This is a genomic window from Arthrobacter sp. YAF17 (assembly GCF_052113365.1).
Classification (GTDB): Bacteria; Actinomycetota; Actinomycetes; order Actinomycetales; family Micrococcaceae; genus Arthrobacter.
On record NZ_JBFRDB010000010.1, the window covers coordinates 1 to 56,727 of the forward strand.

The window sequence follows — 56,727 nt, forward strand, 5'->3', positions numbered from 1 at the left end:
GTCCGCGGCACAGTCGGCAGCACCCCGGGCGGCCGCACGCCCCGCCGCCAAGGCGGGACCCGCCAAATCCGGTGCGGTCAGGGCAACGGGAACGACGGCGCAACCGGCCAAGGCTCAGTCGGCCCGGGTTCCCGCCCCGCGAGCGGCGTCCTCGGGCGTCAAGCGCCCGGCTTCCTCCGCCCGGAGTTCGGCTGCGGCCAAGTCACCCGGCACGTCAGCCGCGCGCCCCTCGCCGCGGACGTCGCCGCGCCGCTGAGCCCGCTGCCGGCGGTCCCGCCATCGACCATCCCGCGCCCGGAAGTCCCACGGGCGGATACTCGATGGCCGCAGCACCGCCGTCGCCACCCCGGCCAGCAGCAGCAGCCCGCCGGTCACCTCGGCGGGGGTCGGCACTTCGCCCAGGACGAGCCACGCCGTTGTCATCCCCACCACCGGCACCAGCAGGGTGAACGGCACGACGGCGGAGGACGGGTACAGTCCCAGCAGCCGGTTCCAGATGCCGTAGCCCACAAGGGAACCGAAGATGGCCGTATAGAGGGCGCTCAGCACGGTGACCGGCTGGACTTCCACCAGTGCCTGCGCCACCGCGGCCGGCCCGTCAACCAGCAGAGACAGGCCCAGCAGGGGCAGCGGCACCACGGCCCCTGACCACACGACGAGCCCCAGCCCGGACGCCGCTTTCGCCTTGCGGGCGACGATGTTGCCGGCGGCCCAGGACAGCGCCGCGGCGAGCACGATCATCAGGGGAAGCACCGGCGCGACCAGGCTGCGCCCGACGGCCACAACAGCGAGGCCGGCCACTCCCAGCACCACGCCGGCAAACTGCCGCCGGCTGGGCCGCTCGCCGAGGAACCCGGCCGCCAGGAGCACTGTCAGCAGGACCTGCGCCTGCAGGACCAGCGAAGCCAGGCCCGCGGGCATGCCCAGCGCCATGGCCAGATACAGCAGGCCGAACTGTCCGGCGCTCATCAACAGCCCGACGCCGACGATAGCCTTCCAGCCCACGTCGGGCTTACGGATGAAGAAGATACAAGGGACAACCACCAGGGTGAACCGCATCGCCACGAACAGCAGCGGCGGCACCTCCGCTCCGTCCGGATGCAGCCCGAGGTCTATCGCGACGAAGTTGAGGCCCCAGAGCACCGCGACGAGCAGGGCGAGGGCGGAATGACGGGTGTTCACCCTGCCACTATGCCGGTTCCTGCCCTGCTCCGCCGCAGTATCGGGCCCACGTGCCGAAGATTAGTCGGAGCGTGAACGGTCAGAGGTTGCGGGGATTGTCCTCGCGGGGCCTTTCGGTATGAGCCGGGTCATTGGGGGCCGGCTCGTTGGAAACCTGGCTGCCGTCCGGATTGGTGGTCGCCTGGCCGGCTGAGGCAGGGTTCCGGTCGCCGCGGTCGCGGCGAAGCTCTCCATTGCCGGAGGCTTCGCGGGGCGTTTGGGCATCCCGTTCGGTGGTGACGACGTCGGGGTCCAGTTCGTCCGCTTTCCGCAACTGTTCCTGGGCGCCGGCGCGCACGTGTTCGGCTTCCTGCTGCCGTTCGCGGGCTTCCTCCCGCAGGCGCTCGGCCTCGACTTCCGCCTGCTTCGCGTCGGCCTCGGCGCGGGCGGCCTTCGCCTCGCGCTCCCTTGCGCCGATCTCGTCGGTCTTGGCCTGTTCCCGCATTTCAACGGCCTTATTGCGGTTCGCTTCCACCTTGCGCTTGCGGCTGACCATGGTGACTACGACGACGATCGCGATCACTACAATGACGCCGATGATGATTCCAATAAGCTGTCCTGAATCCACGATGATTCCGCCTTTTCTCCCGATCGCCATTAGTCAACGAGTAGACAGCATCAGTAAACCGCAGAATCGCCTGCGTGACTATGCATCCGGGAATCGTTCCGGGAGCGGTGCCGCGGAGCTTATTTGGCCCGGGGAACCTTGAATTGTGTGAGCCTGGCGTCCTGGCCGTCCAGTTCGGCCCAAGTCTTTTCCGTCTCCATGATCGTCAGCGCGCTCGTGGGGTACCGCGTGGCGGCGTCCATGTAGGCGTCGTGGTCGGAATCCCTGGAGGCAAGGTGCATGGCGAGGTCCTGCACGCCGGGCATGTGCGAGATCACCATGAGGGTGGTCACGGTGTCCGGAACGTGGTTGATCACCGTCAGCATCCGCTTCGCTGAGGCGGCGTAGAGCCCGTCCTCGAGTTTCGGCGTCGGAGCCTTGTCGCCGAGTTCGCTGCAGACCCACGTGCACGTCTGCCGCGTGCGCAAAGCGCTGGAGCAGAGGATGAAGTCGGGGACCACGCCGTGCTTTAGCAGCCATTTTCCGGCCTGCGGGGCATCGCGGTGGCCGCGCTCTTCGAGCGGCCTTTCATGATCCGCGACGCCGCCGGGCCAGTCGGACTTGGCGTGCCGCATGATCACCAGCCGTTTGATGTGATGCGCGCTCATGGCTCAATCCTAGTGCGGCGGTTGATTCCGGTGCGCGCATCCCGCCAGCGGCCGCTCAGTCCTCAAGGACAAACGTCACCTCAAGCACGACGTGCCAGGCAACCACAGCGCCGTCGCTGATTTCGACCTTCTGTTCCTTCACCCACGCCCCCGTGACATTGCGCAAGGTCTTGTTGGCCCTGTCGACGCCCTCCTTAATGGCGGCATCAAACGAGGTCTTGGAGTTCGCGCTCAGGGTAGTGATCCGTGCAACAGACATGTCTTCCTCCCAATAGTCGGCCCAACGGTCCGAGACTACGCCGGACCCGGTAAACACAACAGAGTCCCCCCGACCCCAAAAGCCGCGGAGGCACATACGCGTCAGCCGGTTCCGTGCAAGACCATGTTCCGGCGAGTAAGGGCGCTGAAGCGTAGCGGCACATCCCGAAAGCGCCGTTGTCGCGTGAGCCCCGCCGTCGGGGTTCCCTGGCCGAGGGCCCACACCGGCGAGGGACCCGGCCTGAGCTTGCGAAGGCTGGGAGCCGGTGGGGACTTGCGAGGTTAGGGGGACGGCGGGAACCGGCGAGCGCAGGCGCCGAGGGATCGTGCCGCGAAAGCGAAAGCGCCCGCCCCTCCAAGAGGGACGGGCGCTTTGCATGGAACTAAGGCTAGATCGAGTATTCCGGAGCGGCCCAGACTACAACTTCGGGGTGCTCGTAGAAGCGGTAGCCCTGGCCGCGGACCGTACGCACGGTGTTGGCGAGGCGGCCGAGCTTGGAGCGCAGGCGGCGGATGTGGACGTCGATGGTGCGCTCGTTGGGCACCTCTTCGGCGTTCCGCCACAGGCCCTCGAGCAGCTCGTCGCGGCCCACGGTGCGGGTGCCGTTCTCCACGAGGTAGTTGAGGAGTTCGAATTCCTTGAACGTGAGGTTCAGGGATTCGCCGTCGAGCGCCACCTCACGGCGGGCAAGGTCAATCAGCACACCCGAGGGGCGCGGGTCCTGCGGCTGCTGCAGGCGGGCCGACTCGGACCGCTGGCGGGCGCCCACCGTGGGGTCACCGAACGTGGAACGGACGACGTCGAGCGCGGAGCCCGGGGCGCTGGCCGGGGCGACGGCGACGGCGGCGTAGCTTTCAGCGCCGGACACCAGGGACTGGGCGTAGGCCCGGATCTCCTGGGCAAGCTTGGCGATGGAAGTCCCGGCGGCCGCCGCGGTTTCCTCGTCGATCCCCATGTAGAGCACGAAGCCGCGGGCGACGTTGTCGTTGGGGACGGGACGGACGTGGCTGCCGTCACCCGGGGCGATCACGGGTGTCGGGGCCGTGGCCGGCGCCGGCGGAACAGCGCGGAGCTGCCCATAGGAGTTGGGGTTATATCCCTGGGGTGCATAGCCCGGGGCGGGGAAGCTGGCGCCGGATCCGGCGGGGGCGAAGGACGGGCGGCTGCCGAAGCCCTGGCGGATACCGGAGGCCTGGCCGGCCTTGCCGGCGTTACGGACGGAGATGTGGACGTATCCGGATGCAACTGACATGGATTGCTTACCTCAATGTGAATGGCCGTCATCGCGGCTCGAATGCTACTTTTCCCCGCAATGAAATCTGGGGAGGGGCGCCCTACGCTGGGCTGGGGGCGAATGCCTAGAAACTTTCGGGGTGTAAAAGTTAGGCGTGCATTCGACAACAACGCTTATCGGTATCAGCGGGTGTGCTGATCCAAAAAACTGCGACTGCAGGTGCTGTTGAGTTCTTGTTCACAATTGAAGTGTGCAACGTAACAATGAAAACTTGCAAGTAACAATGGACCCGAATGTCCACCATGCGAGACGAAACGCTGATTTGTCGCGCAGATCACAATTCTGCCGGGTCAATAAAATAACAATCGTTCTGGTTATCGAGCGCCCCCGCAGCCCTTGTGGCCGAATATTGTTCGTGCAACCAAGGCCAATCCGCAAAATAGTTCACGGCAAGCCAACCCGGACAGACAGTTCGCCTGCTTATCAATAGCCGCCGGCCGTCCCACAGAGTGGTCACCACGGGATTTCGAAAATTGCGGCCGGACCAGCGCTCCCGGGATGCCCAGCTCGCTAGGCTGGGATTCACAGGTGCCGCACAGGATCCCCAAAGGCGCGCCAAACCGGCAGATCGGAGAGTAGTCCCATGGCCACTTCGCACTCCATGACCAACAATCTCCCCCAGCTGACACACCCGGACGGTTCCCCCATCCGTGCCCTGGTCGTGGACGATGAGCCCAGCCTCTCCGAGCTCATGAGCATGGGCCTGCGCATGGCGGGCTGGTCGGTTGCTGTCGCGGCGGATGGCCCGGAGGCCATGAAGCTTGCCAAGGACTTCCGGCCCGACGTGCTGGTGCTTGACGTGATGCTTCCCGGGTTCGACGGCGTTGAACTGCTGGGCAGGATCCGCGCCTTCGCGCCGGAGGTGCCGGCCCTGTTCCTGACGGCGAAGGACGATGTCCAGGACCGCATCACCGGGCTGGCTGCCGGCGGGGACGACTATGTGACCAAGCCGTTCAGCATGGAGGAAGTGCTCCTGCGGCTGCACCGGCTGGTCCAACGTTCCGGGGTGGCCGCCATGGATACCGCCGAACTCGTCGTCGGAGACCTCGTCCTGAACATCGATACGCGGGAAGTGCGGCGGGCAGGGGAAGAGCTCCACCTCACGGCAACCCAGTTCGAGCTGCTGCGCTATCTCATGGAGAACCCAAAACGAGTCGTGAGCAAAGCCCAGATCCTTGACCGGGTCTGGGACTACGACTTCGGCGGGCAGGCCAACATCGTGGAGCTCTATATCTCTTACCTCCGCAAGAAGGTCGACGCCACCCACCCGCCCATGATCCACACGGTGCGGGGCGCCGGCTACGTCCTCAAGCCGGCGGACTGATCCGTGCCCGAACCCTCCGGCACTGCCAGCCGCTCCACTATCAAGTGGCGCGACCCGTCCACGTGGCACCTGCGCACCAGGCTTGTCCTCGTCGCCATGGCGCTGCTCGTGGCGATCTGCGGAGCCGTGGGACTTGTCAGTTATGCCTCGATGGACCTCTTCCTGACCCGGCAACTGGACACGCAGCTGCAACAGGCCTCGGACCGTGTCCGCGATTTTGGCCGCGCCGGCGGCCGTTCCGATCCCCTTGAGGCACGCGGCCAGGGGGTCGGCACCCTGAACGCCAGGATCGTGGACGAGTCGGTCAGCAGTGCCGGTTTTCTCGCGGAGGACGCCACCCGCAGGTCACTCACCGCCGACGACGACGAGATCCTCCTGAAGCTCTCCCCCCGCGACCAGCCGGTCAACCGGATCCTGTCCGCCGGTTCCTACCGGCTGGTGGCCGCGAAGGCCCAGAACGGCGACGTGATGGTGACCGGACTCCCACTTGCGGAGAAGCAGAACACGCTGGCCTCCCTGGTCTGGACCACCGTGGTCGTGTCCGCCGGGGGCCTCGTAGTGATCGGCCTGGTCGGGACGGCACTCATCCGCCGGACCATGAAGCCGCTGGATCAGCTCTCCGAGGTGGCGACGCAGGTCTCGCGCCTTCCGCTCGACGCCGGGGAAGTGGGACTTGCCGTACGGGTTCCGGCGTCGGCAGCCCATCCGGGAACCGAGGTGGGCAGCGTTGGCCATGCCCTGAACCTGATGCTGGACAACGTCTCGAATGCCCTCGAAGCCCGGCAGGAGAGCGAGATGAAGGTGCGCCAGTTCGTGGCGGATGCCTCGCATGAATTGCGCACACCGCTGACCGCCATCCGCGGCTACACCGAGCTGATGCGGATGACCGAGCATTTCACCCCCGACGGGCAGAAGTCCCTGGCCCGTGTTCAGAGCCAGTCCGAGCGGATGACCACCCTGGTGGAGGACCTGCTCCTGCTCGCCCGGCTGGATGAGGGCCAGCCGCTCAAGCTCAGCGACGTGGACCTCACCCAGCTGGCCGTGGAGACGGTGAGCGACGAGAAGGTGATGGCCCCGGACCGCGTCTGGCAGTTGGAGCTTCCCGAAGAGCCTGTGGTGGTTCGCGGAGACGCCACCCAGCTCCACCAGGTGCTGGCCAATCTGCTCTCCAACGCCCGCAAGCACACGGGGCCCGGAACGACCGTGGTGACCGGCGTAGGGCGCACCCCGGACGGGAGTGCCCTGGTGACGGTGACCGACAACGGGCCCGGGATCGCCCCCGAGTTTTTGGACCGCGTCTTTGCGCGCTTCACCCGGGCGGATGCCTCCCGGAAGAATCCGGTGCCGGTGACGACGCCGGCCGTCGTCCGGCGGCCCTTGCCGCACCTGCCGCTGCGCCCACCCCGGTCTCCGTCCGCCGCCGCTGCTTCCGCAGGGACCCCTTCGCCGACTTCCGCCGAGGGAACCAGCGGGCTGGGACTCTCGATCGTGCAGTCGATTGTTGAGGCTCACGGGGGGACGGTCAGCGTGACGTCGGCGCCCGGCCGGACCGAGTTTGTGGTGCGGCTGCCCGCGCCGAACCCAGTCCATGGGGAGCATCCGACGGCGCAAGCCGCCACACCGTCGTCGTGACCTCCGTTACCTAAATGTGACTTAAGCAGGCTGCTCCTGTACGGTTTTTAGAGTGTGGCCATCACTGACGCCGCACATCCGGATGCACGCCAAACTCTGCCGCCTCCCGGATTCCGCTGCACCAGGCAGAGGCGGGGGACCCAGAGTTCCCGGGCATTTGCAGATCTTGCACCCTTGGGGTGAAGCCGACACGTGAGATTCCGTGCGGCCGGATGACCTCATCCGAACCCGACAGCTAACTCCGCAGGCGTTGAGAGGCGATCATGACTGAATTCAAGCCACAAACGCGCCCTGACGGCGTTACGAAGAAGACCCGCTCCGAGGTGTCCCGCCACCGCGCTGAACCGGCCAAGCCCGTTTCAGCCCTGTCCCGGCTTGCCAAGAACTTCGGCACCACCGGCCGCCGCGCGGCCGTTGTTGCCGCCGCCTGCGCGGTGCTCGTGGGGGTCGGCGCTGCCGGGCATGCCTCCGAGACGGCTGCCCGCAATGCCACCGCGGGCACGTCCACGGAAGCAGCCCCCACTGCGGATGCCCTGACGCACCTCGATTTTGAGCGCGTCCGGGTCGACAACCAGACCACCTTCCCCACCGGCGGCGCCGCGGCCCAGTCCACCGAAGTCAAGCCTGCCGAAGCACCGGCCCCGGCAGCTGCCCCGGCCCTGGCAGCTGCCCCGGCTCCCGCTCCCGCTCCGGCGGCTGCCCCGGCACCGGCACCGGCGCCCGCCCCCGTTGCCATCGACGACCCGGCCGGCGCGCAGGCCTACGCGGCCAGCCAGCTGGGATCCCACGGCTGGGCTGTAGACCAAATGCAGTGCCTCACGAAGCTCTGGACCAAGGAGTCTGACTGGAAGACGACGGCCACCAACAAGAGCAGCGGCGCCTACGGCGTGGCCCAGGCCCTACCGGCCGAGAAGATGGCCAGCGCGGGCGCTGATTACCGGACCAACTACCGGACCCAGATCAACTGGGGCCTGAAGTACGTCAAGGACCGCTACGGCTCACCGTGTGGCGCCCTGAACTTCCACTACGCCCACAACTGGTACTAAACACCAGAATGTCGGACTGAACTGAGGCCCCGGATCCCACTGGATCCGGGGCCTTAGCTCTGCCGGCGACAGCCCGCCGGAACCGCCGGGCCGTCCGGCCGGACCGTTCGGCTTAGGGCGGGTCTAGCCGTTGGGACGGTTGGGCAGGTACTGCACCGCCCATTTATTGCCGTCGGGATCGGCGAAGTAGACGAAGTGCCCCCAGTCCTGGATATCGACGTCGCTGACATCCACGCCGTTGTCCTTGAGCTGCCGGTGGGCGGCCTGAATGTCGCTGACCACCAACTGCAGGCTGGGGGCGGTGCCGGGCGGAGCGTCGTTGAGCCCCTCGCCGATGGCGATCGAGCAGCCGGAACCGGGCGGGGTCAGCTGGACGAAACGGATGCCGTCCATGGGCCGCTCGTCGTAGTCGGCGTTGAAACCGACCTTATTGACGTAAAAATCCTTGGCGCGGTCCACGTCGGACACAGGGACAAAGACAAGCTCAAGTTTCCAGTCCATGGGGCACAGGCTAGTCCCGGACAGCGAATTGCGGTAGGGCAACCCCAAGTGCGTGAACCCGCCGCGGCGGCGGGACCCAACCCCGTGGCTGGTTAGCCGGCCACCCCGTAGAGGCGGTCGCCGGCGTCGCCCAGGCCCGGGACGATGTAGGACTTCTCGTTGAGCTTCTCGTCGATGGAGGCGAGCACGATCGTCACGTTGGCGTCCGAGAGCTCTTCTTCCAGCTTCGCGAGGCCTTCCGGAGCGGCCAGCAGGCAGATGCAGGTGACGTCGGAGGCGCCGCGCTTGAAGAGGAACTTGATGGCCTCACGCAGTGTGCCGCCGGTGGCGAGCATGGGGTCCAGGACAAAGATCTGGCGATCGGTGAGGTCCTCGGGGAGACGCTCGGCATACGTGATGATGTCCAGGGTCTCTTCATCCCGGGCCATGCCCAGGAAGCCGACCTCGGCGGTGGGGACCAGCTTGGTCATGCCTTCGAGCATGCCGAGTCCCGCACGCAGGATGGGGACCACCAGCGGCGTGGGCTTGGTGAAAGCGGTGCCGATCGTGGTGCTGACCGGGGTCTCGATGGTGACCGGTTCGGTGCGGACTTCGCGGGTGGCCTCGTACGCCAGGAGCGTGACCAGTTCCTCGGTGAGCTGGCGGAAGACCGGGGACGGGGTGTTCTTGTCCCGCAGAACGGTGAGCTTATGGGCGACCAGCGGGTGGTCCACAACGAAAGTGCGCATGGGTCAAAACTATCACCCAGCGGCCGGTGGCCCGCCCGTGGGACCGCGGGCGCCGACGTCGTCCTTACCGCCGGACTGGCCCTCTTTGCCGGTGCCGCTGCCGGTGACCCCGTCGCCGTCTTTGAGGTGCGCGGGGTGGTCGAACGTGGGCGCGGGACCCGCCTGTTCCCGGTGCCGCAGCACATGGAAGAATCTGTGGGCCATGATCACGATCGCCACCCAGGCCAACCCCAGCAGCCATCCGAAGATCACATCGGTCATCCAGTGATGGCCCAGGAAGACCCGACTCATCCCCATTGCCGCCACGAAAACCACACCGGCAGCGATCAGGGCAACCCGCGCAATTGTGCGCTTCACCTGCAGGCAGGCGAGGTACACCACGAGACCGATCACCACCGTGGTGTTGAGCGTGTGTCCACTGGGGAACGACGGCGAGTCCTCGTAGGGAGGCACGGCGTCCGCGTGGTCGGGGCGGTTCCGGCCGATCAGTTTCTTGCCCAGCGTGGTGGCCGTGGTGGACACAGCTGCGGCGGCGCCGATAAGGATCAGCGGCCGCCAGGTCCGGGAGGCCCAGATGAGCCACGCCGTGAGGATACTGGCCAGGATCGGCATGCCGATTCCTCCGCCGATGTTGGTGAACCCTGTAACGAAGGAGTCCAATCCAGGGCTGCGGAGCTGTTCCATAAACGCCAGGGTTGGCTTGTCCAGATTCGCCAGGCCGGCGTCGTCCACCACGTTGTCGTAGACTTCGGCGCTGAGCACCGCCAGGAGAACCACCAGCACGCCACCCGCAAGCATCGTGACCCACAGGGCGGCGTAGGGCACAACCCACTTGCCCCAGCGCCGCATCAGCCAGCTCTCAGTCCTGGTGGTCACGTCCGTCTCCTGCCTCCTCCGTGCTGCACAGCTTGCTTAGTGTTCGAAACTATCATTGAGCCATGACTTCCCCTGAGCCCCGCCATGCCGAGTGGATGGGCCTTGCCCTGGGCGAGGCACGTGCCGCGCTGGCCACGGCGGACGTGCCGATCGGCGCCGTCGTCATCGGCCCCGACGGCACTGTGCTGGGCCGCGGACGCAACGAACGGGAGGCGCTCGGGGACCCGACGGCGCACGCTGAGATGGTGGCCATCCGCGCGGCTGCCGCGCGGCTGCAGGAACTCAGCGCCCAGGGCGGGAAGTCCGGTGACGGCTGGCGGCTGGAGGACTGCACCCTGGTGGTGACGCTGGAGCCCTGCGCCATGTGCGCCGGGGCCGTGGTGCTGGCCCGGATTCCCCGCGTGGTGTTCGGGGCATGGGACGAGAAGGCAGGGGCCGCCGGCTCCGTGTTCGACATTCTCCGCGAGCGCCGCCTCAACCACTGGGTGGAAGTGTACGGCGGGGTCAGGGAGCAGGAATGCGCGGTGCTGCTGCGGGACTTCTTCGCCGGGCACCGGGGCGCCTGAGCCTTCGCCATCGCGTCTCCCATGCCAGCGGCGTCCCGGCCGCGCTACCTGCCGGTGGCGGAGCCTGCTGCGGCCGCCAGGTTGTCGATCCGCTTCTGCCGGGTAGCCGGTGAGTCGAGGCTGAACGCGCGGAAGTCGCCCAGGTCCTCGCGGATCCAGTCCTCGGTTTCGGCGATCCGCCGGGTCACGGCGTCCGTGGGCGCGCGGAACAGCCAGGGCACGATCCGTTCCTTGCCGGGATCGTACTGCCACAGCCCGATGATCCGGCCCCGGTCGAAGATGGGATGGTCCGGCAGGTCCGCCTGAAGCGCCAGCGAGCCCAGAGCCTGGGTGTGCTGGTCCTCATCGGCCAGCAGTTCGGCGGCATTGCGCCGCAACAGCGCGAGGGAATCCGTTCCGGCGAGCAGCTGGATCTGTTCGTCCGCCGGTTCTTCGAATCCGCCGAGCCGTTCGACGTCGTCGGGCAGCATCCACAGCACGTCCCCGGCGGCGGTGGGAACCTCCACGGCGCCGGCCGCTGCCAGCGCCGCCTTGCTCTGGGCCACGGTGAACGCCGTGAACCACTGCGATTGTTTGAACGTGGCCCCTCCGGTCCAGCCCAGGTAGCGGCGGATCAGTTCGGCGCGGACCTCGTCGTCGTCGAGCGGGCTGGGCGGCAGGTTCCAGAGTTCGTAAGCATAGCGCTGCTGGTCCAGGCGCCCGTTGGCCGGGACGCGGCGGATCCGGCCCTGCGCCTGCAGGATGCCGAGGGCCGTGGGCAGCGTGGTGGCTGCACCTTTCTTTTTGCCTTCCTCGCCGAGGTTCCGTACGGATTCGCCGAGTTCCTCCTTGAGCTGCCGCGGGTCCAGCGGGACGGCGGCCTCGGCGAGCACGTGCAGCACCTGCTCCTCCAGCAGCGTGATCTCGCCGCGGTCCACCCCGAGCCTGCCGAGCACCCGGAATGCCTCGCCGGCATCCTTGCCCAGCTTGAGGGCCCAGGCGAAGTCGTCCCGGCCAAGGACGTAGGTGCAGCCGCGCGCGGTCGGCAGTTCCAGGATCCGGTGCGCCAGGACATCGGCGTCCACCTGTTCACGCCGGATGCCGGCGCGGGCGAAAAGCGTGAGGTAGGGATTGGCGCCGCCCACGGAGCGGGCCCAGCCCGCCCGGGCAAACACCTGCTCCGAGGTGCAGCCGGCCAGCGAGCCGTCCAGGCCCTGTTTGTGCCAGGCCCAGGCGCGGAGCTTCTCCCGGGTGAGGGTCCGGGCCGGCGGCGCGTTCGCGGTCAAGGGCTGCGTGCTCAAGGGCTGGGGCGTCATGGGGTCATTGTCCAACAGCTTGCGCGGCAGGGGAATCTTCCGCGCCAGGCTTTTACTCCCCCGCGGCAGACGGCGGCGCCGCCGGGTGTTCCGGGTTCACCGCTTCCAGCACGGTCCGGGCCGTGGCGTCCCAGCCGGGCAACCGGTCCCGCGCGTCGAGCGCCGCGGCCCGCCAGCGGGTCCGGAGGGAGGGGTTGGACAGCCAGCGCCGCAGCACCTCCGCGAGGGGAGCCGGGTCCGTGCCAAGGGCGACGGCGGTACCGGGAAGGGGCGGTGCCGTGCCGTGCTCTGGCGTGGGCGTTGTCGACAGCGTCGGCGTCGGCGTTGGCGGAGGGGTGCCGGCGGCGAGCGCTTCGACGGCGCCGGTCCCGGCACGGACCACGACGGGCACACCCCGGGCAATCGATTCCGTGACCACGAGCCCGAAGGTCTCGGCCTGCGAGATGAGCAGGCTGAGGTCGGCCGCAGCCCACTCCGCTTCGAGCGCTCCGCCCCGCAACTCCCCCGGGATCCGGACGCGGCCCTCCAGCCCGAGCCGCGTCACCGCGTCCCGGAGCTTCGCGGCATAGGCCGGGTCCGCGGTGTCGGAACCGATCAGCGACGCGGTCCACGGCAGGTCCGTCAGGGCCGACAGCGCGGCAAGGAGCAGTGACTGATCCTTGTTGGGCAACAGGGCGGCGACAGCCAGGAGATGCGGCGGCTCCGATCCCAACGCCAGAGCGGCGCTGTCCGTGCCCGGCAGCGCAACCAGGATGCCGTGGAGTCCGTGCCTGGCGCGGATCCGGGCCGCAGCAGAAGTGCTCGTGCAGATCACCCCGGCCGCCGCCCGCAATGCCCGGCGTTCCAGCCCGGCTCCATCTTGCCCCGTGTCGTCCAACGGCATGTGGAGCAGGATCCAGGCGGGCCGGCCGGCGGCTGCGGCGGCTGCCAGCTCCTCCGGCGCCCCGCAGGCGAGGAGCCCGTCGACAATCGTGACCTTATGCCCGGCGGTGCTCCCGGAGGCTCCGCCGTCGTCGTCGCCGTCGTCACTGAGCAGGCCGGCCAGCAGGCGCCGGTCCTCCGCGCTGCCTACCGGCCAGCCGCCGTCGAGCGGACAGGTCTCCACGTCCGCCCCCAGCGCGGCCAGCTCCCGGGCGAGGGCGGCGTTGTAGACGTTGCCGCCGGAGTTGTGGCGCACGTTGCCAGGCACCACAAGCCGGAGGCGGAGGCTGCCCGGCGGCACCGTGTTTATTACTGGCAGCCCGTTACTTGCCGGCACCGAGGTCCTAGCTGGCCTCGAAGTCGAGCGAGTAGCTGGCCCAGGCGTCGGGGGTTTCGCGGAGGGTGACGTCCAGCCCGGCCAGTTCCCTGCCGTCGGCCCCGCGGCGGATCTTCGCCGCCACGGCATAGGCGACGTACTGGGCCAGGGCCTCGGTGGTGCTGAGCCTGCCCGCGAAGTCCGGGTGCTCGTCGAGGTTCTTGAAGTTCAGGCCCTCGAGGATCGAGTCCAGCACTTCGCCGGCCTCGCCGATGTCCAGGACGATCGAGTCGTCGTTGAGGGCCCGACGGCGGAACGTCACCTCCGTGACGAAGGTGGCGCCGTGCATGCCCTGGGCGGGTCCGAATGCCGGGCGCGGGAGGCTGTGGGCGATCATGAAGTTGCGGCGGACGGTCAGGCTGAACACGGATTTACCTCGTGGCTTCTGTGGTGGCGGGGTATTCGATGACATGGCAGAGCGCGTCCAGCGTGCCGTCGGAAAGCTGCTGGACGACGTCGGGCAGCTCGTCGAGCGCGGAGGAGCCGGTGAGGAACACGTCGAACCCGGGATCGCGCAGCAGCGAGACGGCGAGCTGGAGCCGGTCGGCGTTGGTGCGGCGGTGGCGGCGTGCGCGGGCCACGACGCCGACCTGGCTGGCGCGGATGGAGAGCCTGCGGGCGTGGAAGTCCTCCCCCAGCGGCACGGTGACTTTGCGGTCGGCGTACCAGGACATTTCGATGACGTCTCCGTCGTCGCCCGCGAGCTGCAGGGCGCGTTCGAGGCCTTCCTGCGAGGCGGAGCAGTGGATCACGATGTCGCAGTCCGGCAGGGCGTCGTCGGGGAGACTGAAGTCGACGTCGAGCGTTTCGGCGAACGCCCGCTTGGCCGGGTCGACGTCGACCAGCTGCAGCCGTCCGAGCGGGAAACCGCCCAGGAGCTTGGCCACCATGCCCCCGACGAGGCCGGCGCCGATCACGGCGACGCGGTCGCCGAGGCGGGGCCCGGCCTCCCAGATCCCGTTGATGGCGGTCTCGACCGTGCCGGTGAGCACGGCGCGGCGGGCGGGGACGTCCTCCGGAACCTCGGTGAGGGACTCCACCGGCACGACGTAGCGGTCCTGGTGCGGGTACAGGCAGAAGACAGTCTTGCCCAGCCATTCAGCCGGGCCGTCCTCGACGACGCCGACGGAGAGGTAGCCGAACTTCACCGGGGCTGGGAAGGAGCCTTCCTGGTTCGGGGCGGCCATTTCCTCTGCCACGCATTCCGGCACGCGCGCGTTGTGGACCACCAGTTCGGTGCCTTTGCTGATGCCCGAGAACAGGGTGCGGACCAGGGCTTCGCCGGGGCCGGGAGCGGGCAGGTCCTCGCGCCGGAGCTCCCCCATCTCCGGGCCGACGGTCCAGTAAGCGGTCGCTGTGGTGTGCTGTTCAGAAGTACTCATCTTGCTTATGAATCTAGTGCCGTGGCACGGCGCGGGGAAGTGTCATGGGCACCGGGCGTGCCGCCGGCGCGTCAGGCAGGGCTCCGTTTTGTGGATCAGCGCCCGGCTCCGGTAACCTATTCAGGTTGGTGACGTGTCCGAGCGGCCGAAGGTGCAACACTCGAAATGTTGTTTGGTGTAAAAGCCAACGTGGGTTCAAATCCCACCGTCACCGCCAAAGAAAACCCCCGGGAAACCGGGGGTTTTCTGCATTCTCAGGAGCTGCGTGGTGCATTTTTGGTGCATTTTTCGGGGATCGCCTCCGGACCGGGGATGCCTATGCACGCGCTCGAGCCCCGCGCCGGAGCTGGCGGACGCCCGCGGCCGCCGACCAGGAGCGCCCGGGCCAGAACCCAAGTCTTCAGAGTTCTATCAAGTTCTAGCTGGTTCTACGGATTTTCATAGAACCAGCTAGAACTTGGTAGGACTTCCCGAAACACTCTTCGGTTCGTTCCCAGCAAGAAACTCCGGAGCCACTGAGAAGGCACCCAGGCCAGGCTCAGTAGATAAACTTGGAGCACCAGAGAGGCAGGTCGCCATGAGTGAAAGCAGCAACCGCAGAACGCCGAAAGTGGTGGCCGCCGAACAAGTTGACCGCGTCCTGACCCCTGAGCAGAAACGGGAACTCACCATCGACACGATGGCCAGCTGGGCCCTGGACGGCTTGCACCCCACCCGCGAGACAGTCGAGAACATCAACGCGTTCCTGGCCAGCGGGCTCACGGCGAGTGAATTCATCCAAAAGTTGAAAGAGAAGTGGCCCCCGGCGGAGGGTGCCTAGTAGTTCACCGATCCCATCGTCGCTCGGTTCGGCGCGCAAGGAACGCACGGGCTGTGGCCAGGACGGCGTCGTCACAGGCATCACCGTCAGCAGCTCAGGGCTCACCATCCACGGGAAGCGGATGCTCGAGTGAGCAGCAACAGTTGCGTCGGTGCCCGTTGTGGCAACGACAATTTGAGCCGCCAGTTCCGTCAGCCGGCTTGCTCGTGCGCCGAGCCACCCTTGACTTCAAGGCCACAACATAACGGTCATGTTGTGGATCGACTGCGCACTCTCGCCCGAACAAGCGGCCAGCAGTCTGGTCGGTGTTTGCGCGACGACCCGCGGCATCGGAACCGGCGCCGACAGGGTTTGCCGACGGGTGCCGCGAGGATGGGCTCGCCTCCCGCGAGTCTAACGCCGCCTCATATCCCTACTAGGTTCGAAGAACCCCCCTTGTGCAATGGCGGATGTCATGCCAAAGTGCGCCCATGATTGAATCCGATGCTGCGGTCGCGCGCACACTCAGCACAATTCCAGTGCGGGCGTCCCGCCGGATGACCGCCACCGAGTATCACGTGCGCGTGGCCGAAGTCCTCAACTTTTTTGACATCGAAGCAGTGGGGGACGAAACGGGAATTCGTTACGGAGGCGAGGGCGTTGAGCTGGAAGATCAGCCCCTGGAAGCGGTCGTCCGCATACTCGTTGGGAAGCGATTCGGCATCCCGGAAGCAACGTAGTAGCCCAACTGAAGGGGTCCTTCGGATCCAGTGTCGCGCTCCTGGGTCTGGTCCAGACGTAGGGGTGGCATCGGTTGTTCCAGCCGCCACACCTGTGGAGCCGGCCTTGGCCGGCTCGGTTTCTGGCCTAGCCTCCAAGGTATTCCCAAGGTCGCAGGATTAGAAGTTTAACTCCGCGGGGTGACCGTAGATCCATCCGTCACCAGTTGCGTGTCAGTGCACTCATCCGCCTGCAGATCTCCCATCTTCATGCGTGGTTTCCCGGGACTTTTCTCCCAGATGACAGAGAGGTCATCATGCGCATAGTCGCCAGAATCCTCACACCTTTGATATTGGCTGGACTACTCGTGGGGCTCGCCGCTCCGGTCGCGAGTGCGGCCGTGGTGCAGGTCAGCGCAACGGTCGAAACAGCCCCGATACACGGATCAGGGGATGCCGCGGACGACCCGGCCATCTGGATCCATCCCACGGACCCGTCGAAGAGCACCATCATTGGCACGGACAAAAGCACAGATGGGCGCGGTCTTGTTGTCTACGACCTGTCAGGACGGGAGTTGTTCTACTACCCCGACGGACGGATGAACAACGTTGATGTCCGCTACAACTTCCCCCTCGGCAGCAGCCGCGTCGGCTTGGTCGGCGCCTCGAACCGGGCACGGAGCCTTGACTTCTACAAGGTCAACGAGTCGGATCGTTCGCTGACGAAGGTCGGCAGCTTCGCGCCCACCGCCAACATTGCCACGCCCCGCGGGTTCTCCTTCTACCACTCCCCGGACACCGGAAAATACTTCGCCTATGTTACCGATATCGGCAAGGTTGAGCAGTGGGAACTCGATGGCTCCACCGGATCAGTTACGGGACGGCTCGTGCGCAGCTGGACGGTGAGCGGTCCCGCCCACACCGAGGGCCTGGTGGCCGATGATGAGATGAAGCGGCTCTACATCGCGCAGGAGGACATCGGCGGGATCTGGCGTTACGGCGCCGAGCCGGGGGACTCGACCGCCGGGACGAGAGTTGCCAGCACCACTGAGAATGGCGGCGACATCGTCCAGGACATCAAGGGCATCAGCATCTACTACGGCAGCGGGGGCGCCGGTTACCTGCTGGCCGCGAGCCAGGGCTCGAACCGATTCCACGCCTACGCCCGCGACGACAACCGACCGCTGGGAGCCTTCGCAATCCCGGCCGGGAACGGGATCGATGCCGTCACCGGCATGGACGGGGTAGACGTCACGAACTTCGGCGTCGGCGGGCCCTTCCCCCAGGGCTTCTTTGTAACGCAGGACACCGCCAACGACGGCGGGCAGCGCCAGAACTTCAAGGCGGTGCCGTGGCAGTCCATCGCTGCCGCCTACACGCCGGCCCTTCTCGTCGATGCGGCCTACGACCCGCGCAAAATCGGGGCCGGGACCCCCACTCCCCAACCGCCGGACACGACGATCACGAGCAAGCCTGCCAACCCGACGAGCTCCACATCGGCTCAGTTCAGCTTCACCTCGACATCAACCAGCGCGACCTTCACCTGCTCGCTCGACTCGGCAGCATTCGCCAACTGCATCAGTCCGGTGTCGTCCACAGGACTGTCCAGTGGCGCCCATACCTTCCAGGTTCGTGCCGGTGACCAGAACGGCGCTGACCCGACTCCCGCCAGCTATACGTGGACCGTGGCCACGACGCCTCCGGCAGGGGACACTACTCCCCCGGAGACGACGATCACGTCGGGACCACCTGCGACATCGACGTCGACCAGCGCCTCCTTCGCCTTGACCTCAAGTGAAGCCAATTCGACGTTCCAGTGCAGCCTGGACGGTGGGCCGCGCGTCGCGTGCACCTCGCCCCAGACCTACACCGGGTTGTCGACCGGGTCCCACACATTCGGTGTCTGGGCCACCGACGCAGCCGGCAACACCGATGCGACAGCAGCGACGCAGACGTGGAGCGTCAGCCCCAGCGGCCCAGGCGGCGGCAGCGGCATCGTCCGCGAGTCGGTAAGCCAAGCCACGAACACCGCAGCGGGCACCACGCTCACGATCCCCAAGCCCGCCAACGTCGCCCAGGGAGACCTCCTCGTCAGCTGTCTCTCCCTGAACGGCGGCAGCATCGCCACGACAGGGGCCCCGGCCGGGTGGACACGGCTGGCCGCCGTGACCACCATCGCGAACCCGAAAGTCTACGGCTACTACAAGGTGGCCACTGCGTCCGAGTCGGCGAGCTATTCCTGGACCACGACTTCGACGACAAGCGGAGGGGGTATCGCGAGGTATTCCGGCGCCGCAGGGCTTGACACCGCCGCCACGTCCGCGTCCGGCGCGGCAACATCCTCGGGGACCGTCCCAGCAGTGACGAGCACGACCGCGAAAGCGATGCTCGTCGGATGCATGAGCGTCAACTCCGGCTCGGCCAGCCTCACTCCCCCGGCCGGCATGGCCCAGGCAGTCGAGGCCGGCGCACGCCGTTTCGAGGTTGCCGACGGCATTCAGGTGAACGCGGGACCCAGCGGGGCGAAGACGTGGACCTCCAGCGCCGCCCGCGAGTGGGCCGGCTGGCTGGTTGCACTTCGACCGAAGACGCCGTAACGCCCCTCGCACCGGCACTCAGCATCAGGAATTCCGGCAAGCTGGCTCCATCGTTTTGAGACCATGGAGCCAGCCTTTGCAGAATCCGGCTCGATCGGAACACCGAAATGGTCTCTCCCCAGAAAGATGCCCAGGCCAGATCCCATCGTCAGGCTAGACGGCTTAGCTTCGACGGGCAATGGGCACCCATTTGAAGTTTTAAAAACTTCGTCAGCCGGCCGGGGTCACCACGTCCTCTAAAACGGAGCGGTCGAAGAAGCGGACCTCGCCGGTTTCCTGGAAATACACGGGCACCACGGAAGTGCTGGGGTCCTTCGAGGTTTCGTAGATTTCGGACGGGGTCCCGTGCTTGCGGGCAATGGTTCCGACCAAGTCCGTGCCGCGAACCTTGACGATTCGAAATTTGTAGCTCATTGGGCTCCCTTAGTGACGTGAGACACACCATACTCCTCGCTCCCCAGAGCGTCATGGAACTACCCGAGGCCCCCACTGGTGCACAATGCGTTTATGACCAATGACGCTCTCCGCCCGGTCTACTTCCTTTCGGACAGCACGGGCATCACCGCAGAAACGCTCGGCAACACCCTGCTGACGCAGTTCCCCGAGAACGAGTTCGACCGCATCACGATCCCCTTCATCACCACCGTCGACCAGGCCCGGTCCGTCGTCAAAGTGATCGACCACCGTGCCGCCACCGGCCTGCAGCCGATCGTCTTCTCCACCGCCGTCGGCAGCGAAATCCGCCAGACCCTGGGCACCTGCAACGGGATCATTGTGGACCTCATCGGGACCCACGTCGGGCAGTTGGAGCGGGCCCTGGGGACCGCGTCCAGCGGGGAACCGGGCCGGGCCCACGGACTGGGCAACGCGGCCCGCTACCAGTCCCGGATGGCCGCCGTCGAATACGCCATGGAGCACGACGACGGCCAGAGCCTGCGCGCGCTCGAAAAGGCCCAGGTCATCCTGGTGGCCCCGTCCCGGTGCGGCAAAACACCCACCACCATGTACCTGGCGCTGCAGCACGGCATCTTTGCCGCGAACTTCCCGCTGGTGGACGAGGACTTTGACCGGGAAGGACTCCCCAAGCCGCTGCGGCCGTTCATTTCAAAGTGTTTCGGCCTCACCACCAATCCCCTGCGCCTCAGCCAGGTCCGCACCGAACGCCGCCGCGGCTCGCCCTACGCATCACTGCGCCAGTGCGGCTTCGAGCTGCGCAGCGCCGAGCGGCTCTACGTGTCTCACGGAATTCCCTACCTTAATTCGGCCAGCGTCTCGGTTGAGGAAATGGCAGCCACTATCCTGCAAAAGATGAATCTCAAGCACTAAGGGCAGGGGCTTCACAAGTGTTGCGTGGACCACATCAGGTGGAAACACCGGCGGAGACCTGTCAATGTTGACAGCGATTGCGCCCATCAACCGGCGACCGCCCCGGGCGGGCGGCGATACCGCRTGCCATCATCTGCAAAGGAGCAGTAACCATGACGACAGACATCCTGTGGTTCTCAGAACTCGGCCTCAAGGACCTGGAGCGGGTGGGCGGCAAGAACGCCTCCCTCGGCGAGATGGTGCAGAACCTGACGTCGGCCGGCGTCCAGGTCCCGGACGGCTTCGCCACCACCGCCGACGCCTACCGCAGCTTCCTGGCGGACTCGGGACTGGACCAGAAAATCGCCGACAGGCTGGTGGGCCTGGACACCGATGACGTGACGGCACTGGCGGCAGCCGGCCAGGAAATCCGCAAGCTCATGCGCGAGACGCCGTTCCTGCCGGACTTCGAAGCGCAGATCCGCGCCTCGTACCAGACGCTGGTGGAGAAGCACGGAGGTTCCGAGGACCTCTCCTGGGCAGTCCGCTCCAGCGCGACGGCGGAAGACCTCCCCGACGCTTCCTTCGCCGGCCAGCAGGAAACTTTCCTGAACGTCCGCGGCATCGAGAACATCCTGCAGGCCATCAAGGATGTCTTCGCGTCCCTTTACAACGACCGGGCCATCGCCTACCGGGTGCACCACAAGTTCGAGCATGCCGAAGTGGCGCTCTCGGCGGGCGTCCAGCGCATGGTCCGTTCCGACGTCGGCGCCTCCGGCGTCATGTTCACCATGGACACCGAATCCGGGTTCAAGGACGCCGTCTTCGTCACCTCCTCTTACGGCCTGGGCGAGGCCGTCGTCCAGGGCGCCGTCAACCCGGATGAGTTCTACGTCTACAAGCCCGCCCTGGAGGCGGGCCGCCCGGCCATCCTCAAGCGCGGGCTGGGCGAGAAGGCTCTCCAGATGACCTACACCAGCAACCGCGAGGTCGGCCACACCATTGACTTCGTTCCCGTCGAGGCTTCCCTGCGGAACCGCTTCAGCCTTAACGACGACGACGTCGAGCAGCTCGCCCGCCACGCCGTCGCCATCGAGAACCACTACGGGCGCCCGATGGACATCGAATGGGGCAAGGACGGGATCGACGGCGGCCTGTACATTCTGCAGGCACGCCCGGAAACCGTGCAGTCCCGCCGGACCTCCGGCAGCCTGAGCCGTTTCCGCCTGAACGAGACGGGCCGTGTGCTGGTCGAGGGCCGCGCCATCGGTCAGCGCATCGGCGCCGGAAGCGTCCGCATCCTCACCGCGATTGACCAGATGGCCGCCTTCAAGACCGGCGATGTCCTCGTCGCGGACATGACCGACCCGGACTGGGAACCGATCATGAAGCGCGCCTCCGCGATCGTGACCAACCGCGGCGGACGCACCTGCCACGCGGCGATCATCGCCCGCGAACTGGGGATTCCCGCCGTCGTCGGCACCGGGGACGCCACGGATGTCCTCTCCGACGGACTCGACGTGACCGTGTCCTGCGCCGACGGCGAGACCGGCGTCATCTACGAAGGCCTGCTGGACTTCGTTGTCGAAGAAACCGAGATCACCCAGCTGCCCGAGGCCCCGGTCAAGGTCATGATGAACGTGGGCACGCCCGAGCAGGCGTTCACATTCGCGCAGCTGCCCAACCACGGCGTGGGCCTGGCCCGGCTGGAATTCATCATCAACCGCCAGATCGGCATCCACCCCAAAGCGCTGCTGAACATGGACGACCAGCCCGCGGACGTCCTGGCGGAAATCCGGGAACGGATCGCCGCCTACGACAGCCCGCGCGACTACTACATCAAGCGCCTGGCCGAGGGCGTGGCGACCATCGCCGCGGCGTTCGCGCCGGAGCCGGTGATTGTCCGGATGTCCGACTTCAAGTCCAACGAGTACGCCAACCTCCTCGGCGGGCCGGCCTACGAGCCGCACGAAGAGAACCCAATGATCGGCTTCCGCGGCGCTTCCCGGTACCTCGAGCCGTCCTTCCGGGACTGCTTCGACCTGGAGTGCGAGGCACTTTCCTTCGTCCGCAACGAGATGGGCCTGACCAACGTCAAGCTGATGATCCCGTTCGTGCGCACCGTGGACGAGGCCAGCGGCGTCATCGACCTGCTCGCCGAGAACGGCCTGCGCCGCGGCGAAAACGGGCTCGAGGTCATCATGATGTGCGAACTTCCGTCCAACGCGCTGCTGGCCGACGAGTTCCTGGACTACTTCGACGGCTTCTCCATCGGTTCGAACGACATGACCCAGCTGACCCTGGGCCTGGACCGCGACTCCGCGATCGTCGCGGCAAGCTTCGATGAGCGGAACCTTGCCGTCAAGAAGCTCCTGAGCATGGCCATCAAGGCCTGCAAGGCGCGCGGCAAGTACGTGGGCATCTGCGGCCAGGGGCCGAGCGACCACCCGGACTTCGCCGAGTGGCTGGTCGAGGAAGGCATCGACTCCGTCTCGCTGAACCCCGACACCGTGGTGGACACCTGGCTCCTGCTGTCCGGCGCTGCTGCCGCCGCCCCGGTGAACTGAATCGTCGACTGACAGTCAGCCGACACCGTGAACTGAGTTCACGTCGATAGGGATACCCCGGTCCTCGGACCGGGGTATCTCTGTTTGACGGCCACCGTGGCCCAGGCATTCGTTGGACACCTGCATGGGTTGGACGCCTGCACAAGGCGGAGTTGTTGCAGCCGTCAGTTGTTCCATTGAGGAGCCGCCGCCCCACAGGGTTAGCTGAATCCCATCAGCGTTCCGCACCATGACGATCAGGACACATCGTGACTTTGCAGCAGGACCGGGCCGACGGCGCCCCCGGACTTTTGACCGCCCGACGAGTCGGCACCCCGGTTGAGGAGCTGCCCGTCGATGACCTGTGCACGGAGGACTGCCATTTTTGTTGGGGCCCCGAAACAGACTGATCCCGTCCGGGCAGCCGGCCTCCCCGCCGCAGGTTTTTCCCAGCCCGGCCGGTAGAATCGTGGGACAGCCCGCAGGCAATACCGCCCGCGGGAGCAACCATTGGCCGCCGGGGAAGGGAGTGTTCCGTGCGCACAGCCGCCAGAGCCCCGTTCCACGCCCTGCGTTCGGCCATGGTGGCACTCACGGTCCTGTCCCTGGCCGCCGGAGCGCACACGCTGGCCGGTGGCCGGCTCCCCTCCCCCGGCATCCTGCTGGCCCTGTTGGCCCTGACCGCACTGGCTTCCACCACCGCCACCCGGCTGAAGCTCAACTTTCCTGCCATGGCCGGACTGCTGGGCGCCGGGCAACTGGTGCTGCACAAGGCGTTCACCGCCTTCAGCGTCCCGGCGCCTGGAACCTCGTCAGAACCGGCAGGCCACGCAGCGCCGCACCACCTCGGACCGGTTCCCCTGCCTGTCAGTGGTGACGGCCAGTTCGCGGCGTCCGTGCCGGACTCACAATTCGCCCTCCTTTCGCTGCTGATGCTCGCCGGCCACGCACTGGCAACGCTCCTCTGCGCTGTTCTCCTCGCCAGGGGCGAGGCGGCCCTGTGGTCCCTCGCGGCCTGGCTCCGCCCGCTGCTCGGGCTCCCGGTCCCCGTAGCGCCCGCAGCCGTGCCGGCGCCGCCGGCGGTCGTCGGCTGGCCGGCGGAGTCCGCGCCGCTGCCCTGGCGGAACCTCCGGCGCGATTGCCGCCGCGGGCCGCCCGCCGCCGTCGTATTTTCCTGACCTGAACCCGGCCGCGGCCGCGCCCGCTGGAAAACACCCGGCCCCTAATAGCGGGTCCGGATCGCGAGCATCGCCGCCACGCCTCCCCATTTTTTGCGTTGCCCCCGGGCAACGCACGCCTGAAAGGCAACCCCTGTGAAGACTTCCTCCCTGCGCCGTACCCTCACTGCCACTGCTGTAGCCGGCGGAACCGCTGCCCTGATGCTCGCCGGTATTTCGGGCGCCTCGGCGCACGTCGGCGTCACTCCGGATAAGACCACCGCGAACTCCTACGCCCTGCTGACCTTCGGAATCCCGCACGGCTGCGAGGAGTCCGGCACCACGAAGGTGACCATCACCCTGCCCGCCGAACTCAACGATGCGCAGCCTACGGTCAACCCGAACTGGACAGCCGAGAAGGTCACGGAACAGCTGGCCGAACCGAAGAAGCTCGCGGACGGCACCTCCATCACCAAGCGGACCAGCCAGATCGTCTACACCGCCAAGGCACCGCTGGATCCTTCCCTCCGCGATGCCCTGGTGCTCTCCGTCAAGCTGCCCGATGTTGCGGGGAAGACCCTGTACTTCCCGACGCTGCAGAACTGTGAGGTCGGCCAGACCGACTGGTCCCAGCTCCCCGCCGAGGGGCAGGATCCGCACTCACTCAAGGCACCGGCACCGTCGGTGACGGTCACGGCTGCCGCTGCGGCTGACGGGCACGCGGCCCATGCCGCCAGCACGTCGGACACCAACCCGGAGACCGTCCAGGCCGCGGCTGTGAATGACGACGGCGCCCAGGCCCGGAGCTGGGCCGGGCTGGTGGCCGGCGTGGGCGGACTCGGCCTCGGCGGCCTCGCCCTGGTCCGCAGCCGGAGCAACAAGCCGGTTCCGGCCGGGGCCTCGGCACCCGGCTCCCCCAAGGAGTAATTGACCTCGATTGATGCCCGGAAATCACAATCCGGGCATCAATCGGGCGCGGCCGTCGTGGCATCGTTGACTCAAGCCACGTCGGGCACGAAGGTGGTGCCATGACGGCTCAGCGAATCACCAACAGACTGGCATTTACGACGGCGGCAGCCGCGGCAGTGCTTTTCCTCGCCGGCTGCGGCGCTGGCACCCCGCAGTCCCAAGCGTCCAGCACTCCAGCGGCATCGCCCACCAGTTCCGAGAGCCAGCCCGCCTCCTCCGGCGCGGCCGCCGCCGATTCCGGCGCCTCGACTCCCACGCCGGCGGTGCCAGCACCCGCCGGACCTGCGCTCTGCAAGGCCGCAGGGCTGACGGCCACCACCGATTCCACCGGCGGAGGCGCGGCCGGCAGCGTCTACATGCAGTTGCTCCTGACGAACACCGGCTCCGAACCCTGCCTGCTGTTTGGCTTTGCCGGCGTCTCCCTCACCGCCGGGCCCGACGGGGACCCGATCGGCGCCGCAGCGGCCCGGGACACCACCCCTCCCACCGAGGTTCTGCTCGAACCGGGCCAGGCCGGCGCCGCCACCCTGCGCTACACCCAGGCCCGCAACTACCCGGACTGCACGGTCGTTGCGGCGGCCGGCTTCCGCGTTTACCCGCCTGAGGACACCGCCTCGCTGTTCGTCGCGCAGCCCCGGGACGCCTGCAGCAACGCCGGCATCAACCTGCTCACGGTCGGCGCTTTCCAGGCCCAGTAGGTTTTCTTCCGCCGAGGTGAGGCTGCCCGGGCTGCGGCCCGCCATTTCCTGTCGTTGCCTTAGGGCATGATGGAGGAATGCAGGGGCAGGAGCACGCCGGAGGCACACTCGCGGCAGACGCCATGGACCGGTTCAGCCGGCCGACCCGGGACTGGTTCCTGGGTGCCTTCACTGAGCCCACCCCGGCCCAGAACGGCGCCTGGAACGCGATCTCCTCCGGCGCGCACGCTCTCGTGGTCGCCCCGACCGGTTCCGGAAAGACCCTAGCGGCCTTCCTCTGGGCGCTCGACCGGCTGCTCTCCTCTGCCCCCGCCGAGCCCGAGTCGCTGCCCGGACTGGACACCACGAAAGGAATCCGGCGGAAGGCGCCCAAACGCAAAACCCGTGTCCTCTACATTTCGCCGCTTAAGGCGCTCGGCGTCGACGTCGAACGCAACCTCCGCGCCCCGCTGATCGGGATCACCCAGACCGCCAAACGCCTCGGCCTGCCCGCGCCGCTGATCACGGTGGGCGTACGCTCCGGCGACACCCCGGCGTCGGACCGCCGCTCCCTGCTGAGCAACCCGCCGGACATCCTGATCACCACCCCCGAATCACTGTTCCTTATGCTGACATCCAAGGCACGGGAGACGCTGAGCGAGGTGGACACCATTATCGTCGACGAGGTCCACGCCGTCGCCGGCACCAAGCGCGGCGCGCATCTGGCCGTGTCGCTGGAACGCCTCGACGCCCTGCTGCCCAAGCCGGCCCAGCGGATCGGGCTCTCCGCCACCGTGGAGCCCAAGGAGCTGGTGGCACAGTTCCTCGCCGGCTCCGCACCGGTGGAGATCGTGGCCCCGCCGTCGAAGAAGAATTGGGACCTGACGGTCTCGGTCCCGGTGGAGGACATGTCCGATCTGCAGGGTGCGGCCGGCGCGTTCGACTCCGGCCCGGCCTCGGGGCTGCAGCCGCAAGCGTCGATCTGGCCGCACGTGGAGGAGCAGATCGTGGACCTGGTGCTGGCCAACCAGTCCACCATTGTGTTCGCCAATTCCCGCCGTCTCGCCGAACGGCTGACCGCCCGGCTCAACGAGATCTACGCCGAGCGCCAACTCATGGCCGCCGGCAGCGGCTGGGACGATTTTGGTGCCGGGGCGCCGGACTTCGAAGCCGTCCCGGCGGGGGCGCGTCCCGGCGGCGCCGCAGGGGCGCCCGGGCAAGCAGCCCCGACGTCGACGGCGACCCCGGCCCACATGATGGCGCAGGCCGGCAGCACCACCGGCGCGGATCCTGTCCTGGCGCGCGCCCACCACGGCTCGGTCTCCAAGGACCAGCGGGCGCTGATCGAGGACGACCTGAAATCCGGCCGGCTGCGCTGCGTCGTGGCCACATCCTCCCTGGAACTCGGCATCGACATGGGCGCCGTGGACCTCGTGGTGCAGGTGGAATCCCCGCCGTCCGTGGCCAGCGGGCTGCAGCGGGTGGGCCGCGCCGGCCACCAGGTCGGGGAGGTCTCCCAGGGCGTACTGTTCCCCAAGCACCGCGCGGATCTGGTGCACACCACCATCACGGTGGAACGGATGCTCGCCGGCAAGATCGAACGGCTCTTCGTTCCCGCGAACCCGCTGGACATCCTGGCCCAGCAGACCGTCGCGGCCACGGCGCTGGGTTCCATCGATGTGGAGGACTGGTTCGCCACCGTGCGGCGGTCGGCGCCGTTCGCGTCGCTCCCCCGCTCCGCCTTCGAAGCAACGCTGGACCTGCTCGCCGGCCGGTACCCGTCAGACGAATTCGCGGAACTGCGGCCCCGCATCATCTGGGACCGGAACGCCGGGACCATCGAGGGACGCCCCGGCGCGCAGCGGCTGGCCGTCACCTCTGGCGGCACCATCCCGGACCGCGGGCTCTTCGGCGTCTACATCATTGGCACCGAGGTCGAAGGGACCGGTTCCTCCGGAGCCGGGGGCTCCGCCGGCGACGGCAGGGCCGCCAGCCCGGCCGCAGCCGCGGCCAAGGGCGGCCGCAGGGTCGGCGAACTCGACGAGGAAATGGTCTACGAATCCCGGGTGGGTGACGTCTTCGCCCTGGGTGCCACCAGCTGGAAGATCGAGGACATCACCCACGACCGGGTCCTGGTCTCCCCCGCGTTCGGCCAGCCCGGGAAGCTCCCGTTTTGGAAGGGCGACTCCCTCGGCCGTCCGGTTGACCTGGGCCGTGCCCTGGGCGCGTTCGTGCGCGAACTGTCGGCGTCCGACGTCGGGCCCGCCACCGAACGCTGCAAGGCCAGCGGCCTCGACGATTTCGCCGCCAACAACCTGATCCAGTACCTCGGCGAGCAGAAGCTGGCCACCGAGGTGGTCCCCAGCGACACCACCTTGGTGGTGGAGCGCTTCCACGACGAGCTCGGCGACTGGCGGGTGGTGCTGCACAGCCCGTTCGGCATGCCGGTGCACGCGCCGTGGGCCCTCGCCGTCGGGCAGCGGCTCCACCAGCGCTACGGCATGGACGGCTCCGCGATGGCCGCCGACGACGGCATCGTGCTGCGGGTGCCCATGATGGAGGACGAGCCGCCCGGCGCCGAGCTGTTCCTCTTCGACCCGGAGGAACTCGAGCAGATCGTGACGGCGGAGGTCGGCGGCAGCGCCCTCTTCGCCTCCCGCTTCCGCGAGTGCGCCGCCCGCGCCCTGCTCCTGCCCCGGCAGAACCCCGGCAAACGGCAGCCGTTGTGGCAGCAGCGCCAGCGTTCTGCCCAGCTGCTGGATGTTGCCCGGAAGTACCCCACGTTCCCGATCGTCCTGGAGACGGTCCGCGAGTGCCTGCAGGACGTGTACGACCTTCCGGCGCTGAAGGACATCGCGGCGTCGATCGAGCGCCGCGAGCTGCGGATCGTGCAGACCACCACGCAGCAGCCCTCACCGTTCGCCAAGTCCCTGCTGTTCGGGTACGTCGCGCAGTTCCTCTACGAGGGCGATTCCCCGCTGGCCGAGCGCCGGGCCGCGGCGCTGGCGCTGGATTCGACCCTGCTCAATGAGCTCCTCGGCCGGGTGGAGCTGCGCGAGCTGCTCGATGCCAAGGTCATTGACGCGACCGAGCGGGAGCTGCAGCGTCTCGCGCCGGACCGGAAGGTCCGCGGGCTCGAAGGTGTCGCGGACCTGCTCCGGCTGCTGGGCCCGCTGACCCCGGAGGAAGTCGCCGCGCGGCTCGAACCGGCGGTTGAGGCTGCGCTGGCCGCCGGGCCTGCTCCGGAAACTGAGCCTGGCGTTGACGCCGGGCCTGCCGAGGCTCAGGAAATCCGGGCTCCGGAGGCCGAGGCCCCTGTCGCCGATGCCGCCGCGCACCTCGTGGCGCTCCAGCGCGCCAACCGCGCCATCAAGGTCAACGTCGGCGGCGCCGAGCGCTACGCCGCAGTTGAGGACGCCGCCCGCCTGCGCGACGCCCTCGGCGTCCCGCTGCCGATGGGTGTGCCGCTGGCCTTCATCGAGCCGGTCGCTGATCCGTTGGGCGACCTCGTCTCGCGCTACGCCCGCACCCACGGGCCCTTCACGTCCGCCGAGGCGGCCGCCCGGCTGGGACTCGGCGTCGCCGTCGTCGGCACCGCGCTGAAGCGGCTCGCCGCGGACGGTCGCGTGGTGGAAGGCGAGTTCCGTCCGCACGCCGCGCCCCCGCCCGCGCCGGTGCCCGATGCCGGGGCCGACGACGGCGATGCGGACTCCGCGACGCAGCCCGCCCCCGCGGCGGCGCCGCTGGCGAGCGTCAGCGAATGGTGTGACGCGGAAGTCCTGCGCAAGCTCCGCCGCCGCTCGCTGGCGGCGCTGCGGGCCGAGGTCGAGCCCGTGGACGCCGCTGCGTACGGACGTTTCCTGCCGGCCTGGCAAAACGTCCGTGTCCCGGGCAAGCGCGGGCAGTCGGCGCTGCGCGGACTGGACGGGATCATCACCGCCGTCGACCAGCTCTCCGGCGTGCCCATTCCGGCCTCCGCCTGGGAACCGCTGATCCTCGCCGGCCGGGTATCGGACTACCAGCCCGCCATGCTCGATGAACTCATGGCGGCCGGCGAAGTGCTCTGGTCCGGCGCGGGCGCACTCCCCGGCAACGACGGCTGGGTCAGCCTGCATCTGGCCGATTCCGCCGAGCTCACGCTGAACCCGGCCATCGACTTCGAACCGGGCGACGCGCAGCAGCGGCTGCTGGACCACCTGCGCAACAACGGCGGCGGCTACTTCTTCCGGCAGCTGACCGAGGTCGCCGGGGGCATGGACGCGGTGCTCAGCGACCAGGACGTCGTCTCCGCGCTTTGGGACCTCGCCTGGGCGGGGCGGATCACCGGCGACACCTTCGCCCCGGTCCGGGCGATGATTGCCGGCGGCCACACGGCGCACCGGCAGGTTGCCCGCGCGCCGCGGGCCCGGGCTCCCCGGATGAGCCGGCTGGGACGCGCCCACGGGACCGGATTGCTCGGGTCCCCCGGGCTGACCGGAGGGCGGTACGGTTCCGTGACCGGCACGGCACCCACTCCCCCGCTGGCCGCGGGCCGCTGGTCCGCCCTGCCCGCGCCCGAGCTGGATGCCACCATCCACGCCCGGGCCACCGCGGAACTCCTGCTGGACCGGTACGGCGTGGTCACCCGCGGCTCGGTCATGGCCGAGAACATCCTGGGCGGATTCGGCCTCATGTACAAGGTCCTGGCCCGGCTGGAGGAAGCCGGCCGGTGCCGCCGCGGCTACTTCATCGAGCACCTTGGGGCGGCCCAGTTCGCCGTGCCTGCCACCGTGGACCGGCTGCGCTCCTACGCCGAGGACACCCAGCTGCACAGGCCCGAGCCGGCGGCCCTGGCCCTGGCCGCGACGGACCCCGCCAACCCCTACGGCGCCGCCCTGCCCTGGCCTGCGCTTAACGTCGAGGCGGGAACCGGCCACCGTCCCGGCCGGAAGGCGGGCGCCCTGGTGGTGCTGGTCGACGGCGCCCTGGTCCTCTACGTGGAGCGCGGCGGCAAGACCCTGCTGGCGTTCAGCGAGGACACGTCGGTCCTGGCCGCGGCCGGCGCGGCCCTGGTGGGTGTGGTCACCCGGGGCGCGGTGGACAAGCTGATCATGGAAAAGGTCAACGGCCACGGCATCCTGGACACACCCGTCGCCGCCGCCCTGGCCCATGCCGGCGCCTACTCCACCCCGAAGGGGCTGAGGATCCGTGCCTGAGGGCGATTCGGTCTTCCGCGCGGCCGCCCAGCTGCATGCCGCGCTGGCGGGCCAGCAGCTGATCTCGTCCGATTTCCGCGTGCCGCGGTTCGCCACCCTCAAACTGGGCGGCTGGACCGTGACCGAGGTGGTCCCGCGCGGCAAACACCTGCTGATGCGGGTCGAGGGCCCGGTACGGGAACGTGGTGGCAGCCCGGCGGAACCGGACCGGCTGACGATCCATTCCCACCTCAAGATGGAGGGAACCTGGCAGGTGTACCCTCCGGGTGGCCGCTGGCGGAAGCCGGGCTTCACCGCCCGGTGCGTGCTGCGCACCGCCGCGGCAGACGCCGTCGGATTCTCGCTCGGCATCCTGGAAGTGGTCCGCACCTCCGAGGAAGACTCCATCGTCGGCCACCTTGGCCCGGATCTGCTCGGCCCGGACTGGGACGTGGCCGAGGCGGAGCGGCGGATCCGCGCCGCACCGGACGTCCCGATCGGCGTCGCGCTGCTGGACCAGCGGAACCTCGCGGGGATCGGCAACATCTACCGCTGCGAAGCCTGTTTCCTCTCCGGGGTGCACCCGGCGGCGCCCGTCTCGGCTGTGCCGGACGTGGCGGCGATGATCACCGATGCCAAGCTCCTGTTGGAGGCCAACCTGGGGCCAGGCCGCCGGACCACGGTCCTGAACCCGCGCGGCGTTGCCGTGGGGCGGAGCTCCGGGCTGCCCGGCTACTGGGTCTACCGGCGCGAACACCAGCCCTGCCTGAAGTGCCGGACCCCGGTGCGGCGCGGGGTCCTCGCCAAGGGCACCGGTACGGAGGAACGGGACATCTACTATTGCCCTGCGTGCCAGCCGGCGCCGGGCACCGGCTAGCTAAATGCTGTTCAGGGTGTTGCGACGGCGGGATCTGTTGCCGCTGCCGGGAGCGTGGAGTCCTTCAGCTCCGGCACGGTGAACCGCGGCAGCAGGAGCTGCACCAGCGGGCCGATCGCCAGGGCGTACAGCACCGTCCCGATGCCCACGGATCCGCCAAGAAGCCAGCCTGCCGCGAGCACCACGATCTCAATGCCCGTGCGGGACGTCCGCACGGACCAGCCCGTGCGCCGCGCGAGTCCGGTCATGAGACCGTCCCGTGCCCCGGGTCCCAGCCGGGCGCCGATGTAGCAGGCGGAGGCGATCCCGTTGAGCAGGATGGCGCCCGCGAGCATCCCGGCCTGCCCGCCGAGGTGGGAAAACTCGGGAATCAGGGCCAGTCCGACGTCGGCGAAGACGCCCACCAGTACGGCGTTGCACAGGGTGCCGATGCCCGGCCGCTGCCGCAGCGGAATCCACAGGAGCAGCACGAGGAAGCTGACGATCACCACCACCGTGCCAATGCTCAGCCCTGTCTTGACCGCGAGACCCTGGTGGAAGACGTCCCAAGGATCCAGTCCGAGGCCGGCGCGGATGAACATGGCCAGGGAGATGCCGTACATGGCGAGGCCGATAAGGAGCTGGGAGAGTCTGCGGGTCATCATGGATCCCATCCTGCCGGACAACTGGCCTTGCATTCCATAGCCAGTTTGAAATACTGGCTCTATGTCCGGATCCCTGAATTCCAGTTCCTTGGCCCGATTGCTCGGCGAGTGGAACTTCGGCGCGGCACCCGCCTACCGGGAGCTCGCCGACGTCGTCCGCCTCCTGGTCCTGGACGGCCGCGTGCCCCTCGACGTCGCGCTGCCCAGCGAACGTGCCCTCGCCGCGACCCTCGGCATCAGCCGGACCACGGTCACGGCGGCGTACTCATTGCTGCGCGAGCAGGGCTTCCTCAGCAGCGGCCAAGGCAGCCGCGGCCGGACCTGCATCCCGCAGGCCAGTCCACGTGGCACCGGCAATGGCGGGGCGAACCTCAGCGGCGCCCCGGGCCTGGCCGTTCCGGACGGAATCCTCGACCTCGCCTATGCCTCGCTGCCGGCCAGCGGCGAGGTGGTGCACCGGGCGTTCGCCTCCGCCCTGACCGAGCTGCCCGCGCTGCTGCCCGGGTTCGGCTACGACGCCCTGGGCGTGAACCCGTTGCGGGAAGCCATCGCCAGCCACTACGCGGCGGCCGGCGTGCCCACCACGGCGGAGCAGATTCTGGTGACTTCCGGCGCGCAGCACGCGCTGAACGTCGTGCTCCGCACCCTGGCCGGCCGGGCCGACAAGGTCCTTGTGGAGCATCCCAGCTACCCGAACGCGATCGACGCCATCCGGGCCGCGGGCTGCCGGCTGGTGCCGGTGGCCATGCCGGCCGCCCATGCCCCCGCCCCGTCCGCAGCGCCTTCCGGCGGCCGCCCGGGCTGGGATCTGGCGGCGATTGAGACCGCGTTGACGCAGCAGCGGCCCGCCATGGCCTACGTGGTCCCGGACTTCCACAATCCCACCGGGCGGCTGATGTCAGATGCCCAGCGCCGCCGGCTGGTCCGCGCCGCCGCGGCAGCGGGGACAGTTCTCGTCGTCGACGAGACACTCCGGGAGCTGAACCTCGACGGCGCCGCCTCAACGCCGGTGGCCGCCTTCAGCCCCGCCGTGGTCTCCATCGGCTCCCTCAGCAAGTCGCACTGGGCAGGATTGCGGACCGGCTGGATCCGGGCCGATGAATCCCTGATCCAGCGGTTCGCCGCCGCCCGCACCACCATGGACCTCGGCGGCCCGGTGGTGGAACAGCTCGCTGCGGCCCACCTCGTCAACGCGCTCTCCGAACCCCTTCCGGCCCGGCTGGCCACCTTGCGGGACAACCGTGACACCCTGCTGGAGCTCATCGCCGGACACCTGCCGGACTGGCAGAGCGAACGGCCCGACGGCGGCCTGTCGGTTTGGTGCCGCCTGCCCGCCCCCATCAGCACCGCGCTGGCCGTGGTGGCCCCGGACTACGGCATCCGGCTCGCGGCCGGGCCCCGCTTCGGCACAGGCGGCGCCTTCGAGCACTTTCTCCGCGTGCCGTTCACCCTGCCCCCGGAGCAGCTGGAAACCGCCGTGCTGGCGCTGCGTGCTGCCCAGGACAAGCTGGCGACTTCCCCGCAGCTACGACGGAACGTCCCTGCCCCGCCGGACGCGGCCATCGCCTGAGCCTGCACCGGCCTTCCGGCGCTACCCGGGAAGGGGCGTGGCGACGCGGCTCCTCGCCCACGATGCGCGACGTTTCTGACGCTGCGATATTCCAGCGTCGCCGGGGATTCCGCGCATCGGCGGGTTTCTGGAATGTCGCCAGGGGTTCCGGGCCGCCGCGCTGGCCGCGAGATGCCAACCGGCTAGGCATAGACCTTCTCGAGGAAGCCGCCCCAGGCCTTCGCCGTGGTTTCGGAATCCCCGCTGCCGCTGAAGTCGTGGACCGTCATGCCGACCGTGGCGCCGAAGGCATTGCGGCCGAAGAACCGGTACAGAGTGTCCGCGGTGCGCAGGCCAAGGAAGTTCTCGTTGGCGAAGTCCACCTCACCTGAGAGCTTCCCGACGCCGTCGAGCTCCAGCTCCACGGCACGGCCGGCCGCCGCCCCCTCAACGCCCAGGGCCTTCTTGAGCCGGACAAAGCCGTCCGGGGCCGCCGAGGCCGAAGGTGCCTGGACGTCGGTGAAGACCACCGGCCTGCCGTCGAAGTACTGCAGGTACTGGCCGAGGGTGTGCAGGTAGAACTCCGTGTGCTTGCTGGCGCCGTCGTACTGCTGGTCCCAGTCCTCGGCGAAGATGCCGCTGTGGACGTAGTGCAGCCGGGCGCGGCCGCCGTCGAGCGGTTCCAGGACGTGCTCCAACTGGTTGAACCAGCCGTCCGGGCCGTCCATCCGGGACACCAAATGGGCCGGGTACTCTTCCACCGTGCGCACGGCCGGCCACCCGTCCGTGGGGAACATCCACGCCGGCGTGCCGGCGGTGACAGCTTCCCAGACCCGCTCGGGGGTGCCGGGCAGTTCCGTGTCCACGATGATTTCGAAGTTCCGTTTGTCAGTCATTGTCCTGCTCCTTAGCTGATGGGTTCTTGGGTGATGTCTTGAGCGAAGGGTGAAGCGCGACGACGAGGCGGTGCTTGCGCCCCGCGGCACCGCCCGCCCCCTGGGCCGCCGGTCCGCCGTCGTGATACTTGTCCACGAGCCTGGTCACGGCGACGCCGAGTTCCTCGGCGAAGGCGGCCCGGTCCGCGGCCGTGCGGAAGGTGATCTCGCCGTCGATGGCGAAGGTGGCCAGCGGCTGCTTTGCTGCGGCGGCTCCGGCGATCAGCCGGCCCGTCTCCTGGACCATGCGGCTGGCCAGGGCCAGCAGCCAGAAGGCCGAAAAGCGGTCCGAGAACCGGTGCGGGTCCGGGGCCACCGACGCCAGCGCCGCAGGGGAAATGAGGTAGGAGGCTGCGCTCGCCCGGAGGATGCGTTCCGTGACGTTGCCCCTCCGGCGCTCCTCCACCAGTTCCACCAGCCCGTGCCGTTCCAGGGCCTTGAGGTGGTAGTTCACCTTCTGCCGCGGCAGGCCGACCCTGGCGGCGAGCTGCGTGGCCGAGCCAGGCTCGGCTAGTTCCATCAGCATGCGGGTCCGGATCGGATCCAGGGACGCCTCCGCCGCGGCCGGGTCTTCGATCACTTCGATGTCCAACATGCCACCATTCTGGCCACCGACAGTTTTATTCGTCAAGAACTTTTTTATCGTCGGTGGGAGCCTGTCTGCACCGAGGTCGCCGCTGGGCCCACCCACGCGGGCGCAACCGGGCGGCAAAGTAGAATGGACCGGTGATGCAATCCCCCCTGCCCGTGCGCGACGGCGTCAACGCGACCCGCCTCCGCCTCCCGGACGAGGGGCCATGGGACACTGCCATGGACTACATGATGCACCGCTGGGGCCACATCGACCCGCAGGGCATCGAGGACCGCTTTGACGCCGGCGAGATCGTTGGGGAGGCCGGCATCCCGCTCGACCGCGCCACCCCGCTGCGGAACCACACCTTTATCTGGTACTACCGCACTCTGCCGCCGGAGGAACGGATCCCGGTCGAGCTGGCCATCCTGCACCAGGACGACCACCTCCTCGTCGTGGACAAGCCGCACTTCCTCCCCACCACGCCCGGTGGCACCTACATCCAGGAGTCCGCACTGGTCCGGCTCCGGAACCAGCTGAACCTCCCGGACCTCATTCCCATGCACCGGCTGGACCGCATGACCGCCGGAATCCTGCTGCTCTCCACGAATCCCGAAACGCGGGGCAAGTACCAGGTGCTCTTCGAGAAGCGTCAGGTCCAGAAGGAGTACGAGTGCGTGTCCGCCGCGGAGCCCGCGCCCGGGCACGCCGCCGTCGACTTCCCCGCAGTGGTCCGGAACCGGATGACCAAGTCCCGCAGCTACCTGCTGGCCGAGGTGATCGACGGCGAACCCAACGCCGAGACCCGGATCGAACGGCTGCGGATCTTCGACGGCGCTGCCCCGGCCACCCCCGGCGCCGATACCCCCAACAACGCGTCCGACGGCGGCGCCACGCGCCGTGCGCTGTACCGGCTGGAGCCGCACTCGGGCAAGACGCATCAGCTCCGGGTGCACATGGCATCGCTGGGACTGGGGATCGTCAACGACGCCTTCTACCCGGAGCTGCTGGACAAGGCGCCGGACGATTACTCGAAGCCGCTCCAGCTCCTGGCCCGCGGGATCCGGTTCGTGGACCCCATCACCGGCAACCCGGTGGAGTACCGCAGCGGGCTGGAGCTCACCGAGGCCCGCCAAGCCACATGATGAGGCCCGCAGCCGGCCCTCCCATAAAGCCGCACAAGCCCGCACCCGTCATGGACCGGCGTCCGGCCGGAAGTGCGGTACCTTGTGCCCATGGACTTCGGCAACGCTGACAGCTGGGGGGACGCGATCTATTTCTGGATCATCCCGGTGGTCATGGGCGATGCCATTTTCCCGCCGCTTCCGTCCGAAATGGTGGTCATCACCGGGGGCGCCCTGTCCGCCGTCGGCCGCGCCAATGTGTTCCTGGTGGTGCTCCTCGCCGCGGTGGCGTCCTGGTTCGGCGACATCCTGGTGTTCCAGCTCTTCAAACGGCGCCTGAGCCATGTGCTGGACCGCTGGCGGTGGGGCCGGGCCTTCCACCAGTCCGTGCACACGGCGATCGGGAAGGCCGGTCGGTCCACCACCTACGGGGCCATCATCGGCGTCCGGTTCATCCCCGGCGGGCGCCTGGCGACCACTGCCGCCGCCGGCATCGCCAACGTTTCCACCCGCGGCTTCAGCCTCTGCGCAGCACTCGGCGGCCTCCTCTGGGCCATCTGGTCCGTCGGCCTCGGCTATGCCACCGGCGCCGCCACCGGACTGCCGTTCTGGGCGAGCTCACTGATCGGGGTCGGCGTCGGGATGCTGGTCGGCGCCGTCGTGGGGGTGATTGTCACGCGCAAGCGCGGCAACCGTTCCCCGGTGGTGGACGGGCCCGAGGAGGAACTGGACTTCTGAGCCCGACGCCCGGCCCCTGCCTACACGGGCGCCCAGCGGCCGCGGTTGCGGCGGAGCACCATGAGGTTTCCGGTCACCGCAACGCGCTCGACGGCGTCGCGCATCATCGCTGCCGACTCCAGCGCCTGGCTGTTCTCGCCGCTGTAGGAGGTGGGCTCGACCAGGAAGCGCAGGTTCAGCTGAGGAACGCCCCCGGCCAGGTCGAGCTGGTTCGCTTCAACGTGGTGCCGCGTCTCCAGCGCTTCGACTGCCGCAGCCATCACGGCCTCCGGCGGGTTGCCCGGCTTGAGCCCGGTGATCTTCAGTCTGGTCTGGAACGACGGCATGCCCCAACCCTATCGGGACCGCACGGCGGACCCCCAGCCGGGGTTAGCCGGTGTTGCGCAGGCCGGCCGCCACGCCGTTGACCGTGATGAGCATGGCGCGCTGGAGGCGTTCGTCGATCTCGCCGTTGGGCATGCTCTCCCCCGCGGCCTGGGAACGCACGCGGCGCAGCAGCTCCACCTGCAGGTAGCTGATCGGGTCGAGGTACTGGTCCCGGATCTCCAGTGAACGCTTCAGCGTGGGCTGAGCGTCCAGCAGCAGGTCCTCGCCGGTCAGGTTCTGGATCTCGGTGACGGTGAGCTCGTACTCGGCCCGGATGGCACGGAAGAGATGGTGCAGCTCCTCCGGCACCAAGGTCGAGACGTAGTAACCGGCAATGTCCATGTCCGTCTTCGCCAGGGTCATTTCCACATTGGAGAGCACCGAGCGGAAGAAATGCCAGCCGTCCATCATTTCCACCAGCTGGGCCGAGTGGCCGGCTTCGCGGGCGGCCTTGAGCCCGGAGCCGACGCCGAACCAGCCCGGGACGATCTGCCGTGACTGCGTCCAGCCGAACACCCACGGGATGGCCCGCAGGCCTTCGAGCCCTGCGCCGGAATCGGGCCGCTTCGAGGGCCGGGAACCGATATTGAGGGACCCCAACTGCTCCACCGGGGTGGACGCCATGAAGTAGGCCGGCAGGTCCGGGTCATCGATCAGGGTCCGGTACCGGGCGAAGGCGGCGTCGGAAATGGTCTCCATAACGTGGCCGTAGCGTTCGCGCTGGTCCTCCGAGGTACGCGGCGTGCGGTGCAGCGCGGATCCCTGCATGACCGCCGCGAGTGAGAGCTCCAGGTTCTCGCGGGCGAGCTCGGGCAGCGAGTACTTGTCCGAGATGACCTCACCCTGTTCGGTGAACTTGATCTCGCCTTCCAGCACCCCGTTGGGCTGGGCCATGATCGCGTCGTACGTCGGCCCGCCGCCGCGGCCCACAGACCCGCCGCGGCCGTGGAACAACCGCACCCGGACGCCGTGCTTCGCCGCGACGTCGCGCAGCTTGCGCTGCGTCTTGTGGATCTCCCACTGGCTGGTCATCACCCCGGATTCCTTGTTGGAGTCCGAGTATCCGAGCATGATTTCCTGCACGTCCCCGCGTAGCCGCACCAGTTCGCGGTAGGAGGAGTCGGAGAGCAGCGCGTCCACGATCTCGGCCGAGGCACGCAGTTCCTCCACGGTTTCCAGCAGCGGTGCGAAGCCGATCCTGGCGTACGGGGCCTCGCCGAAGAGGCTGACCAGCCCGGCCTCGCGGGCCAGCACCGCCGCGGCCAGGACGTCGTCCGCACCGCGGGTCATGGAGATGATGTAGGTCTCGATCACGTCCGGGCCGTACGTGCGCAGGGCGCGGCGGATCTCGCGGAAGACGTCGTACGTGCCGTCGGCCACGCCATCGAGCTTGATCGGATGGCCGGACAGCGGGCGGCGGGACGCGAGTTCGGAGCCCAGCACCTCGAGCCGTTCGGAGCGGCTGAGTTCCGCGTACCGGACGCTGGGCCCGCCGAGGCGGTCCATCAGCTGCCCGACGGCGTCGTGGTGGTGGTCTGCGTGTTCGCGGATGTCGAGGGTTGCCAGATGCAGGCCAAAGGAGGCGATGGCGCGGCGGACCCGGGCCAGGGCGCCGTCGGCGGCGAGTGCGGCGTGGTGGTTGCGGAGCGAGCGCTCCAGCAGGCCCAGCTCGGCGAGGAGCTCCGCGGTGGCGGTGTAGTCGCGGCCGGGCTCGTGTGCCGATCCGGCCGCGACGCGCCGCGCGGTGTTGAGCAACTTGGCCTTGATGCAGGTGAGCTTGAGCCGGTACGGCTCCTGGGCGTTCAGTTCGAGGACCCTGCGGTCCAGGCCGGGCAGGTTCCCGAGGTCGACGTCGATCGAGTCCAGCAGCTCCTGGTCCGCCCCGGCGAGCGCCGTCGAGTTGGACAGGATGGAGATCAGCCCGTCGATCAGGCCGATGCTGATCCGCGCGGCGTGCTGGTTCTGGATCTGCAGGATTTCCCGGGTGACGGCGGCGGTGACGTTGGGGTTGCCGTCCCGGTCGCCGCCGATCCAGGAGCCGAAGCGGATGGGGGCCTTCTGCGCTGGCAGGCTGACGCCGTGCTCGGACAGCAGTTCGGAGAGGTCCGAGAGCATTTCCGGCATGGCGTCGCCCAGGATGCCGGTGAGGTAATAGATCGCGTTCCGGGCCTCGTCCACGGGGGTGGGCCGGACCTGGCGGAGTTCGTCCGTCTGCCACATCTGGTCGATCACTTCGGCGAGCTGGCGGTCCTGGCGGCGGCGCGCGGACGTGCCCTCCAGCGTGGATTCGGAGAGGATGTCGGAGAGCCTCCGGACCTTGTCCAGCACCGAGCGGCGGGAGGCCTCGGTGGGGTGGGCGGTGAAGATGGGGCGGACGTCGAGTTCGTTTACGACCTCCTGCAGCACGGAGCTGCCGGCCTGGTCCGCGATCTCCTCGACGGCCTTGGCCAGCCAGCCGTCCTTTTCCTGCCGCGTGCGCAGTCCGCGGACCCGGTGGACCTGCTCTGCGGCGTTCGCCAGGTGGAAGTAGAACGCGAACGCGCGGACCAGGTCGGTGGCCTGCTCGAGGGGCAAGGAGCCGAGCAGCTCGCGGACCTGGGCGACGACGTCGTACGAGCTCCAGGGCCCGGTGGCGTCCGCACCGCCGCGGGCGGCTTCCTTGGATTCCTTGGTCAGCAGGCGCACCTGCTCCACGAGGTCCAGGAGCTCGGGGCCGTGCTGGCGGACGAGGGATTCGCCGAGGAGTGTGGACACCCGGCGGACGTCGGCCCGGAGTTCGGCGGCGAGATCGGCGCCGGAGTGCATTGCAGTGTCAGCCATGGAAACATCTTTCGAGAGGACTTGGCTCGTACACTGCGCTGGATACTGTGAGCCGGGTTACTTTCTTCCCTAAGGATGCTACCCGCAGCCGCGGCCGGCGGGGAATCTGTCTCAGATAGTGTCCGGTTCAAGAGCCATGCACCCACCGTACGCGCGCGGCAACCGCCAGACCAGACACGCCCCCGGCCGCGGGCCCGGCCCGCGGACGGTTCCGGTCTAGCCCTACCGTGCGACCTTGAAGTTGAACGCTCCGGTACCCAGCGCGCCCCAGACCCGCAGCCAGAGCGGCAGGATCATTTCAGCGCCGCGGGCGGTGCTGATGTCGCCCAGATCGATGATGTCCCGGTGCCCCAATTCCCTGAGCAGTCCCCGCACGGTTTCCTTGGCGTCCGCGTCGTTTCCGGAGATGAAGACCGAATGCTCTCCCCCGGCCACACTTGCCGGATCCACCATCACGCTGGCGGTCATCGTGTTGAGGGTCTTGACCACGCGCGCCTCCGGGAAGGCGTGCTGGATCTGCTCACCAAGGCTGTCAGTGTTTACCGGGTTCAACGACGGCGGAAACCCTTGCGAGAAGTCCAACGGGTTCGCGACGTCCATCAGAACTTTGCCGCTCAGGTTTTCCGCCCCCGCCGTAGTGAGCGCCTCGAGGGAACTTGCGCCGTTGGTGGCATTGACGACGACGTCGGCCCCCGCAGCGGCGTCCGCGAGAGTCACGACGTCGATCCTGCTGTGCGCGGCGTGCCACGCGGCAAAGGGTGCGCCGCCCGTCGCGCCCGGCTCGGTCCGGGCCACCGTCGCCCGTGGATCGCGGGTGCCGATGACCACGTCGTGCCCCAGTGCGTCCAGCGCTTCCGCGAGCGCGGGGCCAACCGTCCCGGTTCCCAGTACGGCAATTTTCATGGTGTCCTCAGTTCTGCAAGCCAGGTAGACAGGTCCGTCTACCGTTGCTCGGACGCTATCAGACAGGCCTGTCTACGACAAGGGCAACATCTTCTCGCCGGAGTGGACGTGCGGGACCCGACCGCCCTAGACAGACTTGTCTGTAGGATGGAGCCATGACGCCGCCAGCAGACGCCGCAACGCAGGCCGCCCGCACCCCCGCCGGGCAGGCCCGGGACAAAATTCTGTCCACGGCTTTCCGGCTGTTCTATGCGCACGGGCTCCGGGCGGCCGGCATCGACACAATCATTGCCGAATCGGGCGTCGCGAAGGCCACGTTCTACAAGTATTTTCCGGCCAAGGATGACCTGATCCTGGCGTATCTGGAGAAGGTCGACGACGTCTGGACCGGCCAGCTCCACACCGCGGCGGAGGCCGCCGGACCAGACCCCGCGGTCCAGCTCGTGGGGCTGTTCGACGCGCTGACCAGCGCCTGCCGCCGGGACGGCTACCGCGGGTGCGCCTTCATCAACGCCGCCGCCGAGTCTGCCTCCGGAACCCGCGTCCATGAGCGGACGGTGGCCCACAAGGAGAACATTCGCGCCTGGATCCGGGATCTCGCCGTTCGGGCCGGCGCCCAAGATCCGGACCAGCTAGCCCGCAGCCTGACCCTGCTGCTCGACGGCGGCCTGGCCAGCGGGGTGCTCGACGGCGACCCCGCGGCCGCCGCCGCGGCCCGCGACGCCGCAGCGCAACTCGTGGCCGCAAGCCGCAGCACCGCACCCACCCCCAACTGACCGGCAGCAATCCCCAGGAGGAACCCGTGAGCACCCCGCACCGCGATCCCGAAGCCCAGCTCGCCCGCTGGCAGCGCTTCAGGAATAGCCGCAACACGGCCCTGGCCGGCGACTACGGCTGGCTGACGCTGACCTCCTTCCAGTGGCTGGAGGGCCAGCCGGCCGCCGTCGAACTGGTTCCCGGGCTCTGGTCCACGGACGGCACGACGGCGTTCCTCACCGCTGCGGCGGCGGACGGGCTCACCCTCGTGGAGACCGGCGGGCCCGTGGACGGCACCATCAGCGCGACGCTGTCCGACGAGGAGTCCCTGCTCTGGGTCCAGTACGGCGGCGAGGACGGCCGGCAGGTGGTGGTGGAGCTGGCCATGCGCGCCAACCAGTACGCCGTGCGCACCCGGGATTCGACGTCGCCCGTGTTCACCGAGTTCGATGGCGTCCCCACCTTCGACTACCGGCCGGACCTGGTGGTTGAGGCCAGCTTCCGGCCCTATCCGGAACCCGTGGACGTCCCGATCGGCACCGCCAACCCGCTGGTCGACGGCGTCCACCGCACGGTCGGCGAGCTCGTGTTCCGGCTCCCCGGCAAGGACCACGAGTTCCACCTGCAGGCCGAGGAGGAAAAGCTCGGAGCCCTGACGGTCACGTTCCACGACGAGACCAATGGAGACTCCGCCCCGGAGAAGGCAACTGCCGAGTGGCGGAAGGTCTCCACAGCCCGGCCGCGGCCGGACAACACCGTCATCCTGGACTTCAACCGCGCCATCAACTACCCCAGCGCCTTCACCCCGTACGGCACCTGCCCCATGCCGGTGAAAAACAACAGCCTGGACTACCGGATCGAGGCCGGGGAGAAGGAACCGGCGCTCTTTTAGACGATCGCCGAAACCCCGGTCACGGCCCGGCCCACGATCAGCGTGTTGATCTCGAAAGAGCCCTCGTAGGTGTAGATCGCCTCGGCGTCGGCAAAGATCTTGGCCATCCGGTAGTCGGTGACGATCCCGTTCCCGCCCAGCAGGGACCGACCCATCGCCACGGTTTCCCGCATCCGGGCGCTCACATAGGACTTCGCCAAGGCCACCTGGGGCATGTCCGCCGCGCCTTTCTCCTGCAGCTGGGCGATCCGGACCATCATCCCCATGCTGGCCACGGCGTTGCCGAGCATGGTCACCAGCTGCTGCTGGACCAGCTGGAATTTCGCCAGCGGCCGGCCGAACTGCTGACGTTCGACGGCGTACTGCCGGGCGACGTCGAACGCGGCCAGCTGCTGCCCGACGCCCTGCCAGGCGACCATGATCCGGGAGCCGCGCAGGAGTTCGTTGGTGTCCTCAAAGCTGTTGATCCCGGCGAAACGGTCGGCCTCGGCCACCTGCACGTCCTTGAAGACAATGTCGGCGTTCTGCACCGTGCGCAGTGCGATCTTGTTCTCGATCCTGCTCCGGCTCACGCCGGGCAATGTGGCGTCGACGATGAAGCCGCGGACGGCGCCGTCGGCCTCGTCCCGGGCCCAGACGAGCATGTAGTCGCAGAACGTCCCGTTGCCGATCCAGCGCTTGGCGCCGTTGAGCACCCACGTGTCGCCGCCGTCGGGAGCCCCGCCGGGAACGCGGCGGGCGAGGGTCTCCATGCCGCCGGCCACATCGGAGCCGTGGTCCGGTTCGGTCAGGGCGAAGGCGCCGGTGGTCCGGAGGTTCGCGGCGTCGTCCAGCAGGCGCGACTTTTGCTCCTCGGATCCAAAGCCGTAGAGGGATTCGACAAAGAGGTCGTGGTGGACCAGGAAAAACGTTGCCAGCGAGGTGTCCACCCGGGTGATCTCGGCGATGACCAATCCGGCGAACAGATTGCTGTAGCCGCGCTGCGCCGGTGCGCTGAGTTCGAGTGCCGCCAGCTTGGGCAGGATGTGCGCGGGGAACTCGGCCTTGTTCCACCAGTCACCGGCGAAGGGTGCCACCTCGCGGGCCAGGAAATCCCGCAGCTCGGCGAGCTTTTCCTGTTCCGTAGCGTTGAGCATCGACTCGAAGTCGAAGAAATCGGCTGTCGGCAACCCCTCGTAAGAGAGAGGCGGCGCGGAGACGGGCAGACCGAACGGAGCGGCAACCCCGGCCGGCATCACTTCGGCCCCATTCGGATGGCACCGTCAAGGCGGATGGTCTCGCCGTTGAGCATGGCGTTGTCCACAATATGCGCGGCGAGGTTCGCGTACTCGTCAGGCTTGCCCAGCCGGGACGGGTGCGGCACCTGCTGCCCGAGGGAATCCTGGGCTTCCTGCGGCAGACCGGCCATCATCGGCGTCTCGAAGATGCCCGGCGCGATGGTGACCACCCGGATCAGCGAGCGCGCGAGTTCACGGGCGATCGGCAGCGTCATCGCATGGACCGCCCCCTTGGAGGCGGCATAGGCCGGCTGGCCGATCTGCCCATCGAAGGCAGCGACGGAGGCGGTGTTGATGATGACGCCGCGCTCCGGGCCGCCGAGCCCGGTTACGGCCGGCTCGGTCGCCGCCATCGCGGCCGCGGCAAGCCGGATGACGTTGAAGGTGCCCACAAGGTTGATCTGGATGACGCGGTTGAAGCTCTCCAGCGGCAGCACGCCGTCGCGGCCCAAAACCTTGCCGGGGGTCGCGATCCCGGCGCAGTTGACCACGATCCGCAGCGGGCCCAGGGCGACGGCGGCGTCGACGGCGGCCTGCACCTCGTCCTCGCTGGTGACATCGGCCGGAACGAAGACCGCCTTGTTGGCCGCCTCTTTCCGGTCGCCGGCGCCGCGGGCATCCACAGGGGCTTCCACAGGGGCTTCGCCCCGGGTGTTCAGCTCCGCGGCGAACGCGTCACCGGCGGAGCTTGGCAGGTCCACCAGGACCACGGAGGCTCCGGCGTCGAACAGGCGCCGGGCCGTCGCGGCGCCCAGGCCCGAGGCCCCGCCCGTAATCAGCGCGACTGTACCTTTGATGTCCATGCATCCTCCTTGATGTGGAACCGGAACCCGCCACGACACTGTGTGCAGTGTCACGAAGTTGCAGGGAACATTAGTTAGTGAATGTTAACTGGAATACGGATATTCCGCACCTTCGCCGGCGCCGCCGCCCGCCGGACGGCGGGGTGGTTCACGCAGCCGGGCCGGAATCGCCTCCCGCGGCGCAGCCGCGATCCCGCCCCGGACGTACTGCCGCTACTAGGCTGGAGCCATGACCCCAGCAGAGATCTCCACCGCCCCCAACTGGTCGTTCCGGGCCGACGAAGCGGCCCGTTCCGTGACCAGGCTGTTCGGGCAGCGGCTCTTCTTCCTGCCGGGGACACACATCGCCGCGATCGTGCGGCCCTCGGGCCGGGTCAAGAATCTTGCCCGGCCGTGGCACTACTGGTGGCAGGCGCACTATGTGGACTGCCTCGTGGACACCGGCCGCCGGGAACTCGGAACCGAAGGAAGGCCCGGAACACGGTTCGACGGCGAGAACCGGCCCAGCGCCGGCCGGCTCGCCTCCCAGTTGGTCGCCGGGATCCGGCTCCGCAATTTCCTGACCTTCGTCAACAACTATTACGACGACATGGCCTGGCTGGCACTGTCCACGCTGCGGCTCGAGAAACTCGCGGAGGACAGCCGCAAGGCGGCCGGCCGCGGCCGCAACGCCCGTGCCCTCAAGAGCCTCACGCTGCAGTTCGATTCCGCCTCCACGGACGACCTCGGCGGCGGCACGTTCTGGAGCAAGAAGCGGGATTTCAAGAACACGCCCGCCACGGCACCCGTGGCGCTCTACTACGCCCGCACCGGCAAGGCAGCCAGGGCACAGGCCCTGATGGACTGGCTGGATGCCCGGCTTTTCGACCCGGAACAGGGCATGTACCAGGACGGCCTGCGGATCGCGCCGGGGGGCGACGTGGTGCTGGAAAGCTCCATTTACACCTACAACCAGGGGCCGGTCCTCGGCGCGCTGCTGGAACTCGGCGGCGAAACCAACCTGGCCCGCGCCTCCGCGCTCGTGGCTGCCGTGGCCCGGAACCTCACCCTCCCGGCCCCGCTGATGGGGCGCAGCGCCACGGTGCTGCGCTGCGAGGGAACGGGCGACGGCGGACTGTTCACCGGCATCCTCGTCCGGTACCTGGCCCTCGCCGCCATCGACGAGCGGCTTCCCGCCGAGGCCCGGAACACGGCCGCGACCCTCGTGAACGACACCGCCGAGGCTTTCTGGGAGGGCCGCCGCATCGTGTCGGCCCAGGAACCGCTGGCCCGCAAGGGCGGCCGGATCCTGTTCTCCACCCGCCCCGAACTGCCGGCGCGGCGCAGCTACCCGGCGGGCGCCGCCGTCGAGCTTTCCACCCAGCTGCAGGCCTGGATGGTGCTGGAAGCGGCCGCCTCCATTACCGGCAGGTCCGGCCTCCCGGACGAGGCAGTCCCGGACGAGGCGGCGGAGCCGGAGCCCGCAGAGGCGGACGCGGCGGTCCCGGACGCGGACGCGGAGGCGGAGGCGGCGCCGCGCGCAACGCCAGCAGCACCGGCCGGGACGCCGGCCGAATCACGCACAGAATCCCCCGCCGGCAATTAAGTCACGCAATAGTTTCGTAATTGATGTGATCCTGATCACTTAAGCCGCTCTCGGCTTGGTTGCTTAGGTTTGGCTAACCTACAGTTTTTCCTAGTGAGCATGCCCTAACTTCCCCCGCTCACAGGGGGCTAGGGTTCCTAAGAACTTCCTTGCAGAAAGCAGCCCCCAATGAAGATCCGCACCAACGCGCTGGCAGGTGTCGCGCTGGCGGCCACCGCCGCGCTCGGCCTGGCAGCCTGTGGCTCCGCCGCCTCGACTTCCCCCGGCAGCAGCGCTGCCGCCGACGGCAAGGTCTCCGGCGAGATCACCGTCTACAACGCCCAGCACGAATCCCTGACGCAGGAATGGGTGGACGCGTTCACCGCGGAAACCGGCGTCAAGGTCACCATGCGCCAGGGCTCGGACACCGAGATGTCCAACCAGATCATCCAGGAAGGCAAGGCCTCCCCCGCCGACGTCTTCCTCACCGAAAACTCCCCGGCCATGGCCCAGGTGGAAAACGCCGGGCTCTTCGCCGACGTCGACAAGGCCACCGTCGACCAGGTGCCCGCCGAATTCCGGCCCTCCACCAACAAGTGGACCGGCATCGCGGCCCGCTCCACCGTGCTGGTCTACGACAAGGCCAAGCTCACCGAGGATCAGCTGCCCAAGTCCATGCTGGACCTGGCCAAGCCGGAGTGGAAGGGCAAGTGGGCGGCGTCTCCGTCCGGCGCCGACTTCCAGGCAATCGTCTCCGCCCTGCTCGAGCTCAAGGGCGAAGCCGCCACTGAGGAATGGCTCCAGGGCATGAAGGAGAACTACAAGGCCTACAAGGGCAACAGCACCGCCATGAAGGCGGTCAACGCCGGCGAGGTCGACGCCGCCCTGATCTACCACTACTACTACTACGGCGACCAGGCGAAGACCGGCGAGAACTCCAAGAACGTCACGCCGTACTACTTCAAGAACCAGGACCCGGGCGCATTCGTGTCCGTCTCCGGCGGCGGCGTGCTGCAGTCCTCGAAGAACGCGGCGGCGGCCCAGGCCTTCGTCAAGTTCATCACCGGCAAGAAGGGCCAGGAGATCCTGCAGAAGGGCACCTCCTTCGAATACGCCATCGCCTCTGACGTCCCGGCCAACGAGAAGCTGGTCCCCCTGACGGAGCTGCAGGCCCCCGTCGTGGATCCGGCCAAGCTCAATTCCGCAAAGGTCACCGAGCTGATGACCAAGGCAGGACTGCTGTAACCGCGTGACAACCAAGCTGGCGGCTCCCGGGACTTCCGGGAGCACGACGACGGCGGGCCGGGGAAAACGCCCCCGCCCGCCTTTCGGCGTTTCCGCGGTGTCCATCCTCGCGGTCCTCATTGCCCTGTTTTCACTGATCCCGCTGGGTTACGTCATCGTGATGACGGCCGCCACGGGGTGGGAAACCGCCGTCGCCCTGATCTTCCGCGCGCGTGTTGGTGAGCTCCTGCTCAACACGGTGCTGCTGATGGCCATCACTGTGCCCCTCTGCCTGGTCCTGGGCGTGGGCGGCGCATGGCTGGTGGAACGGACCACGCTCCGCGGGCGCAAGTGGTGGGCCGTCCTGCTCGCCGCGCCCCTGGCCATTCCGGCCTTCGTCAACAGCTACGCCTGGGTTTCCGCCGTGCCGTCCCTCGAGGGGCTGTGGTCCGGCGTGCTGATCGCCACGCTGTCCTATTTCCCGCTCGTCTACATCCCGGCCGCCGCCACGCTGAGCCGGCTGGACCCGGCCATCGAACAGTCCGCTGCGGCCCTGGGCCTCGGCGCCTGGCGCGCCTTCTTCCGGGTGGTGCTGCCGCAGCTGCGCATCGCGATGACCGGCGGCGCGCTGCTGGTGTCGCTGCACCTGCTGGCCGAGTACGGTGCCTTCGCGATGATCCGCTTCGACACGTTCACCACAGCGATCATGGTGCAGTACCAGTCCACGTTCAACGGCACCGCCGGGAACATGCTGGCCAGCGTCCTCGTGTTCCTCTGCCTGATCCTGCTGCTGGTGGAAGTCCGCAGCCGCGGCAGCGCCCGGTACGCCAGAATCGGCTCGGGCGCCCAGGCCGGCGCCCTGCGCCTTCCGCTGCACGTCTACCAGCTCCCGGCCCAGCTGTTCCTGATCGCGCTCACCGCGCTGGCCTTCGGGCTGCCGCTGACGTTCGTGCTGCGCTGGATCATCGCCGGAGGCCCGGAGATCTGGGCCGCGGACGAGTTCCTGCCCGCCCTGCTGCAGACCCTGATGTACGGCCTCGCCGGCGCCCTGGCCACCACCGTCGTCGCGTTCCCCATGGCGTACCTGGCCGTGCGGCACCCCAGCTGGTTCAGCAAGGCCCTGGAACTGTCGAACTACATTACGAGCTCCCTGCCGGGGATCGTGGTGGGCCTGGCCTTCGTCACGGTCAGCATCAAGGCCGCACCGGACCTCTACCAGACCTCAGCCCTGCTGATCGCGGCCTATGTGCTGCTCTTCCTGCCGCGAGCGCTGGTCAACATCCGGTCCGGCCTGGCCCAGGCGCCGAAAGAACTCGACGAGGCCGCCCAGGCCCTCGGCAAGCCCCCGCTGCTTGCCTTCCTCCGGGTCACGCTGAGGCTCACCGCGCCGGCCGCCGCGGGCGGCGCCGCCCTGGTGTTCCTCGGGATCGTGAACGAACTCACGGCGACACTGCTGCTCTCCCCCAACGGCACCCGGACGCTTGCCACCGAGTTCTGGAGCAAGAGCAGCGAAATCGACTATGCCGGTGCCGCCCCCTACGCCCTGCTGATGATCCTGATCTCGGCACCGATGACCTACCTCCTCTTCCAGCAGTCCAAGAAAGCAGCGGGACAGTGACCGACCACAGCCCTTCCCGGCTCCCGGAACCGCGGATCGCCGCTTCCGTAGCCACCAGCACCAACAGCCATCTGGAAATCGACTCCGTCACCAAGAACTTCGGCAACCAGGCCGTCCTCAAGGGCGTCAACCTCTCGGTGGCCAAGGGCGGGACGACGGCGATCGTGGGCCCGTCCGGCTCCGGCAAGACCACGCTGCTGCGGCTGATCGCCGGTTTTGAGCACCCGGACACCGGCAGCATTTCGCTCAACGGCGCCAAGGTGGCCGGCGAGGGCGTCTGGGTCCCGGCGCACAAGCGTCACGTGGGCTACGTGGCGCAGGACGGCGCTCTCTTCCCGCACCTGAGCGTCGGACAGAACATCTCCTTCGGCCTCGACTCCGCCAAGCTCCCCGGCGGGCACCGCGGCGTAAAGGCCCGGGTGGCCGAACTGCTGGAAATGGTGTCCCTTGACGCCGCGATGGCCAAGCGCCGCCCGCACCAGCTCTCCGGCGGCCAGCAGCAGCGGGTGGCGCTGGCCCGCGCCCTCGCCCGCGAGCCCGAACTCATGCTGCTGGACGAACCGTTCTCCGCCCTGGACGCCGGACTGCGCGTGGCCACGCGCCGGGCCGTGGGCAAGGTGCTCCACGACGCCGGCGTCACCACCATCCTGGTCACCCACGACCAGGGCGAGGCACTGTCCTTCGCGGACCAGGTGGCAGTGATGCGCGGCGGGCGGCTGGCGCAGATCGGAAACCCCTTCATCGTGTACACCCGGCCGGCGGACCGCGCCACCGCCGAGTTCCTGGGCGACGCCGTCATTCTCGATGCGTGGATGGAAGGCTCCCTGGCCACGTGTTCCCTCGGCGGCATCCCCGTCCGCCGGCCTCCCGCGCAGGGCCGGGTCCAGCTGATGCTGCGCCCGGAGCAGATCCGGATCGCCGAGGACGGTCCCATCCGCGGCGTCGTGGTGGACACCGATTACTTCGGCCCGGAAACCACTGTGCGGCTCAAACTCGCCGTCCCGCCCGTCCTCGCGGAAGGCGCCGTGGCCGACCACCGCTACCCCGGGGGCGGCGAAATCATCACCATCCGGCACTGGAACGCCTCGATCGCCCGCCCCGGCACCGAACTGTGCCTCCGCGTCGTCGGCGAGGCCGTGGCCTTCCCGGTGGATGACCTGCCGTCGGCCTAGCCTCCACCGGAGCGGCTGCGCCTTCACCGACGTACCGTGAACACCCGGGGTCGCACCCCGCGGGGCCCGTTGAGCCGGTCCGGCTCCCGGCATAGGGTGGGGCGCATGACAGTTCAGCCAGCGCTCCACCGCCAGCACTGCTCCGTTGCCGCCCCCACCCAGTTGTGGCTCGACGCCGAAGGACGGCTGGCCGGCGCCGCTGACGCCGCCGGCGCTTCCAGCCCCGCCAGTGCCGCCGGCGGTGGCTGGTTTACGGGGCTGTTGCACGGGGACACCCGGATGCTGTGCCGGGCAGAGGTCCGGGTGAACGGCATGGAGCCGGAACCCGCGACGGTCGAGGCGGAGGCCGGCGGTGTGCTGCGCGTGCGGGGACTGGTCCGCGGCATCCCGGGGCCCACGGAGGACCCCGCCGTCGAACTGCTGCAGATCTGGACCGTCACCCCAGGCGTCGTCCGGCACTCCCTGCACCTGGCCACCTCCCTTGAGTCGCTCGATGTGGAAATCGAAATCCAGCTCGCTGCGGACTTCACCGATATGGCCGCCATCCGGCTCAGCCGCTTCCGGGATCCCGCCGAGCCGTTCGCGGCTGATGATTCCACGCTGCGCTGGCGCGACGGCGGACGGACCCTGACCGTCGGGGCCCCCGGCAGCGTGGCGGCCGGCGAAAGGCTCCTCTGGCGCGGAACGGCAGGGCGGGGACGCCCCTTCGAAGCGGAATGGCAGGCAGTGCTGGCCGACAGCGAAGACGCCGTGGTGGCGGCCCGGCCGCCCGCCTCGCGCCGGGTCCGTGCCGAGCCGTCCGGCACCCTGGGCCTGCTGCTGGACAACGCACTCGATGATCTCGCCGGCCTCCGCCTGGCCACCCGGAAGCTGCCGGACGCGCCGTTCCTCGCCGCCGGGGCGCCCTGGTACTTCACGCTGTTCGGACGTGACTCGCTCTGGGCCGCGCGGCTGCTCCTGCCGCTCGACGCCGGGCTCGCCGCCGGAACGTTGCGCTCCCTGGCCGCTTTCCAGGGCACCCGGGACGACCCGGCCGCGGCCGAGGAACCCGGCAAGATCCTCCATGAGCTCCGGTCCAAGGAGCTGGTGCTGGAAATCCAGGGCCTGCGCCTGCCGCCGGTGTATTACGGCGCCGTGGATTCCACCCCGCTGTGGCTGTGCCTGCTGGCCGAACTTGGCGAGTCCGGACTGGACGACGCGGCGGTCCGCTCGCTGCTGCCAAACGCGGCACGGGCGGTGGAATGGCTGCTGGCCGCCCGGGGCGCCCCCGGAAGCCCGAACAGCGGATTCCTCAGCTACCAGGACGCTACCGGCCACGGTCTCAGCAACCAGGGCTGGAAGGACTCCCGGGACGCCATGCAGTTCCGCGACGGCCGCCAGGCTGACGGCCCCATCGCCCTGTCCGAGGTCCAGGGCTACGCCTACCAGGCCGCCGTCGACACCGCCGATCTTTTCGACGCCTATGGCGAACCCGGCGGCCAGGCGCTGCGGGACTTCGCCGAGGCGCTGCAGCAGAATTTCCGCGAGCGCTTCTGGGTCGAGGACGACGGCGGGCCCTTCCCTGCCATGGCCCTCGACGGGCACGGCGATCCCCTGGACATCCCGGGCTCCAACATGGGACACCTGCTCGGCACCGGAATCCTGGATGCCTCGGAAGCCCGGCTCGTGGCGGACCGGCTGCTGAGCCCCGAGCTGTTCTCCGGCTACGGCGTCCACACGATTTCCCGGCGGGCCGCCGGCTTCTGGCCGTTCAGCTACCACTGCGGCTCGGTCTGGAGCCACGACACCGCGATCGCGGTCCGGGGGCTGCTCGCGGAGGGATTCCTACCCGAGGCCCGGACCATCGCCGAGGGGCTGCTCGCCGCGTCCGGCTCCTTCGGCCACCGCCTGCCGGAACTGTTCGCCGGCATCAGCGCGGAGGAGTCGGGCCACGCGGTGCCATATCCGGCGTCGTGCCATCCGCAGGCGTGGTCCTCGGCGTCGGCGGTGGTGATCGCGCAGGCCATGGGCGTCGGCTTCTAAAGTCCGCCGGCCGGGCAGCCGGGGCGCGGGCTGTCGGGGCGCGGGCTGTCAGGGCGCGGGCGGGCGCCTTTTCTGCGGGTACGGCGTTTCTTGCCGGGCGAGCATCTCGACGAAACCTGCGATCTTCCTCTCCCGGGTTGCGGCCTGCTTGACTCCGTTGGTCCGGTAGATCAGGGCAAACCTGTTCACCGAGGTCAGGACGTCGAACATCGCCTGCGCCCGCGGATCGGCCGCGATGGCAGCTGCCAGGTCCCCGGGAACTTCCGCCGTCGCCGGGCCTGAGTAGGCGACTTCCCAGCGGCCGTCCGCTTTGGCACTGTCGACGGCGGCGCGTCCGGCGGGAACCATCCGGCCCTCGGCTTCCAGGCGCCCGATCCGGTCCACGTTCCGGGCGGACCACACGCTTTTCGGTCCGCGGCGGGTCATCCGCTGGAAGGAGCTCTCTGCGTCGCGGCGACGTCCCTGGCCGTCGATCCAGCCGAAACACAGTGCTTCCTGGAGCGCGGCCTCGTAGTCCAGCTCCGTCACGGAGCCCCCCTTTTTATGCAGCACCAGCCACACGCCGGGGCTCTCGCCATGGTGTAGTTCCAGCCAGGCACGCCACTGGGCGGCGTCCTTCACGAGCAGTTCCACGAGTTCATCAGCCATGGCACCATTGTGCTCCGCTCGGCCCACATGCGTCCGCTTTGGTGGGACGATATCCCTGAGAACCGGAATCCGTTCCAAACCTTGAGGAGCAACGATGCTGCGCGTCCGCCCGATCCACTTCACCTCCCGCCTGGACGAATGGGAGCGGCTGCTCACCAGCCTGGGCATGGTCAAGACCGTTGACGAGCCCACTTGGCGGGAGTTCGACGCCGGTTCCGGCCGGCTCGCCCTGCACTTCGCCGAGCAGGACTCGGCCGGGGACGGCACCACCGCCCTGGGCGTCGAGGTGGGCGACCTGAAGGAATTTGCCCGGCGGACCAAGGAAGCCGGCGCGGCCGAGAGCACCACTGCCGGCGGCACCACCGCGGAACTCATCGAGGCGGACCACGGTCCGTCCTGCCGTATCACCGCCGCTGACGGTTTCAGTTTCCTGGCCGACCCGGCCACACCCGCCGGAGACGGGAGCTGGGGCGGGTCGCCGGAAGCGGACCCGGGCCTCGCCGTCGTCGGCGTCTGGTTCGCCGAAGATGCCGTCGCGGCGGCCCAGACCCTGCGCAACATCGGTGCGAGGCCCCGCCCGATCCCGGGCGCCGCCGGCAGCGCCGGCATAGACTCCGATACGGCCGAGTCGGAAGCGTTCGCGGCGAAAAACGGCGGGATCCTGATGGTCGGCGCCGGCACCGGGGCCGGCAGCGCGGGCCTGGGCTTCGAATACGCCGGCGACCTTGACGCCCTGCGTCAGCGTCTCGAGGCGGCCGGACACGAGGCGGCGGTCCTTGAGGAAGCCTTGCTCCCCACCCTTCATGTGGCCAATCCCGATGCGGACGGGACTGCCGCCCGCCCGCCGCTCTGGATTGCCGCGGCACCGGCTGCCGGGTGAGTGTGACCACAACGCAACGGCGGGGATGGGGTAGAACTTAACCATGAATGTTCGCACTCCTGACCCGAACCCCGGCTGGCTCTCCGACGATGATCTGTTCGAGGCCCGCGGCCGGTTGCCCATGGTCTACGTCGAGGCCGTCCCGGTCCGGCTGGATCCGCTCGGGTTTGTGAACGAGGTCGGCACGCTCCTGCAGGCCGACGAGGACGGCAACATGATCCGCTCGCTGGTATCCGGCCGTGTGCTGTACCGGGAGACCATCCGCGCGGCCCTGCTGCGCCACATGGAGAAGGACCTGGGCCCGCTCGCGTTTCCGCAGCTGCCGATCAGCCCGGTGCCGTTCACGGTGGCGGAGTACTTCCCGTCCCCGTCGCACACCGGATTCACCGATGACCGGCAGCACGCCGTCGCTCTGGCGTACATCATCCCCGTCACGGGCGAATGCTCCCCGCGCCAGGACGCCCTGGAACTGACCTGGATGACGCCGCAGGAAGTCATGAGCTCGGACGTCCAGCTGGAATTCAGCGGCGGCCGCGGCGCCCTAATCCGGCAGGCCCTGGCCTTCGCCGGCGTCGGGAACTGACCGCCGCCGGCTGCGGGAGCTGACCCCCGCTGCTGGCTGCCCACGCGCGCCTTTGTAGACTGTTGGGCGGACCGCAAAAGAATTTAAGGACTCCAGATGACCCACCCCCCGGCCGCCCCGAACTACATCGAACAGCAGGCTGGATCTCTGCAGAGCGGGGATCATCTGCTTCTGCCCGACGGCAACCGCTCCGCCGAAATCCAGCGGGTGGACGTCGAAACCGACGATTTCGGAACGCCCGCCATGGTGCTGGCGACCCTCACCGGCGGCGGCGGGCTCCGGATCGCGGCGGCCTCCACCGTCCTGATCCTGGAGGCGGCTGACGAGGCTGACGAGGTACCGGCCGAGGACGCCGACTCACCGCTGCAGCTGGTCGAACCGGCCACGGATGATGACGGCGCCCGGGCCGAAGCGGCCGAACCGGACAGGAGCCAGGAGCCCGACGGCGGTGCCGCAGCTGCCGCCGTCGTCGTTCCGCCCCTGCCGCCCGTTCCGCCCGTGGTGAGCGGCCCCAGCGAAGAGGACCTGGCGCTGATCCCGGCCCTGGAGGGCACGCCCGAGTCCGTGGTGGAGGCGGCGGCCGCGGCCCATCCGAAGTCCGTGGGAGTGCTGCTGCTCAGCGAACGGCTGGCCAAGGGCATCAACACGAAGTCCGGAAGCTGCCTCAAGGACCTCAACGATCTGGCGCAGGAACTGTTCATCATCCTCAAGGACGCCCAGAGCGCCCTCGCCGTTGCCGATCTGCTCAATGTGCTGCCCTTCGACGGCAACCGCGGCCGCTGGTCGTCGGTGGAGGCTTCCCTGGCCCTGTCCAGCTTCATCTGCCGCCAGCTCGGCCAGGCGGACCGGGCCGCCGTCTACGAGAAGTTCCTCCGGGCACCCGACGCCATGGAGACGGACCCGTTCAAGGCCCGCATCAACGCCAAGGTACGCCAGCGCTCCCTCAACGAACCAAACCTGTACGACAAGGAAATTTTCCGTTCGATGGACAACTCGAATCCGGATGCGGAACGTGAATGGCGGCTCCTGCGGCTGGAGGCTTTGCTCTTCCTGCGCGCCCACGGCGGATCGGAAACCATCGGCGCCCCGGAGCTGGACCGCCGCATCGGCAACGAGCTCGAGTCCGTCCGCTCCTGAGGCGTTTGCCCCCTATCCCCTCAGGGCAGGGCGTTGTAGATTCACCCCATGACGAACAATCTGAGCGTTGTGATCAACTCCGACGCGCAGCAGGTTTGGACAATGCTGCGCGAGCCCGCCAAGGTTTCCCAGTGGCACGGCTGGGAAGCCGATGACCAGGCGGCCGAGATTAATGAGATCTACTTCAGCCCCAATGTGGTCGAAGGCGCCGACCACACGTCCCTCGTGGTCGATGGCGGAGACGTTTTCACCCTGAAGCCCGTCCCCGCCGGCACGGAACTCAGCGTCACGCGGGCCGCGGTGGACCACAATTCCGAGTGGGCAGCCTGGGACGAGGACATCACCCAGGGCTGGCTGACCTTCATCCAGCAGCTCCGATTTGCCCTCGAACGGCACCCGCACGGCAAACGCCGGACCTTCTTCTTCTCCGTCCCCGGGAACGAGGGGTCCGCCATCGAAAAACTGGGCCTGTCGGATGTTCCCAACCCCGGCGAACCGTACTCGCTCACCCTGGCCACGGGCGAGGAAGTCTCCGGCAAGGTCTGGTTCCGCAGCAACCACCAGGTGGGACTCACGGTCCACCACTACGCCGAACACGGCGAGGGCCTGGTGATCGTGGCGGACCAGCCGTCCATCAAGGACATCAGGCCCGAGGGCGGCTCCCTGGTCATCGTCTCCACCTACGACCTCGGAGCGCACCAGCTGGAGTCCATCCGCAGCTACTGGGACAAGTGGCGGGCTGAGAACTACCCCACATCCGATCCGCTGCACTAAGGGTTGAAGGCTGTTAGCTGGCACACTTGAACGGTGCCAGCCAATCCTGACTTTGCGTCCTTGCCCTCCGCGCCCGCCCACCAGTCCGAGTTCTCCTTCCGCGTGGGCAAACGCCTAAGTGAAAGCTGCTCGCCGTCGGCCGATCAGATTGCCGCCAACGGTGGGGAGTTCCTGGGCCGCACCGGCACCATCACCACACCCCACGGCGAGATCCAGACCCCGGCGTTCATCGCTGTCGGCACCAAGGCCACGGTCAAATCGGTGCTCCCGG

Annotated in this window: 51 protein-coding genes, 1 tRNA gene and 1 riboswitch (1 of these 53 only partly in view); of the genes, 30 read left to right on the top strand and 22 right to left on the bottom strand. The window is 68.5% G+C overall.

The features are described 5' to 3' along the window. Positions 1–114: 114 nt before the first annotated feature. From AB4Y67_RS09920 to AB4Y67_RS09940, 5 genes are all read right to left on the bottom strand, one after another. Complete coding sequence (locus AB4Y67_RS09920) at positions 115–1,182, bottom strand: EamA family transporter (protein WP_441405609.1); 1,068 nt, start codon at positions 1,180–1,182, stop codon at positions 115–117. A gap of 79 nt (positions 1,183–1,261) precedes the next feature. Then, positions 1,262–1,789, bottom strand: a complete 528-nt coding sequence (locus tag AB4Y67_RS09925; protein WP_441405610.1) for a hypothetical protein — start codon at positions 1,787–1,789, stop codon at positions 1,262–1,264. 119 nt (positions 1,790–1,908) lie between these two features. Beyond that, entirely contained in the window at positions 1,909–2,436 is a 528-nt protein-coding gene (locus AB4Y67_RS09930) for a SixA phosphatase family protein (protein ID WP_441405611.1), read from the bottom strand. Positions 2,437–2,491: 55 nt separating this feature from the next. Continuing rightward, positions 2,492–2,695, bottom strand: coding sequence for a dodecin family protein (locus tag AB4Y67_RS09935; RefSeq protein WP_230012628.1), 204 nt, complete (start codon positions 2,693–2,695; stop codon positions 2,492–2,494). A gap of 388 nt (positions 2,696–3,083) precedes the next feature. After that, a complete protein-coding gene (locus tag AB4Y67_RS09940) occupies positions 3,084–3,947 on the bottom strand; it encodes a winged helix-turn-helix domain-containing protein (protein WP_441405612.1) in 864 nt (287 codons plus the stop codon). A gap of 625 nt (positions 3,948–4,572) precedes the next feature. On the opposite strand from AB4Y67_RS09940, the gene AB4Y67_RS09945 reads away from it, so the two are divergent. The 3 genes from AB4Y67_RS09945 (at position 4,573) to AB4Y67_RS09955 (ending at position 7,991) form a co-directional block, all read left to right on the top strand. Continuing rightward, entirely contained in the window at positions 4,573–5,313 is a 741-nt protein-coding gene (locus AB4Y67_RS09945; protein WP_441405613.1) for a response regulator transcription factor, read from the top strand. 3 nt (positions 5,314–5,316) lie between these two features. Beyond that, positions 5,317–6,945, top strand: coding sequence for an ATP-binding protein (locus AB4Y67_RS09950; RefSeq protein ID WP_441405614.1), 1,629 nt, complete (start codon positions 5,317–5,319; stop codon positions 6,943–6,945). A gap of 104 nt (positions 6,946–7,049) precedes the next feature. Beyond that, positions 7,050–7,210: riboswitch (cyclic di-AMP (ydaO/yuaA leader) on the top strand. Further along, positions 7,209–7,991 (top strand): hypothetical protein, encoded by a 783-nt coding sequence (locus tag AB4Y67_RS09955; protein WP_441405615.1) that lies wholly within the window; start codon positions 7,209–7,211, stop codon positions 7,989–7,991. (Overlaps the previous riboswitch by 2 nt.) Before the next feature lie 123 nt (positions 7,992–8,114). Here AB4Y67_RS09955 and AB4Y67_RS09960 read toward each other — a convergent pair whose 3' ends face one another. The 3 genes from AB4Y67_RS09960 to AB4Y67_RS09970 all read right to left on the bottom strand — a co-directional run bounded on the left by AB4Y67_RS09960 (position 8,115) and on the right by AB4Y67_RS09970 (position 10,096). After that, positions 8,115–8,492 carry a glyoxalase superfamily protein gene (locus AB4Y67_RS09960; protein WP_441405616.1) on the bottom strand — a complete coding sequence of 126 codons (378 nt, stop codon included), beginning with the start codon at positions 8,490–8,492 and terminating at the stop codon, positions 8,115–8,117. Between the two features lie 92 nt (positions 8,493–8,584). Continuing rightward, on the bottom strand, positions 8,585–9,220 hold the full coding sequence (gene upp, locus AB4Y67_RS09965; RefSeq protein ID WP_224048511.1) for a uracil phosphoribosyltransferase: 636 nt from the start codon (positions 9,218–9,220) through the stop codon (positions 8,585–8,587). A 12-nt stretch (positions 9,221–9,232) separates the two neighbouring features. After that, positions 9,233–10,096, bottom strand: a complete 864-nt coding sequence (locus AB4Y67_RS09970) for a phosphatase PAP2 family protein (protein ID WP_441405617.1) — start codon at positions 10,094–10,096, stop codon at positions 9,233–9,235. A gap of 62 nt (positions 10,097–10,158) precedes the next feature. Here AB4Y67_RS09970 and AB4Y67_RS09975 point away from each other — a divergent pair, with 62 nt between their 5' ends. Further along, complete coding sequence (locus AB4Y67_RS09975) at positions 10,159–10,662, top strand: nucleoside deaminase (RefSeq protein ID WP_441405618.1); 504 nt, start codon at positions 10,159–10,161, stop codon at positions 10,660–10,662. 44 nt (positions 10,663–10,706) lie between these two features. Here AB4Y67_RS09975 and AB4Y67_RS09980 read toward each other — a convergent pair whose 3' ends face one another. The 4 genes from AB4Y67_RS09980 to AB4Y67_RS09995 all read right to left on the bottom strand — a co-directional run bounded on the left by AB4Y67_RS09980 (position 10,707) and on the right by AB4Y67_RS09995 (position 14,636). Next, on the bottom strand, positions 10,707–11,957 hold the full coding sequence (locus AB4Y67_RS09980; protein WP_441405619.1) for a DNA glycosylase AlkZ-like family protein: 1,251 nt from the start codon (positions 11,955–11,957) through the stop codon (positions 10,707–10,709). A gap of 52 nt (positions 11,958–12,009) precedes the next feature. Further along, positions 12,010–13,134 (bottom strand): glycosyltransferase, encoded by a 1,125-nt coding sequence (locus AB4Y67_RS09985; RefSeq protein ID WP_441405620.1) that lies wholly within the window; start codon positions 13,132–13,134, stop codon positions 12,010–12,012. 88 nt (positions 13,135–13,222) lie between these two features. Beyond that, positions 13,223–13,621: a 6-pyruvoyl trahydropterin synthase family protein gene (locus tag AB4Y67_RS09990; RefSeq protein ID WP_441405621.1), complete on the bottom strand. Its 399-nt coding sequence runs from the start codon at positions 13,619–13,621 to the stop codon at positions 13,223–13,225. A gap of 4 nt (positions 13,622–13,625) precedes the next feature. Next, on the bottom strand, positions 13,626–14,636 hold the full coding sequence (locus AB4Y67_RS09995; RefSeq protein ID WP_441405622.1) for a dehydrogenase: 1,011 nt from the start codon (positions 14,634–14,636) through the stop codon (positions 13,626–13,628). Positions 14,637–14,763: 127 nt separating this feature from the next. Here AB4Y67_RS09995 and AB4Y67_RS10000 point away from each other — a divergent pair. From AB4Y67_RS10000 to AB4Y67_RS10015, 4 genes are all read left to right on the top strand, one after another. After that, a tRNA-Ser gene (locus AB4Y67_RS10000) sits at positions 14,764–14,853 on the top strand. A gap of 360 nt (positions 14,854–15,213) precedes the next feature. Further along, entirely contained in the window at positions 15,214–15,456 is a 243-nt protein-coding gene (locus AB4Y67_RS10005; protein ID WP_441405623.1) for an antitoxin VbhA family protein, read from the top strand. Between the two features lie 470 nt (positions 15,457–15,926). After that, a complete protein-coding gene (locus AB4Y67_RS10010) occupies positions 15,927–16,175 on the top strand; it encodes a hypothetical protein (RefSeq protein ID WP_441405624.1) in 249 nt (82 codons plus the stop codon). A 332-nt stretch (positions 16,176–16,507) separates the two neighbouring features. Further along, the gene (locus tag AB4Y67_RS10015; protein WP_441405625.1) at positions 16,508–18,751 is read left to right on the top strand and encodes a phytase; all 2,244 of its coding nucleotides are present in this window, start codon (positions 16,508–16,510) and stop codon (positions 18,749–18,751) included. Between the two features lie 210 nt (positions 18,752–18,961). On the opposite strand, the gene AB4Y67_RS10020 is transcribed toward AB4Y67_RS10015, so the two are convergent. Next, complete coding sequence (locus tag AB4Y67_RS10020) at positions 18,962–19,165, bottom strand: hypothetical protein (protein WP_441405626.1); 204 nt, start codon at positions 19,163–19,165, stop codon at positions 18,962–18,964. A gap of 93 nt (positions 19,166–19,258) precedes the next feature. Here AB4Y67_RS10020 and AB4Y67_RS10025 point away from each other — a divergent pair, with 93 nt between their 5' ends. The 7 genes from AB4Y67_RS10025 (at position 19,259) to AB4Y67_RS10055 (ending at position 31,456) form a co-directional block, all read left to right on the top strand. Next, positions 19,259–20,077, top strand: a complete 819-nt coding sequence (locus AB4Y67_RS10025) for a pyruvate, water dikinase regulatory protein (RefSeq protein ID WP_441405627.1) — start codon at positions 19,259–19,261, stop codon at positions 20,075–20,077. 152 nt (positions 20,078–20,229) lie between these two features. Next, on the top strand, positions 20,230–22,623 hold the full coding sequence (ppsA, locus tag AB4Y67_RS10030) for a phosphoenolpyruvate synthase (RefSeq protein WP_441405628.1): 2,394 nt from the start codon (positions 20,230–20,232) through the stop codon (positions 22,621–22,623). Between the two features lie 515 nt (positions 22,624–23,138). Continuing rightward, the gene (locus AB4Y67_RS10035; RefSeq protein ID WP_441405629.1) at positions 23,139–23,780 is read left to right on the top strand and encodes a hypothetical protein; all 642 of its coding nucleotides are present in this window, start codon (positions 23,139–23,141) and stop codon (positions 23,778–23,780) included. A gap of 135 nt (positions 23,781–23,915) precedes the next feature. Continuing rightward, complete coding sequence (locus AB4Y67_RS10040) at positions 23,916–24,686, top strand: YcnI family copper-binding membrane protein (RefSeq protein WP_441405630.1); 771 nt, start codon at positions 23,916–23,918, stop codon at positions 24,684–24,686. 101 nt (positions 24,687–24,787) lie between these two features. Continuing rightward, positions 24,788–25,426, top strand: coding sequence for a DUF4232 domain-containing protein (locus tag AB4Y67_RS10045; RefSeq protein WP_441405631.1), 639 nt, complete (start codon positions 24,788–24,790; stop codon positions 25,424–25,426). Between the two features lie 77 nt (positions 25,427–25,503). Then, the gene (locus AB4Y67_RS10050; RefSeq protein WP_441405632.1) at positions 25,504–30,600 is read left to right on the top strand and encodes an Lhr family ATP-dependent helicase; all 5,097 of its coding nucleotides are present in this window, start codon (positions 25,504–25,506) and stop codon (positions 30,598–30,600) included. After that, positions 30,593–31,456 (top strand): DNA-formamidopyrimidine glycosylase family protein, encoded by an 864-nt coding sequence (locus AB4Y67_RS10055; protein WP_441405633.1) that lies wholly within the window; start codon positions 30,593–30,595, stop codon positions 31,454–31,456. Before AB4Y67_RS10050 ends, AB4Y67_RS10055 begins: the two co-directional genes overlap by 8 nt. 11 nt (positions 31,457–31,467) lie before the next feature. Here the strand turns inward: AB4Y67_RS10055 and yczE are convergent, their stop codons facing one another. Then, complete coding sequence (gene yczE / locus AB4Y67_RS10060) at positions 31,468–32,100, bottom strand: membrane protein YczE (RefSeq protein ID WP_441405634.1); 633 nt, start codon at positions 32,098–32,100, stop codon at positions 31,468–31,470. 61 nt (positions 32,101–32,161) lie between these two features. On the opposite strand from yczE, the gene yczR reads away from it, so the two are divergent. Beyond that, positions 32,162–33,670, top strand: coding sequence for a MocR-like transcription factor YczR (yczR, locus tag AB4Y67_RS10065; RefSeq protein WP_441405635.1), 1,509 nt, complete (start codon positions 32,162–32,164; stop codon positions 33,668–33,670). A gap of 182 nt (positions 33,671–33,852) precedes the next feature. Here the strand turns inward: yczR and AB4Y67_RS10070 are convergent, their stop codons facing one another. Together AB4Y67_RS10070 and AB4Y67_RS10075 are read right to left on the bottom strand one after the other, a co-directional pair. After that, on the bottom strand, positions 33,853–34,545 hold the full coding sequence (locus tag AB4Y67_RS10070) for an SRPBCC family protein (RefSeq protein ID WP_441405636.1): 693 nt from the start codon (positions 34,543–34,545) through the stop codon (positions 33,853–33,855). Further along, the gene (locus tag AB4Y67_RS10075) at positions 34,538–35,179 is read right to left on the bottom strand and encodes a helix-turn-helix domain-containing protein (RefSeq protein ID WP_441405637.1); all 642 of its coding nucleotides are present in this window, start codon (positions 35,177–35,179) and stop codon (positions 34,538–34,540) included. Before AB4Y67_RS10075 ends, AB4Y67_RS10070 begins: the two co-directional genes overlap by 8 nt. A 134-nt stretch (positions 35,180–35,313) precedes the next feature. On the opposite strand from AB4Y67_RS10075, the gene AB4Y67_RS10080 reads away from it, so the two are divergent. Together AB4Y67_RS10080 and AB4Y67_RS10085 are read left to right on the top strand one after the other, a co-directional pair. Further along, positions 35,314–36,300, top strand: a complete 987-nt coding sequence (locus AB4Y67_RS10080) for an RluA family pseudouridine synthase (RefSeq protein WP_441405702.1) — start codon at positions 35,314–35,316, stop codon at positions 36,298–36,300. A gap of 90 nt (positions 36,301–36,390) precedes the next feature. Beyond that, on the top strand, positions 36,391–37,017 hold the full coding sequence (locus AB4Y67_RS10085; RefSeq protein ID WP_441405638.1) for a DedA family protein: 627 nt from the start codon (positions 36,391–36,393) through the stop codon (positions 37,015–37,017). Positions 37,018–37,037: 20 nt separating this feature from the next. On the opposite strand, the gene AB4Y67_RS10090 is transcribed toward AB4Y67_RS10085, so the two are convergent. The 3 genes from AB4Y67_RS10090 to AB4Y67_RS10100 form a co-directional block, all read right to left on the bottom strand. Beyond that, positions 37,038–37,343 (bottom strand): hypothetical protein, encoded by a 306-nt coding sequence (locus tag AB4Y67_RS10090; protein ID WP_224048488.1) that lies wholly within the window; start codon positions 37,341–37,343, stop codon positions 37,038–37,040. 43 nt (positions 37,344–37,386) lie between these two features. Further along, complete coding sequence (gene ppc / locus AB4Y67_RS10095) at positions 37,387–40,203, bottom strand: phosphoenolpyruvate carboxylase (RefSeq protein ID WP_441405639.1); 2,817 nt, start codon at positions 40,201–40,203, stop codon at positions 37,387–37,389. Positions 40,204–40,425: 222 nt separating this feature from the next. Further along, the gene (locus AB4Y67_RS10100; RefSeq protein WP_441405640.1) at positions 40,426–41,106 is read right to left on the bottom strand and encodes an NADPH-dependent F420 reductase; all 681 of its coding nucleotides are present in this window, start codon (positions 41,104–41,106) and stop codon (positions 40,426–40,428) included. 155 nt (positions 41,107–41,261) lie between these two features. Between AB4Y67_RS10100 and AB4Y67_RS10105 the strand changes: the two genes are divergently transcribed. Both AB4Y67_RS10105 and AB4Y67_RS10110 read left to right on the top strand, forming a co-directional pair. Beyond that, positions 41,262–41,882: a TetR/AcrR family transcriptional regulator gene (locus AB4Y67_RS10105; protein ID WP_441405641.1), complete on the top strand. Its 621-nt coding sequence runs from the start codon at positions 41,262–41,264 to the stop codon at positions 41,880–41,882. A gap of 26 nt (positions 41,883–41,908) precedes the next feature. Then, the gene (locus AB4Y67_RS10110; protein ID WP_441405642.1) at positions 41,909–42,754 is read left to right on the top strand and encodes a DUF1684 domain-containing protein; all 846 of its coding nucleotides are present in this window, start codon (positions 41,909–41,911) and stop codon (positions 42,752–42,754) included. Here AB4Y67_RS10110 and AB4Y67_RS10115 read toward each other — a convergent pair. After that, entirely contained in the window at positions 42,751–43,890 is a 1,140-nt protein-coding gene (locus tag AB4Y67_RS10115) for an acyl-CoA dehydrogenase family protein (RefSeq protein ID WP_441405703.1), read from the bottom strand. The genes AB4Y67_RS10110 and AB4Y67_RS10115 overlap by 4 nt on opposite strands. A 98-nt stretch (positions 43,891–43,988) precedes the next feature. Beyond that, on the bottom strand, positions 43,989–44,834 hold the full coding sequence (locus tag AB4Y67_RS10120; RefSeq protein ID WP_441405643.1) for an SDR family NAD(P)-dependent oxidoreductase: 846 nt from the start codon (positions 44,832–44,834) through the stop codon (positions 43,989–43,991). A 229-nt stretch (positions 44,835–45,063) separates the two neighbouring features. Between AB4Y67_RS10120 and AB4Y67_RS10125 the strand changes: the two genes are divergently transcribed. The 5 genes from AB4Y67_RS10125 to AB4Y67_RS10145 all read left to right on the top strand — a co-directional run bounded on the left by AB4Y67_RS10125 (position 45,064) and on the right by AB4Y67_RS10145 (position 52,434). After that, on the top strand, positions 45,064–46,419 hold the full coding sequence (locus AB4Y67_RS10125; protein WP_441405644.1) for a glycoside hydrolase family 76 protein: 1,356 nt from the start codon (positions 45,064–45,066) through the stop codon (positions 46,417–46,419). Between the two features lie 168 nt (positions 46,420–46,587). Next, positions 46,588–47,643 (top strand): iron ABC transporter substrate-binding protein, encoded by a 1,056-nt coding sequence (locus AB4Y67_RS10130; RefSeq protein ID WP_441405645.1) that lies wholly within the window; start codon positions 46,588–46,590, stop codon positions 47,641–47,643. Between the two features lie 4 nt (positions 47,644–47,647). Beyond that, positions 47,648–49,240: an ABC transporter permease gene (locus AB4Y67_RS10135; protein ID WP_441405646.1), complete on the top strand. Its 1,593-nt coding sequence runs from the start codon at positions 47,648–47,650 to the stop codon at positions 49,238–49,240. Continuing rightward, complete coding sequence (locus AB4Y67_RS10140) at positions 49,237–50,412, top strand: ABC transporter ATP-binding protein (RefSeq protein ID WP_441405647.1); 1,176 nt, start codon at positions 49,237–49,239, stop codon at positions 50,410–50,412. Before AB4Y67_RS10135 ends, AB4Y67_RS10140 begins: the two co-directional genes overlap by 4 nt. Positions 50,413–50,517: 105 nt before the next feature. Further along, positions 50,518–52,434 (top strand): glycogen debranching N-terminal domain-containing protein, encoded by a 1,917-nt coding sequence (locus AB4Y67_RS10145; protein ID WP_441405648.1) that lies wholly within the window; start codon positions 50,518–50,520, stop codon positions 52,432–52,434. 48 nt (positions 52,435–52,482) lie between these two features. Here the strand turns inward: AB4Y67_RS10145 and AB4Y67_RS10150 are convergent, their stop codons facing one another. Then, on the bottom strand, positions 52,483–53,082 hold the full coding sequence (locus tag AB4Y67_RS10150) for a YdeI/OmpD-associated family protein (protein WP_441405649.1): 600 nt from the start codon (positions 53,080–53,082) through the stop codon (positions 52,483–52,485). Positions 53,083–53,176: 94 nt separating this feature from the next. On the opposite strand from AB4Y67_RS10150, the gene AB4Y67_RS10155 reads away from it, so the two are divergent. The 5 genes from AB4Y67_RS10155 to tgt all read left to right on the top strand — a co-directional run. After that, entirely contained in the window at positions 53,177–53,962 is a 786-nt protein-coding gene (locus tag AB4Y67_RS10155; RefSeq protein ID WP_441405650.1) for a VOC family protein, read from the top strand. 43 nt (positions 53,963–54,005) lie between these two features. Continuing rightward, positions 54,006–54,545, top strand: coding sequence for an NUDIX hydrolase family protein (locus AB4Y67_RS10160; protein WP_056427539.1), 540 nt, complete (start codon positions 54,006–54,008; stop codon positions 54,543–54,545). A gap of 96 nt (positions 54,546–54,641) precedes the next feature. Beyond that, on the top strand, positions 54,642–55,682 hold the full coding sequence (locus AB4Y67_RS10165; RefSeq protein WP_441405651.1) for a DUF6707 family protein: 1,041 nt from the start codon (positions 54,642–54,644) through the stop codon (positions 55,680–55,682). A gap of 48 nt (positions 55,683–55,730) precedes the next feature. Then, entirely contained in the window at positions 55,731–56,456 is a 726-nt protein-coding gene (locus AB4Y67_RS10170; protein WP_441405652.1) for an SRPBCC domain-containing protein, read from the top strand. 33 nt (positions 56,457–56,489) lie between these two features. Continuing rightward, positions 56,490–56,727: the beginning of a tRNA guanosine(34) transglycosylase Tgt gene (gene tgt, locus AB4Y67_RS10175; protein WP_441405653.1), read on the top strand. 1,061 nt of this gene lie beyond the right edge of the window; only the first 238 of its 1,299 coding nucleotides appear in the window; its start codon is at positions 56,490–56,492; the stop codon falls past the right edge of the window.

Bases quoted from the DNA above. Each gene is read 5' to 3' on its own strand.
- AB4Y67_RS09930 (WP_441405611.1), bottom strand. From the start codon at position 2,436: ATGAGCGCGCATCACATCAAACGGCTGGTGATCATGCGGCACGCCAAG.
- AB4Y67_RS09935 (WP_230012628.1), bottom strand. From the start codon at position 2,695: ATGTCTGTTGCACGGATCACTACCCTGAGCGCGAACTCCAAGACCTCG.
- AB4Y67_RS09940 (WP_441405612.1), bottom strand. From the start codon at position 3,947: ATGTCAGTTGCATCCGGATACGTCCACATCTCCGTCCGTAACGCCGGC.
- AB4Y67_RS09945 (WP_441405613.1), top strand. From the start codon at position 4,573: ATGGCCACTTCGCACTCCATGACCAACAATCTCCCCCAGCTGACACAC.
- AB4Y67_RS09955 (WP_441405615.1), top strand. From the start codon at position 7,209: ATGACTGAATTCAAGCCACAAACGCGCCCTGACGGCGTTACGAAGAAG.
- AB4Y67_RS09960 (WP_441405616.1), bottom strand. From the start codon at position 8,492: ATGGACTGGAAACTTGAGCTTGTCTTTGTCCCTGTGTCCGACGTGGAC.
- upp (WP_224048511.1), bottom strand. From the start codon at position 9,220: ATGCGCACTTTCGTTGTGGACCACCCGCTGGTCGCCCATAAGCTCACC.
- AB4Y67_RS09975 (WP_441405618.1), top strand. From the start codon at position 10,159: ATGACTTCCCCTGAGCCCCGCCATGCCGAGTGGATGGGCCTTGCCCTG.
- AB4Y67_RS09980 (WP_441405619.1), bottom strand. From the start codon at position 11,957: ATGACGCCCCAGCCCTTGAGCACGCAGCCCTTGACCGCGAACGCGCCG.
- AB4Y67_RS09995 (WP_441405622.1), bottom strand. From the start codon at position 14,636: ATGAGTACTTCTGAACAGCACACCACAGCGACCGCTTACTGGACCGTC.
- AB4Y67_RS10005 (WP_441405623.1), top strand. From the start codon at position 15,214: ATGAGTGAAAGCAGCAACCGCAGAACGCCGAAAGTGGTGGCCGCCGAA.
- AB4Y67_RS10010 (WP_441405624.1), top strand. From the start codon at position 15,927: ATGATTGAATCCGATGCTGCGGTCGCGCGCACACTCAGCACAATTCCA.
- AB4Y67_RS10020 (WP_441405626.1), bottom strand. From the start codon at position 19,165: ATGAGCTACAAATTTCGAATCGTCAAGGTTCGCGGCACGGACTTGGTC.
- AB4Y67_RS10025 (WP_441405627.1), top strand. From the start codon at position 19,259: ATGACCAATGACGCTCTCCGCCCGGTCTACTTCCTTTCGGACAGCACG.
- ppsA (WP_441405628.1), top strand. From the start codon at position 20,230: ATGACGACAGACATCCTGTGGTTCTCAGAACTCGGCCTCAAGGACCTG.
- AB4Y67_RS10045 (WP_441405631.1), top strand. From the start codon at position 24,788: ATGACGGCTCAGCGAATCACCAACAGACTGGCATTTACGACGGCGGCA.
- AB4Y67_RS10050 (WP_441405632.1), top strand. From the start codon at position 25,504: ATGCAGGGGCAGGAGCACGCCGGAGGCACACTCGCGGCAGACGCCATG.
- yczE (WP_441405634.1), bottom strand. From the start codon at position 32,100: ATGATGACCCGCAGACTCTCCCAGCTCCTTATCGGCCTCGCCATGTAC.
- yczR (WP_441405635.1), top strand. From the start codon at position 32,162: ATGTCCGGATCCCTGAATTCCAGTTCCTTGGCCCGATTGCTCGGCGAG.
- AB4Y67_RS10070 (WP_441405636.1), bottom strand. From the start codon at position 34,545: ATGACTGACAAACGGAACTTCGAAATCATCGTGGACACGGAACTGCCC.
- AB4Y67_RS10075 (WP_441405637.1), bottom strand. From the start codon at position 35,179: ATGTTGGACATCGAAGTGATCGAAGACCCGGCCGCGGCGGAGGCGTCC.
- AB4Y67_RS10080 (WP_441405702.1), top strand. From the start codon at position 35,314: ATGCAATCCCCCCTGCCCGTGCGCGACGGCGTCAACGCGACCCGCCTC.
- AB4Y67_RS10085 (WP_441405638.1), top strand. From the start codon at position 36,391: ATGGACTTCGGCAACGCTGACAGCTGGGGGGACGCGATCTATTTCTGG.
- AB4Y67_RS10090 (WP_224048488.1), bottom strand. From the start codon at position 37,343: ATGCCGTCGTTCCAGACCAGACTGAAGATCACCGGGCTCAAGCCGGGC.
- ppc (WP_441405639.1), bottom strand. From the start codon at position 40,203: ATGGCTGACACTGCAATGCACTCCGGCGCCGATCTCGCCGCCGAACTC.
- AB4Y67_RS10100 (WP_441405640.1), bottom strand. From the start codon at position 41,106: ATGAAAATTGCCGTACTGGGAACCGGGACGGTTGGCCCCGCGCTCGCG.
- AB4Y67_RS10105 (WP_441405641.1), top strand. From the start codon at position 41,262: ATGACGCCGCCAGCAGACGCCGCAACGCAGGCCGCCCGCACCCCCGCC.
- AB4Y67_RS10115 (WP_441405703.1), bottom strand. From the start codon at position 43,890: ATGCTCAACGCTACGGAACAGGAAAAGCTCGCCGAGCTGCGGGATTTC.
- AB4Y67_RS10120 (WP_441405643.1), bottom strand. From the start codon at position 44,834: ATGGACATCAAAGGTACAGTCGCGCTGATTACGGGCGGGGCCTCGGGC.
- AB4Y67_RS10125 (WP_441405644.1), top strand. From the start codon at position 45,064: ATGACCCCAGCAGAGATCTCCACCGCCCCCAACTGGTCGTTCCGGGCC.
- AB4Y67_RS10130 (WP_441405645.1), top strand. From the start codon at position 46,588: ATGAAGATCCGCACCAACGCGCTGGCAGGTGTCGCGCTGGCGGCCACC.
- AB4Y67_RS10145 (WP_441405648.1), top strand. From the start codon at position 50,518: ATGACAGTTCAGCCAGCGCTCCACCGCCAGCACTGCTCCGTTGCCGCC.
- AB4Y67_RS10150 (WP_441405649.1), bottom strand. From the start codon at position 53,082: ATGGCTGATGAACTCGTGGAACTGCTCGTGAAGGACGCCGCCCAGTGG.
- AB4Y67_RS10155 (WP_441405650.1), top strand. From the start codon at position 53,177: ATGCTGCGCGTCCGCCCGATCCACTTCACCTCCCGCCTGGACGAATGG.
- AB4Y67_RS10160 (WP_056427539.1), top strand. From the start codon at position 54,006: ATGAATGTTCGCACTCCTGACCCGAACCCCGGCTGGCTCTCCGACGAT.
- AB4Y67_RS10165 (WP_441405651.1), top strand. From the start codon at position 54,642: ATGACCCACCCCCCGGCCGCCCCGAACTACATCGAACAGCAGGCTGGA.
- AB4Y67_RS10170 (WP_441405652.1), top strand. From the start codon at position 55,731: ATGACGAACAATCTGAGCGTTGTGATCAACTCCGACGCGCAGCAGGTT.